Origin of the sequence: Streptomyces sp. NPDC051180, assembly GCF_040689545.1 — a bacterium.
Lineage (GTDB): Bacteria > Actinomycetota > Actinomycetes > Streptomycetales > Streptomycetaceae > Streptomyces.
The window spans coordinates 169,102-225,124 of sequence record NZ_JBFBBC010000011.1 but is presented as its reverse complement, the minus strand read 5'-3'; the positions used below and the strand labels follow the sequence as shown (position 1 = coordinate 225,124).

Genomic DNA, 56,023 nt, shown 5'->3' with positions numbered 1-56,023 from the left:
CTCGCCGACGCCCGCGAAGACGGAGACACCGTCGTGCAGCTTGGCCACACGGACGATCATCTCCTGGATCAGCACGGTCTTGCCGACACCGGCACCACCGAACAGACCGATCTTTCCACCCTTGACGTACGGGGTGAGGAGGTCGACGACCTTCAGGCCGGTCTCGAACATCTCGGTCTTGGACTCGAGCTGGTCGAAGGCCGGGGCCTTGCGGTGGATCGTCCAGCGCGGCGCGTCGGCCACGGTGGACTCGTCGGCGTTCAGCACCTGGCCCAGCGTGTTGAACACGCGGCCCTTGGTGGCGTCACCGACCGGGACGGTGATGCCCGTGCCCGTGTCGGTCACCGGGGCCTGGCGGACCAGACCGTCGGTGGGCTGCATGGAGATGGTGCGGACGACGCCGTCACCGAGGTGCTGGGCGACCTCGAGGGTCAGCGTCTTGGTCGCGCCCTCCTCGGCCGGGTCCGGAACCTCGACGTTCAGCGCGTTGTAGATCTCCGGCATCGCGTCGACGGGGAACTCCACGTCGACGACCGGGCCGATGACCCGGGCGACGCGGCCCGTGGCGGCGGCCGTCTCAACAGTGGTCGTCATTACTTGTCACTCCCCGCGGTCGCGTCGGCCAGGGCTGCGGTGCCACCGACGATCTCGCTGATTTCCTGGGTGATTTCGGCCTGGCGGGCCGCGTTGGCAAGTCGGGAGAGGTTGTTGATCAAGTCTCCCGCGTTGTCGGTCGCCGACTTCATCGCGCGGCGCGTGGCAGCGTGCTTGGAGGCAGCCGACTGGAGCAGCGCGTTGTAGATCCGGCTCTCGACGTACCGGGGCAGCAGGGCGTCGAGGACGTCCTCCGCCGACGGCTCGAAGTCGTACAGCGGACGGAGCGTGTCCGTGTCGCCGGCCTCCTTCGCCACCTCGTCGAGGCTGAGGGGCAGCAGCCGGGCCTCGACCGCCGTCTGCGTCATCATCGAGACGAACTCGGTGTAGACGATGTGGAGTTCGTCCACGCCGCCCTCGGCCGTGTCCTTCTCGATCGCCTCGATCAGCGGAGCCGCGATCGTCTTGGCGTCGCCGTACGACGGCTGGTCCGTGAACCCGGTCCACGTGCCGGCCAGCTTCCGCTCACGGAAGTTGTAGTGCGCGATACCACGACGGCCGACGACGTAGATCGAGACCTCGCGGCCTTCGCTCTCCAGCTTCGCCGTCAGCCTCTCCGCCGCCTTGATGGCGTTGGAGTTGAAGGCACCGGCCAGACCGCGGTCGCTCGAGAGGAGCAGGACCGCGGCGCGAACCGGGTTCTCCGCCTCGGTGGTCAGCGGGTGCTTGTCGTTCGCACCCGTGGCCACCGCCGTGACCGCGCGCGTCAGCTCGGTCGCGTACGGAGTCGACGCCTGCACCTTGCGCTGCGCCTTGACGACACGCGAGGCGGCGATCATCTCCATCGCCTTGGTGATCTTCTTCGTCGCGGTGACGGATTTGATGCGACGCTTGTAGACCCGGAGCTGCGCTCCCATGAGTCAGGTCCCTTCCGTCGTCACTTCGAGACGTTGACGGCGGCAGGAGCGTCCTCGCCCAGCAGCTTGCCGTCAGAGGTCTCGAACTGCTTCTTGAACTCCGCGATGGCGTCACCGACGGACTGCAGGGTGTCGTCCGACATCTTGCCGCCCTCACGGATGGAGGTCATGAGGCCCGAGTGGTTCTGGCGCAGGTACGCCAGGAGCTCGGCCTCGAAGCGACGGATGTCGACGACCGGGACGTCGTCCATCTTGCCGGTGGTGCCGGCCCAGACGGAGACGACCTGGTTCTCGGTGGGCATCGGCTGGTACTGAGCCTGCTTGAGCAGCTCGACCATGCGCTGGCCACGCTCCAGCTGCGCCTTCGAGGCCGCGTCCAGGTCGGAACCGAAGGCGGCGAACGCCTCCAGCTCGCGGAACTGGGCGAGGTCGACACGGAGGCGACCGGAGATCTGCTTCATCGCCTTGTGCTGGGCGGAGCCACCGACACGGGAGACCGAGATACCGACGTTCAGGGCCGGACGCTGGCCGGCGTTGAACAGGTCGGACTCCAGGAAGCACTGGCCGTCGGTGATGGAGATGACGTTGGTCGGGATGAACGCCGACACGTCGTTCGCCTTGGTCTCGACGATCGGGAGACCCGTCATCGAACCGGCACCGAGCTCGTCCGAGAGCTTCGCGCAGCGCTCGAGGAGACGCGAGTGCAGGTAGAAGACGTCACCGGGGTACGCCTCACGGCCCGGCGGGCGGCGCAGCAGCAGCGACACGGCGCGGTAGGCGTCGGCCTGCTTCGACAGGTCGTCGAAGACGATCAGGACGTGCTTGCCCTGGTACATCCAGTGCTGACCGATGGCGGAACCGGTGTACGGCGCCAGGTACTTGAAGCCGGCCGGGTCGGACGCCGGGGCGGCGACGATCGTCGTGTACTCGAGCGCACCGGCCTCTTCCAGGGCGCCGCGGACCGACGCGATGGTCGAGCCCTTCTGGCCGACGGCGACGTAGATGCAGCGGACCTGCTTGTTCACGTCGCCCGAGCGCCAGTTGTCGCGCTGGTTGATGATCGTGTCGATGCACAGCGCGGTCTTGCCGGTCTGGCGGTCGCCGATGATCAGCTGACGCTGGCCACGGCCGACCGGCGTCATGGCGTCGACGGCCTTGTAACCGGTCTCCATCGGCTCGTGCACCGACTTACGGGCCATAACGCCCGGGGCCTGCAGCTCGAGGGCGCGGCGGCCCTCGGTCGCGATCTCGCCGAGACCGTCGATCGGGTTGCCGAGCGGGTCGACGACGCGACCCAGGTATCCCTCACCGACACCGACGGACAGGACCTCGCCGGTGCGCTGCACCGACTGTCCCTCCTCGATACCGCTGAACTCGCCGAGGACGATCGCACCGATCTCGCGCTCTTCGAGGTTCAGCGCGAGACCGAGGGTCCCGTCCTCGAACTTCAGCAGCTCGTTCGCCATGGCCGAGGGAAGACCCTCGACCTTCGCGATACCGTCACCGGCCAGGCTGACCGTGCCGACCTCCTCGCGCGAGGCCGCGTCCGGCTGGTACGACTGGACGAAGTTCTCCAGTGCGTCCCGGATCTCCTCCGGCCGGATCGTGAGCTCCGCCATCTGGGTTCCCTGCTCTCCTTGTTGGGCCCGAAGTTTCTTAAGGGGTCTGGGGGCCGACCCCCAGGAATCTTCTGCAATCTCTGCACGGCCCAACCGGGCCGCTGGTGATGCTGTGTTGCTGTGTGCTGCGGTGGCTGCCGTCAGCCGGCCAGTCGGCGGGTCGCCTCGTCGAGGCGCTCGGCGATGGAGCCGTTGATGACCTCGTCGCCGACCTGCACGGTGATCCCGCCGAGGACCGCCGGGTCCACGTCCAGGTTCAGGTGCATCTGGCGGCCGTACAGCTTGGCCAGGACGGCACCGAGGCGCTGCTTCTGCTGGTCGGACAGCGGCACGGCCGAGGTGACGACCGCGACCATCCGGTCCCGGCGCGCCGCGGCGAGCTTGGACAGGGACTCGAGTCCCGCTTCCAGGCTACGTCCCCGGGGCTGGGTCACCAGACGGACGACCAGACGCTCGGTGGACGCGTGGGCCTTGCCGCCGAGCAGGCTGCGGAGCAGCTCGCCCTTGGCGGTGGCCGTGGCGGCCTTGTCCGTCAGCGCGGAGCGGAGCTCGTTGCTGGAGGACACGATCCGGCCGAACCGGAACAGCTCGTCCTCGACGTCGTCGAGCGCGCCCGCCTTCTGCGCCGCGGTGAGGTCGGCGGTGTTCGCCAGTTCCTCGGCCGCGTCGACCAGGTCGCGCGAACGCGACCAGCGGGAACGCACCATGCCCGAGACCAGGTCGACGGTCGCGCCGCCCACCTGACCGCTCAGGAGTCGCTGCGCGAGCTCGGCCTTGGCCTCACCCGACTGTGCGGGGTCGGTCAGGACCCGGCGCAGCGACACCTCGCGGTCGAGCAGCACGGTGACGGAGGCCAGCTCGTCCGCGAGCTTCGTCGCGTCGACCGAGGTGTTGTCGGTCAGCGCGTCGAGGGACTCACGGGCGGCAGCCAGTGCCTCACGGCTCGCTCCGTTCATCGGACCGCCTCGGCCTTCTCCTCGAGCTCGTCGAGGAAGCGGTCGATCGTGCGGCTCTGGCGGGCGACGTCCTGGAGGGACTCGCCGACCAGCTTGCCGGCCAGGTCGGTGGCGAGCTTGCCCACGTCCTGACGCAGCGAGGCGGATGCGGCCTTGCGGTCGGCCTCGATCTGCGTGTGGCCGGCCGCGATGATCTCCTCGCGCTGGCGCTGGCCCTCCGCCTTCATCTCCTGGATGATCGCGGTGCCCTGCTCCGTCGCCTCCTGGCGAAGACGCGCGGCCTCGTGGCGGGCCTCGGCGAGCTGGGCCTTGTACTGCTCCAGCACACTCTGAGCCTCGATCTGGGCCGACTCGGCCTTCTCGATGCCACCCTCGATGGCCTCGCGGCGCTCGTCCAGAACCTTGTTGATGTTCGGGAGGAGCTTCTTGGCGAGGAAGCCGAAGACGATGACGAAGGCGATCAGGCCGATGACGAGCTCGTCGAGATGCGGGATGAGAGGAGGCTGAGGCTCCTCCGCTGCCGCAAGAAGCAGAGCGTTCACATCAGTGCCTTCCGTAAAAAGAATCGGGCAGTCGGTCCGGCTTACTGGTAGACGAAGCCCATGACGATGCCGATGAGGGCGAGCGCCTCACAGAAGGCGAAGCCCATGATCTGGTTGGTGCGGATCAGACCGGCGGCCTCGGGCTGGCGGGCGAGGGCCTGCGTACCGTTACCGAAGATGATGCCGACGCCGACGCCGGGGCCGATCGCGGCGAGGCCGTAACCGATCGAGGCGACGTTGCCGACGACGTTCTCCTTGGCGCCGGCGGCGAGGTTGACCATGTCGAGAGCAGCGGACATGCCGTTACTTCCTTCTCTTTCAATGACCCGGTGGGGGTTGGCCACCGGACGACTGATGGTTTCGGGGGTGGAGCTACGGGGCCGTGACGGCTCAGTGGTGCTCGGAGAGCGCGCCCTGGACGTAGCTGCAGGCCAGGAGGACGAAGACGTACGCCTGGACGGCCTGGATGAAGAGCTCGAAGGCGGTCATCACCAGGACCATGACGAACGAGGCGCCGGCGTAGACGAAGCCGAGGCCGTTCATGAGGTACCAGGTGGCCAGCGAGAACATCACGATCAGCAGGTGACCGGCGAACATGTTCGCGAACAGTCGCACCGCGTGCGTGAAGGGCCGGATGAGGAGGTTCGAGAAGAACTCGAGGACGACGACCATCGGGAGGATCGCACCGAGGGACTTGTCGTAGCCGACGATGTTCTTCCAGCCGCCCACGAAGCCGTGCTTCTTGAAGGTGAGCGAGATCCACATGACGTAGACGATCAGCGCGAGACCGGCCGGGAAGGCGATCAGCGAGGTGACCGGGAACTGGGCGAGCGGAATGATCGACCAGAGGTTCATGATCCAGACGAAGAAGAACAGCGACACCATGAAGGGGACGTACTTCTCGCCGTCCTTCTTGCCGATGATCTCGTAGACGATGCCGCGGCGCACGAAGTCGTAACCGGCCTCGCCGACCATCTGCATCTTGCCGGGGATCAGCTTGGGCTTGTTGAAGGCGGCCCAGAAGAACCCGACGACCACGATGGAGCCGAGGAGGGCGAGCAGCATCGGCTTGGTGATGTCGATGCCGGCCACCGTGGCGATGGGCTCGTACATGAACGTGTGCAGGCCCGGCGCCGGGAAGCCACATCCAGTGAAGATGTGGCAATCCGGGTCGAAGGCAAGCGTCTGGTCAGCACTCACCGCGGGCTCCTTCAGCGTGGCGCATAGGTACGGCAACCTCGTTGTGTCGGCGCGGCACGCAGCCGCGGGTCGGCACTGGACTGGTCTTACGGATAAGGGGGCGGCGGTTCGGCATCGAGCCTCGCGCTGGGACAGGCGTCTCGGATGCCCGCGCCCGCAGTGCCGCAGTTGGCACCGGACGATAGCAGGAAGCCGACGGCGGCTTTATCCCGGCCCTACCCTTCACGACTTCGACCCCGTGTTTCCGGGGTCGATGTACGTGATCTTGGCCTTCATGTACGCGCGGGCCTGTGCGGCGACCCACACCACGGTCGTCGCGAGCAGCGTGAAGGCGAACGCCTTGAAGTCGAACAGCGTCGTGTTCTTGAGCAAGGCGAGGAAGATGAAGAGCACCAGCAACTGGGCCGTGTAGAGCATCAGCCCCATGGCCTGGAAGAGGTGCGGAAGCGACTTCGCCGTCCGCTGGAGCACCAGCTGCCCGATGCCCATGAAGAGGATGACCACCAGGGTGCCGACCACGGCACCGAGCGCACCCTTGCCACCGGCGACCAGACCGCTGATGAGCGTGGCGACTGCGCCGACGACAGCGGTGGGGACGGCGGTGTGCAGCAGGATGCGTGCGTCGTTGGACGGCATGGCGGTGTCTCCGCTTGTGGCAGGGGGCGATGGTGTCGTCATGGACGAGCGTAGGCCCGGTCCGAGGTGGGTCTCGGGGCCAACAGACCGTCGCACTACGGTCTTTCGGCACTGTCGCCGGGTCTCGTGAACGGTATCACAAACTATTTGAATAGGTCTTTACCCATAAGGTGTGCCAACCGTCACACATGAGTGGGACAACGCGCGTGTGTGCGCGACACGAAGGCAACCTGTCTGGTATTGGCCGCGAATGCGGCTTTCGTCAACTCGGCGTTCCGGCCTTCCGCCGGTCGGGGAAGCGCGCGCGGTTGCCGATGGCCGTGGCGCCGTTGATGCCCGCGGGCACCGGAACGCGCTCCTCCTCGGCCGCCGGGGCCTCCACGAGGGCCTCCGGCACGGAAATCCGCTTGCGCCGGCGGTAGCGGGGAGGCACGACGGACTCGGCCCAGCGGGGCGCCCGCGGAGTGAACCGCGGCAGCAGGAGCAGCACCAGTCCGATGGCGCTCAGCGCGACGACACCGAGCACGATCCACATCGACGTCGAGTGCACCGAGTACGCCAGCGTCCCGAAGGCGATCAGCGCCGACCAGAAGTACATGATCAGCACCGCGCGGCTGTGCGAGTGGCCGATCTCCAGGAGCCGGTGGTGCAGGTGGCCGCGGTCGGCCGCGAACGGCGACTGGCCCTTCCACGTCCGGCGGACGATCGCCAGCACCAGGTCCGCCATCGGGATCGCGATGATCGTCAGCGGCAGCACGAGCGGGATGAAGACGGGCAGTGCGGCGTGCGTGGCCTGCCGGGTCGAGCCCTCGAAGATCTTCAGCGCGTCCGGGTCGACCTGGCCCGTGATCGAGATGGCCGAGGCCGCCAGGATCAGGCCGATCAGCATCGAGCCGGAGTCGCCCATGAAGATCCGGGCCGGGTGCATGTTGTGCGGCAGGAAGCCCAGGCACATGCCCATGAGGATCGCGGTGAAGAGCGTCGCGGGGGCGGCCGCCTCGATCGTGTAGCCGTACCAGAGGCGGTAGGCGTACAGGAAGAAGGCCGCGGCGGCGATGCACACCATGCCGGCGGCGAGGCCGTCGAGGCCGTCGACGAAGTTCACGGCGTTGATGGTGAGGACGACCAGGGCGACCGTGAGGAGCGTGCCCTGCCACGGGGTCAGGGAGACCACGCCGACGCCGGGGATCGGCAGCCACAGGATCGTCAGACCCTGGACGACCATCACGCCCGCGGAGATCATCTGCGCGCCGAGCTTGATCAGCGCGTCCAGCTCGAACTTGTCGTCGAGGACGCCGATCAGCCAGATCAGGGCCGCACCGGAGAGCAGCGCGCGCGGTTCGTTCGACAGCTCGAAGACGCTGCTCAGGTTCTGCAGGTGGTCGGCGACCAGGAGTCCCGCGCACAGCCCGAAGAACATGGCGATGCCACCGAGCCGCGGAGTCGGTTCTCGGTGTACGTCGCGGGCGCGGATCTCCGGCATCGCCCCGGTCGCGATGGCGAACTTCCGCACCGGACCGGTGAGCAGATAGGTCACCGCGGCCGTGACACAGAGCGTCAGCAGGTAATCACGCACGGGCTGCCCCACAGGAATAGCTGGCCATCTCAGCCCCACACCCTAGCCGTGCCGTCCATGTGCTTGGAGACATCCCCCGCCCCCGGAACGGTTGCGCCCGGTTTCCCTCAGCGTCCGTACGGGGGAAATCTCCCGGTCAGGGCCCGTACCTCCGCCCGTACCCGCGCCGTCTCCGAGGCGTCGTCGCGCAGCGCCGAGGTGAACAGTCCGGCGATCCGCGCCATCTCCGGGGCGCCCATCCCCTGCGTGGTGACGGCGGCGGTGCCCAGCCGGATGCCGCGGCTCTCCCCGTGCGGCAGGGCACAGGTGTCCAGCACCATGCCGGCGGCGGCGAGCCGGGCGCGGGCCGTGCGTCCGTCGACGCCGAGCGGCGACGGGTCCGCGGTGATGAGGTGGGTGTCCGTGCCGCCGGTGGTCACGGCGAAACCCTCGGCCGCCAGCGCGGCCGCGAGCACCTTCGCGTGTTCCACCACCTGATGGGCGTACGCCGTGAACGCCGGGGTGGACGCCTCGCCGAAGGCCACCGCCTTCGCCGCGATCGTGTGCATCTGGGCGCCGCCCTGGGTGAACGGGAACACCGCCCGGTCGATCCGCCCCGCCAGCTCCTCGCCGCACAGGACCATCCCGCCGCGCGGCCCGCGCAACACCTTGTGGGTGGTCGCGCACACCACGTCGGCGTAGGGCACGGGGTTGGGCGCCGCTCCCCCGGCGACCAGGCCGATCGGGTGCGCCGCGTCGGCGATCAGATAGGCGCCGACCTCGTCCGCGATCTCGCGGAAGACCGCGTAGTCGAGGTGGCGGGGGTACGAGATCGAGCCGCAGACGATCGCCTTGGGGCGGTGGTGGCGGGCGAGTGCGGCGACCTGCTCGTAGTCGACGAGTCCGGTCTCCGCGTCCACGCCGTACGGCACGAAGTCGAACCAGCGTCCCGAGAAGTTGGCGGGCGAGCCGTGGGTCAGGTGCCCACCGTGGTCGAGCCCCATGGCCAGGACCGTGTCACCGGGCCTCAGAAGGGCCGCGTACGCCGCCAGGACGGCCGAGGAGCCCGAGTGCGCCTGGACGTTCGCGTGATCGGCTCCGAAGAGCGCGGTGGCCCGTTCCACGGCGATCCGCTCGGCCGCGTCGGCGTACTCGCAGCCGCCGTGGTGGCGGGCGCCCGGATAGCCCTCCGCGTACTTGTTGGCGAGCGCCGAACCCAGCGCCGTCAGCACCGCGGACGACGTGAAGTTCTCCGCCGCGATCAGCTGCAGACTGTCCGCCTGCCTCCGCACCTCCCCCGCCAGCACGTCGGCGATCTCCGGGTCCTGCCGGCGCAGGACGTCGAGATCCTCATCAGGGGGCGCGGTGACCGGCATGCCACCAATGTAGGCGCGCCCCCGCCACCCCGCCCGTCAGCGACGGGCGGAGACGCCCGTGAGGGCGGTGACGACCGGGTCGAGGGCCTGGTTGATCTCGTCGCCGATGGAGCGGAAGAAGGTGATGGGGGCGCCGTAGGGGTCGCTGACCTCGTCGGCGTCGAGCGAGGGGGCGAGAAGCCACCCGCGTAGAGCGGCGGCGGCACGGACCAGGGAGCGGGCGCGCTCGACCATGCCCTCGTCGCGGGGGTCGGGAAGGGTCGCCGGGTCGATCGCGCGGACCAGGCGGGTGAACTCCTTCAGCGTGAAGGTGCGCAGACCGGCGGAGTGGCCCATGGAGATGACCTGGGCCCGGTGGTCGCGGGTCGCCGTGAGGACCAGGTCGGCGCGGATGACGTGCTCGTCGAGAAGCTCGCGGCCCACGAAGCCGCTGTAGTCGGCGCCGAAGTCGGCGAGGACCAGTTCGGCGTTGGTCTCCATGGGGGCGCCCTCGTGACCCCAGGTGCCGGCGCTCTCCACGATGAGGCCGCCGCCGAGCGGGTCGCCAAGGCGGTCGCACAGGGCATGGCGGGTCAGCCGCTCGGTGATGGGCGAGCGGCAGACGTTGCCGGTGCTGACGTGGAGGATGCGGAAGGTGCTGCTGTCGTCGAACCCCGCTATGCCACGCCCCTCAGGGGCGGTCAACTGGCCACCTCGAGGTCGGGTACGACCTTCCGGAGCTCCTCCGGGGACAGCGCGCCCTCGCGCAGCAGCACCGGCACCTTGCCCGTGACGTCGACGATGGACGAGGGGACGATGCCGGGCGTCGGGCCGCCGTCGAGGTACACGGAGACGGAGTCGCCGAGCATCTGCTGGGCCGCGTCGCAGTCCTCCGGCGACGGGTGGCCGGTGAGGTTGGCCGAGGAGACGGCCATCGGGCCGACCTCGGTGAGCAGCTCGATCGCGACCGGGTGCAGCGGCATCCGGATGGCGACGGTGCCGCGGGTGTCGCCGAGGTCCCACTGGAGGGAGGGCTGGTGCCGGGCGACCAGGGTGAGCGCGCCGGGCCAGAAGGCGTCGACGAGCTCCCACGCCTGCTCGGAGAAGTCGGTGACCAGGCCGTGGAGGGTGTTCGGGGAGCCGATGAGCACGGGCGTCGGCATGTTGCGGCCCCGGCCCTTGGCGGCCAGCAGGTCCGCCACGGCCTCGCTGCCGAAGGCGTCCGCCCCGATGCCGTACACGGTGTCGGTGGGCAGCACGACCAGCTCGCCCCGGCGGACGGCGGAAGCGGCTTCGCGCAGACCGGTCGCGCGATCGGTCGCCTCGTTGCAGTCGTATCGCCGTGCCATCAGTTCCCGGCCTCCTCGTACGCGTGGTGCTTGGTCATGGCATTGCCTTGCGAGCGGTCGCGAAACGCGGCCGGTTGTTGAGGTCGGGGTGGTCGGCGGCGTCGGCCCAGCCGGCCTCTTCGTTGAAGATCCACGGCACCTGGCCGCCCTGGGTGTCCGCGTGCTCGATGACGACGAGCCCGCCGGGGCGGAGCAGGCGGTGGGCGGTGCGCTCGATGCCGCGGATGGTGTCGAGGCCGTCCTCGCCGGAGAAGAGGGCCATCTCCGGGTCGTGGTCACGGGCCTCGGGCGCCACGTACTCCCACTCGGTGAGCGGGATGTACGGCGGGTTGGAGATGACCAGGTCGACCTGGCCGTCCAGCTCGGGGAGGGCGCTGAGCGCGTCGCCCTGGTGGACGGTGACGCGGGAGTCCTCGGCGTTCCTGCGGGTCCACACGAGGGCGTCGTCGGAGAGCTCGACGGCGTGCACGCGGGAGCGCGGGACCTCCTGGGCCATGGCGAGGGCGATGGCGCCGGAGCCGGTGCAGAGGTCGACGATGAGGGGCTCGACGACGTCCATGGCGCGCACGGCGTCTATGGCCCAGCCGACGACCGACTCGGTCTCGGGGCGGGGCACGAAGACGCCGGGCCCCACCTGGAGCTCCAGGTAGCGGAAGAACGCCCGGCCGGTGATGTGCTGGAGCGGTTCGCGCGCCTCGCGGCGGGCGATCGTCTCCCAGTAGCGGGCGTCGAAGTCCGCGTCCTTGACGTTGTGCAGCTCCCCCCGCTTGACGCCGTGCACGAACGCGGCGAGCTCCTCGGCGTCGAAACGCGGTGAGGGAACGCCGGCGTCGGCCAGCCGCTGGGTGGCCTGGGCCACCTCGGCAAGCAGCAGGTTCACGCTGGTCCTCCGTGGTGCGGGGTGGGGCTTACGGAACTCAGGCCGCGGCGAGCTTGGCGGCCGAGTCGGCGTCGACGCACGCCTGGATCATGGGGTCGAGGTCGCCGTCGAGGACCTGGTCGAGGTTGTACGCCTTGAAGCCGACGCGGTGGTCGGAGATCCGGTTCTCCGGGAAGTTGTACGTCCGGATCTTCTCGGAGCGGTCGACCGTGCGGACCTGGCTGCGGCGGGCGTCCGCGGCCTTCGACTCGGCCTCCTCCTGCGCGGCGGCGAGCAGCCGGGAACGCAGGATGCGCATGGCCTGCTCCTTGTTCTGGAGCTGGCTCTTCTCGTTCTGGCAGGAGGCGACGATGCCGGTCGGCAGGTGGGTGATGCGGACCGCGGAGTCGGTGGTGTTGACCGACTGGCCGCCGGGGCCGGAGGAGCGGTAGACGTCGATGCGCAGGTCGTTGGCGTGGACCTCGACCTCGACCTCCTCGGCCTCGGGCGTGACGAGCACGCCGGCGGCGGAGGTGTGGATGCGGCCGGCGGACTCGGTCGCGGGCACGCGCTGCACACGGTGCACGCCGCCCTCGTACTTGAGCCGCGCCCAGACGCCCTGGCCGGGCTCGGTGGCCCCGTTGCCGCCCTTGGTCTTCACCGCGACCTGGACGTCCTTGTAGCCGCCGAGCTCGGACTCGGTGGCGTCGATGATCTCGGTCTTCCAGCCGACGCGCTCGGCGTACCGGAGGTACATGCGGAGCAGGTCGCCGGCGAAGAGCGCGGACTCGTCGCCACCGGCGCCGGCCTTGATCTCCAGGATGACGTCCTTGTCGTCGCTCGGGTCGCGCGGGACGAGGAGCAGACGGAGCTTCTCGGTGAGCTCCTCGCGGTCCTTCTCCAGCTGCTTGACCTCGGCGGCGAAGTCCGGGTCGTCGTGCGCGAACTCGCGGGCGGTCTCGATGTCGTCACCGGTCTGCTTCCACGACCGGTAGGTGGCGACGATCGGGGTCAGCTCGGCGTAGCGCTTGTTCAGCTTGCGCGCGTTCGCCTGGTCGGCGTGGACCGAGGGGTCCGCGAGCTTCGTCTCCAGGTCGGCGTGTTCGCCGACCAGTTCCTCGACCGCCTCGAACATCGGGGGCTCCTGGTTTTCGTCAGTTCTAAGGGACGGCAAAGCGCCGGTCCCGGCCGCCCGCGCGGGGCGACCGTGGACCGGCGCAGGGGCTCGCTACTTGGCGGAGCCGGCGGCCTTGCCGAAGCGGGCCTCGAAGCGGGCGACGCGGCCGCCGGTGTCGAGGATCTTCTGCTTGCCCGTGTAGAACGGGTGGCACTCGGAGCAGACCTCGGCACGGATGGTGCCCTCGGTCAGGGTGCTACGGGTGGTGAACGACGCGCCACAGGTGCAGCTGACCTGGGTCTCGACGTACTGGGGGTGGATCTCGCGCTTCAAGGTGTCTCCTAGTTTCGGGAGGGCTCCGGGTCGCATCCGCGGGTTGCGGCAAGCGTGAACCGGGGCCGACGTACCAGTCTGCCAGGACCGGCCGCATCTCCCAAAACGGGGGTCGGGCCGCGGGTATTCCCGGGCTACTTCACGACGCCGTCGGCCTGGCCGGTGGCGGCGTCCTTCGTCGCCGACGCGGGAATCGGCAGGTCGCCCTTGAGCGCCTTCCAGACCTGGCGGGACTCGGCCTCCAGCGGGACCACGCGGTTGGGGTCGCGGGGGTCGTACTCGACCGGCAGGGTGATCATGTGGACGTTCTGGGCGCCGATGCCGGAGAGGCCCTTGGCGAAGCCCATCAGCTCCTGGACCGAGTCGAGCTCGGAGTCCGGCGTGACGGCCTTGGTGGCGGCGTCGGCGAGGTCGAGGAGCTTCTTCGGGTTGGTGAGGACGCCGACGTCCTTGACCTGGTCGATGAATGCCTTCATGAACGCCTGCTGGAGCTGGATGCGGCCGAGGTCGCTGCCGTCGCCGACGCTCTTGCGGGTCCGGACGAGGCCGAGGGACTGCTCGCCGTCGAGGGTGTGGGTGCCGGGGGCGAGGTCGAGGTGGCTCTTGGTGTCCTTGATGGCCTGCGTGGTGGTGATCTCGACGCCGCCGAGGGTGTCGATGAGCTTCTTGAAGCCGGAGAAGTCGACCTCGATGTAGTGGTCCATGCGGATGCCGGACATCGACTCGACGGTCTTCACGGCGCAGGCGGGGCCCCCGACCTCGTACGCGGTGTTGAACATGGCCCGTCGTTCGCCGGCGACGGTGCCGCCCTCGCCGTCGGTGCAGCCGGGCCGGGTGACGAGGGTGTCGCGCGGTATGGAGACCACGCTGGCCTTCTTGTGGCCCTCGTAGACGTGGACGACCATCGCGGTGTCGGAGCGGGCGCCGCCCTCGTCCCTGCCGTAGGCGGAGTTGTCGCCGGAGCGGGAGTCGGAGCCGAGGACGAGGATGTCCATGGAGCCGTCGTCGACGTCCACCGGGCGCTCGGCGCCGAGCTGGGCGTTGATGTCGACGCCCTTGATGTTGCCGTCGAGCTTCACGTACACGTAGCCGAGGCCGGCGCCGCCCAGCACGAGGACGGCGACGGCCCCGGATATGAGGATCGGCGCCTTGCGGCGCTTGGCGGACGGCTTGCGGCGCCGGCCGCTGCCGGCACCACGTGCGCGGCCGCTGTCGTTCTGCTCGGTCATCGTCATCCCTCGGGCCCTCGGTTCACCTTCTGTGACGGCGAAGCACCCGAAAGGGTTGCATGTGTCCCTGTGAGGTTTTGACGGGCAACGCACCGCGCCCACCGTGCGGGGCACGGTGGGCGCGGTGGTTTACGCAGGTCACGACAGGGTCACGGGCGCGGGGCCCGGCTCACGTCGTGTGACGCAGCTCTCGCGTCAGTCGTTGCTGTTGCCGCCGGGGGTGGTCTTCTGGATCTGGAGCAGGAACTCCCCGTTCGACTTCGTCTGCTTCATCTTGTCGAGAAGCAGCTCGATCGCCTGCTGCTGGTCGAGCGCGTGCAGCACGCGACGCAGCTTCCAGGTGACGGCGAGCTCGTCGCTGCCGAGGAGGATCTCCTCCTTGCGGGTGCCCGAGGCGTCGACGTCGACGGCCGGGAAGATCCGCTTGTCGGCGAGCTTCCGGTCGAGCTTGAGCTCCATGTTGCCGGTGCCCTTGAACTCCTCGAAGATCACCTCGTCCATCCGCGAGCCGGTGTCGACCAGCGCGGTGGCCAGGATGGTCAGCGAGCCGCCGTCCTCGATGTTGCGCGCGGCACCGAAGAAGCGCTTCGGCGGGTAGAGCGCGGTCGAGTCGACACCACCGGACAGGATGCGGCCGGAGGCGGGCGCCGCGAGGTTGTACGCGCGGCCCAGGCGGGTGATGGAGTCGAGCAGGACGACCACGTCGTGACCCAGCTCCACGAGGCGCTTGGCGCGCTCGATGGCCAGCTCGGCGACGGTGGTGTGGTCCTCGGCCGGACGGTCGAAGGTCGAGGAGATGACCTCGCCCTTGACCGACCGCTGCATGTCGGTGACCTCTTCCGGACGCTCGTCGACCAGGACGACCATCAGGTGGCACTCGGGGTTGTTGTGGGTGATCGCGTTGGCGATCGCCTGCATGATCATGGTCTTGCCGGTCTTCGGCGGGGCCACGATCAGACCGCGCTGGCCCTTGCCGATCGGCGACACGAGGTCGATGATCCGCGTGGTCAGCACGCCCGGGTCGGTCTCCAGACGGAGCCGGTCCTGCGGGTAGAGCGGGGTCAGCTTGTTGAACTCCGGGCGGCCGCGGCCGGAGTCGGCCGCCATGCCGTTCGCGGAGTCCAGGCGGACCAGCGCGTTGAACTTCTCGCGGCGCTCGCCCTCCTTCGGCTGACGCACCGCGCCGGTGACGTGGTCGCCCTTGCGCAGGCCGTTCTTGCGGACCTGGGCGAGGGAGACGTACACGTCGTTCGGACCGGGCAGGTAGCCCGAGGTCCGGATGAACGCGTAGTTGTCGAGGATGTCGAGGATGCCCGCGACGGGGATCAGGACGTCGTCGTCGGCGACCTGCGGCTCGCCGGCCTGGAAGTCGTCACGGCCGCGACGGCCGCGACGGTCGCGGTAGCGTCCGCGACGACCCCGGCGACCGCCGGCCTCGTCGTCGTAGTCGTCCTGCGGGCCGGCCTGCTGGCCGCCCTGCTGGCCCTGGCCCTGGACCTGCTGGCCCTGACCCTGGCCCTGGCCCTGGCCGCCCTGCCGCTGACGCTGGCCGCCCTGGCCACCGCCCTGCTGCTCGTCGCCCTTGCCGCGGTCACGCTGACGGTCACGGCGGTCACGACGCTCGCCGCGCTCGCCCCGCTCACCGCGGTCACGACGGCCGCGGCCCTCGGCGGTGTCGACGGCGGCCTCGGCCTGGGCGTCGGCCTTGACCTCGGTACGGGTCTCGGTCTTCACGACCTGGGCGGCCTCGGCCTTGGCCTCGCCCTCCGGCGAACCGGCGGGGGCGGTGGCCCGGCGACGACGGCGCTCTCCGGCCGGCTGGTCGTCGGAGGCAGGCTGGCCGGGGATGTCGATCTGCTGCTGGGCGACGGCCTTCTCGGCCTTCTCCGCCTTGGGCGCGGCGGCCTCGGCCGCGGCGTCGCCGGTGCGGGCCTTGGAGGTGGCGCGGCGCTTCGGCTTGGTGTCGGCCGCGGCGTCGTCGGCCTTGGCGGGGGCGGCGGCCTGGGCGGATCCACCGCCGGCCTGCGCCTCCTTGATGACCTCGATCAGCTGGCTCTTGCGCATCCGCGCGGTGCCCCTGATCCCGAGGCCGGACGCGACCTGCTGCAGCTCGGCCAGGACCATGCCGTCGAGGCCGGTGCCGGAGCGGCGGCGCCGTGCGGTGCCGCCGGTGGCAGCACCTGCGGCGGGCGCGGCGGTGTCGACACTGTTGTCGGCAGTCACGCCCATCAGATCGGTGGTGTCGCTCACGAAGGGTCCTTCCCTGGAGCGGACGTCGGCCATCTGGCTCGGCGACCGGTTGTGCTGTCCGGCAGCGGTCCTGGCTTGTGGACCGTGTCCGGGGCGGTGGTCCCGCCGGGTAACGGCGGAAGAAGAAAACGTGCTGTGGGTCCGGCCCGAGCGCCCCCTGCTCGGCCCTCTGCGGAAGAGCGAGGGGTGTCGTGCCGGTTCCGGAGCGTGCTCAAAACTGCTCAGGCAGGCTGCTCAGGCAGTTGAGGAGGCTCCCGGAAGAAGTGGTGGTCCCTGATGGGGACACTCCGCACCGCTCCACAAAGAGGTCGGGTGCAGACTTGAGGTTAACACTACCGGCTCCAACAAACATTCCCCCTCTCGCTCACCGGCAATCTCGTGTCCGGAGCACCGCGGGGGGTCGCTGCCCGGCGCCCCCCGCCGTCGCGCCTGTCTAGGGCGCCAGCGGCAGTACGACCGCTCCGGACGCGTCGAGGTCGAGCCGGTTCGCGGCCCAGCCCTCGCCCGCAAGTCGGGCGACCTTGTCGGCCGTCCCGTGTTCGGCCAGCGCGAGCACCGTGGGGCCCGCGCCGGAGATGACCGCGGGGACGCCGTCCGCGCGCAGCCGGTTCACCAGGGCGATGCTCTCCGGCATCGCGGGAGCCCGGTACTCCTGGTGCAGCCTGTCCTCGGTGGCCGACAGCAGCAGCTCGGGGCGGCGGGTCAGGGCCTCGACGAGGAGGGCGGCGCGCCCGGCGTTGGCCGCGGCGTCCACGTGCGGGACGGTGCGCGGGAGGAGACCGCGGGCGGTCTCGGTGAGGACCGGCTTCCCGGGGACGAAAACCACCGGAACGATGGAATCCGAGGGATCCATCCTGATCGCCCGCGCGGCACCGGACTCGGTCCAGGCGAGCGTGAATCCGCCGAGCAGACAGGCGGCGACGTTGTCGGGGTGGCCCTCGATCTCGGTGGCGAGCTCCAGCAGGGCCGCCTCGTCGAGCCGGGCGTCCCCGCCTATCGTCACGGCGCGGGCGGCGACGATGCCGGCGCAGATGGCGGCGGAGGAGGAGCCGAGGCCGCGGCCGTGCGGGATGCGGTTGGCGCAGACGACCTCAAGGCCGCGCGGCTGCCCGCCGAGCAGGTCGAAGGCCGTGCGCAGGGAGCGTACGAGCAGGTGGCTCTCGTCGCGCGGGAGCGTCTCGGCGCCCTCGCCGGCGATGTCGACGTGCAGCCCGGAGTCGGCGACCCGGACGACGACGTCGTCGTAGAGACCCAGCGACAGGCCGAAGGCATCGAAGCCCGGGCCGAGGTTGGCGCTGGTGGCGGGGACGCGCACCCGTACGGCGGCGGCGCGGAACGCTGGACCGGCCATCGCTCGATGACTCTCCTTGATTGCGGCAACATGCATGTCGAACAGCAGGGCTTCACCCGACGACGACGGCGGGCGAGGTACTCGAGGACCCGGGGGCCGTTTCGGCCACGAGGGCGACAACGGCAACGACACCGCGCATATGCGTCGGGGCGGGTTCGGTACAGCCTATCGAAGGAAGGTTCTGTGGCGACATAGGGCGCACAGGAGGCGCACGATGCGTGTCGCGGGCCAACCTGTGCGCCTATGTACGTTCCTGATCGGGTATCGATCCGTACTCTCCCCGGCGCGGGGAGGGTCGGATCAGGCCAGGCCGAGGCGCTCGGCGGCGGCCGCGGCGTCGACCGGGACGGTGACTGGCTGCGGCGCGCCGGCGACGGCCCAGTCGGGGTCCTTCAGACCGTTTCCGGTCACGGTGCAGACGATCCGCTGGCCCGGGTCGACCTTGCCCTGCTCGGCGGCCTTCAGCAGACCGGCGACCGACGCGGCCGAGGCGGGCTCGACGAACACGCCCTCCTGGGCGGCCAACAGGCGGTAGGCGCGCAGGATCTCACGGTCCGTCACCTCGTCGATGAAACCGCCCGACTCGTCCCGCGCGGCGATCGCGTAGTCCCACGAGGCCGGGTTGCCGATGCGGATCGCGGTGGCGATCGTCGACGGGTCCTTGACGACCTCGCCGCGCACGAGCGGCGCGGAACCGGACGCCTGGAAGCCCCACATGCGCGGACGGTGCGTCGCGAGACCGTCCTCGGCGTACTCGCGGTACCCCTTCCAGTACGCCGTGATGTTGCCGGCGTTGCCGACGGGCAGCACGTGGATGTCGGGGGCGTCGCCGAGCATGTCGACGATCTCGAACGCGGCGGTCTTCTGGCCCTCGATGCGGACCGGGTTGACCGAATTGACCAGCGCCACCGGGTAGTTCTCGGAGAGGCTGCGGGCCAGCGTCAGGCAGTCGTCGAAGTTGCCGTCGACCTGCAGGATCTTCGCGCCGTGCACGAGCGCCTGGCCCATCTTGCCGAGCGCGATCTTGCCCTGCGGCACGAGGACGGCCGACACCATGCCGGCCCGCACCGCGTAGGCCGCGGCCGAGGCGGAGGTGTTGCCGGTGGAGGCGCAGATGACGGCCTGCGCCCCCTCCTCCTTGGCCCTGGTGATGGCCATCGTCATGCCCCGGTCCTTGAAGGAGCCGGTGGGGTTGGCGCCCTCGACCTTGAGGTGCACCTCGCAGCCCGTGCGCTCGGAGAGCACCTGAGCGGGGACGAGCGGCGTACCGCCCTCACGGAGCGTGACGACCGGCGTCGTGTCCGTGACCGGAAGGCGGTCCCGGTACTCCTCGATGATGCCGCGCCACTGGTGGGTGCCCTTGTGGGTCATGGGTCCTTACTCCCCTTCAACACGCATGATGCTGGCGACACCGCGCACGGTGTCGAGCTTGCGCAGCGCCTCGACGGTCCCCGAGAGGGCGGCGTCGGGCGCGCGGTGGGTGACGACGACGAGGGACGCCTCGCCGTCCTTGCCCTGCTGGCGCACCGTATCGATGGATACGCCGTGCTCGGCGAAGACCGTCGCGACCTGGGCGAGGACGCCCGGCTTGTCGGCCACGTCGAGGCTGATGTGGTACCGCGTGACGACCTCGCCCATGGAGCTCACGGGCAGCTGGGTGTACGCGGACTCGCCGGGGCCGGTGGCACCGTCGAGTTTGTTGCGGCACACGGCGACGAGGTCGCCGAGCACGGCCGAGGCGGTCGGCGAGCCGCCGGCGCCGGGGCCGTAGAACATGAGCCGGCCGGCGGCCTCCGCCTCGACGAAGACCGCGTTGTACGCCTCGCGGACCGAGGCCAGCGGGTGGCTGAGCGGGATCATCGCGGGGTGCACGCGCGCGGTGACGGACCCGCCGTCGGCGGCCCGCTCGCAGATCGCGAGCAGCTTGATGGTGCAGCCCATCTGCTTGGCGGAGGCGAAGTCGGCGGCGGTGACCTCGGTCATGCCCTCGCGGTAGACGTCGTCGAGGCGCACCCGGGTGTGGAACGCGATCCCGGCGAGGATCGCGGCCTTGGCGGCGGCGTCGAAGCCCTCGACGTCGGCGGTCGGGTCGGCCTCGGCGTACCCGAGGGCGGTGGCCTCGTCGAGCGCCTCGGAGTATCCGGCGCCCGACGTGTCCATCTTGTCGAGGATGAAGTTGGTGGTGCCGTTGACGATGCCCATCACCCGGTTGATCTTGTCGCCGGCGAGGGACTCGCGCAGCGGCCGGATCAGCGGGATCGCGCCGGCGACGGCGGCCTCGTAGTAGAGGTCCTGGCCGTTCTTCTCGGCGGCGGCGTAGAGGGCCGCGCCGTCCTGGGCGAGCAGCGCCTTGTTCGCCGACACCACGGACGCGCCGTGCTCGAAGGCGGTGGTGATGAGGGTGCGGGCCGGCTCGACGCCGCCGATGACCTCGACGATGACGTCGATGTCGCCCCGTTGGACCAGGGCGGTGGCGTCGGTGGTGATGAGCTCCGCGGGGATGCCCTCGCGGACCTTGTCCGGGCGGCGGACCGCCACGCCGGCGAGCTCGACCGGGGCGCCGATGCGCGCGGCGAGGTCGTCGGCGTGCGTCGTCATGATGCGCGCCACCTCTGAGCCGACCACTCCACAGCCCAGCAGCGCCACCTTCAGCGGACGCGTACGCATCATCCGACCTCGTTTCTCGTACTTCTGCTTCGTATTTCTACGGTGGGAACAGTCTCACTCACCGGACGGGGGTTTCCGCCCCTCGTCCGGATCCTGAGACATCGATTTCATCACTCGACTATTCCACCACGCGACTATTTCGTCAGCCGATGTCGAGACGCAGGAGATCTTCTTCCGTCTCGCGCCGGACGATGACCCGGGCCTCCCCGTCGCGGACCGCGACGACGGGCGGCCGGAGCGCGTGGTTGTAGTTGCTGGCCATGGAGCGGCAGTACGCCCCGGTGGCCGGCACGGCGATCAGATCGCCGGGCGCCAGGTCGGAGGGGAGGAACGCGTCCCGCACGACGATGTCGCCGCTCTCGCAGTGCTTGCCGACGACGCGGGTCAGCATCGGCTCGGCCTCGCTGGTCCGCGAGACGAGGCTGACGCTGTACTCGGCGTCGTACAGGGCGGTGCGGATGTTGTCCGACATGCCGCCGTCGACGCTCACGTACGTCCGCAGCCCGTCGAGCGGCTTGATCGTGCCGACCCGGTAGAGCGTGAAGGCGGTCGGACCGACGATCGCGCGGCCGGGCTCGACGGAGATCCGGGGCGTCGCCAGACCGGCGGACTCGCACTCCCGCGACACGATCTCGTGGAGCGCCTTGGCGATCTCGTGCGGATCGCGCGGGTCGTCGTCCGAGGTGTACGCGATGCCGAGGCCGCCTCCGAGGTCGATCTCGGGCAGCTCGACGCCGTGCTCGTCCCGGACCTCGGCCAGCAGCTGCACGACGCGGCGGGCGGAGACCTCGAAGCCCGCCATGTCGAAGATCTGCGAGCCGATGTGGGAGTGGATCCCGATCAGCTCCAGGCCGTCCAGCCGCAGCGCCCGGCGGACCGCCTCGGCGGCCTGCCCGCCGGCCAGCGCGATGCCGAACTTCTGGTCCTCGTGGGCGGTGGCGATGAACTCGTGCGTGTGCGCCTCGACGCCCACGGTCACCCGGATCTGCACCCGCTGGCGCTTGCCGAGGGACTGCGCGACGTGCGCGACGCGGACGATCTCCTGGAAGGAGTCGAGGACGATCCGGCCGACGCCGACCTCGACGGCCCGGTGGATCTCCTCCTCGCTCTTGTTGTTCCCGTGGAAGGCGATGCGCTCGGCCGGCATCCCGGCCGCGAGGGCCGTGGTCAGCTCGCCGCCCGAACACACGTCGAGGTTCAGCCCCTCCTCCTTCAGCCATCGCACGACGGCCTTGGAGAGGAACGCCTTGCCCGCGTAGAACACGTCGGCGTCCTTGCCGAACGCCTCGGCCCAGGCGCGGCAGCGGGCGCGGAAGTCCGTCTCGTCCAGGAAGTAGGCGGGGGTGCCGAACTCCTCGGCGAGCGCGTCCACGCCGATCCCCCCGACGGTGGCGACCCCCCGCTCGTCCCGCGCGACCGTACGGGACCACACCTTCGGGTCCAGGACGTTGAGGTCGGCGGGCGGTGCGGAGTAGTGGCCCTCGGGGAGGACATCGGCGTGACGGGGCCCTGCGGGGTGGGCGGAACGGCTCATGTCTGCTCTTTCAGATCCGATCGGGTGCGCTGATGCCGAGCACGGAGAGGCCACCGGCGAGCACCGTCCCGGCGGCTTCGGCGAGCGCGAGCCGGGAACGATGGGCGGCCGAGGGTTTCTCGTCGCCGAGCGGCAGAACCGTGTGCTGGAACGCGAGCAACGCGTCGGCGACGGCTTCGAGGTGCCGGGCGACCCGATCCGGGGCGCGATGGCGTGCCGCGGCGAGCAGGGCGACGGGATGGTCGCCGAGCAGACCGAGCAGTTCCGTGGCGGCGCGCTCCGGGGGACGCGCCTCGTACGCGGGGGTGACCCCGAGCTGCCGGCCGTTCGCCAGGAGCCTCTGCACGCGGGAGTGCGCGTACCGCACCCGGAAGAGGGAGTTGCGTTCGTGCTGGACGAGCAGCGGCGGCCCGTCCAGCGGCCGGTCCTGCGGCGCGGCCCGCAGCAGCGCCCAGCGCGCGGCGTCGACCCCCAGCCCCTCCACGTCGTACGCCCCGGGACGCACGTACATCCGCTCGGAGCCTGCGGGCTCGGCGCTCGTGGGCTCGGGACTCGTGGGCTCGGCGCTGATGTCCTGGGCGCCGAAGGAGGCGCGCGCGCCCTGGGACCGGAGCAGCCGTACGACGGTCTCGGTCACCACCCTGGCGCGCGACTCCGTCACCTCGGCGAAGTCCACGCTCGTCCCGGCGAGCGCGCGGCCGTGCCCGTAGGCGCCACCCGCCTCACGGATCACCCGGACGAGCTCACCGCCGGCGTCGCGGCGAAGACTGAAGTTGAGGAACCCCGGCCCGGTGATCTCGACTCCCGCGAGCTCCGGCACGTCACGGAGCCGCTCCTCGATGATCCCCGCGACGTCGAGCGCACTGCGCCCCGCCGGCCTCGCCAGCGTCAGCGCGATGTTGCTCGCGTACTCCCCCGCACCGCCCGGCCGCGCCCGCTCCACCTTCACCCGCGACGGCACCTCCACCCGCAGCGCACCGTCGTCGACCGCACGGCGCACGGCGTGCAGCACGGTGAGAGAGAGGTCCGCGGGGGTCACAACGCAAGCCTAGGGGAGGAGGGGGGTCCCCACGCGAACCGGTTTCGCCATACGGGCACCTCCCCCACAAGCCCACCCACCCAACGAGGACGTACTCGGAGGCACTACTCGACGGCCAGGGGGTCGGGGTGCGGCGCCGGCGACGACGCGACGGGGCGAGGGCGAGGGCGCTGCGGGGGCTCAGGGGAAGATCTCGTCTCAACCCGGCCGGTGGGCCTCGGGGGGACGCGTGACTCAACCCGGCCGCTGGGGCCGGCGGCACTCGGAAGGCAGTCGACTCTCCCCGGAAGACAGGTCCGGGGGGCTCAGCCCAGCCCGTGGGCTCGGCCGGCGAGGTCCTGTCGCGCCTCGGCTCCGGCCGGTTCCTCTCCTGCGTCCTGCCCGGCGGCCTCGCGGCGCTCCCGCCGTTCCCGGTGCATGAGCTGACGCACCACGCGCACGAGCTCGGACGGCTCGAACGGCTTGGCCAGGAAGGCGTCGACACCGGACGCGACACCCGTGGCCACCTCGTGCTCGCCCGCCGCACTGATGATCGCCACGGGCAGGTGACTCGTCCTCGGGTCGGCCCGCAGCCGCTCCGCCGTCTTGATCCCGTCGAGCCGGGGCATGACGACGTCCAGGGTGACGACATCAGGACAAACCCGATGCACGACATCCAGACACTCGGCACCATCGGCCGCGGTCACGACCTCGAACCCCTCGAGTTCGAGATTGACCCTGATCAACTGCCGGATCACCTTGTTGTCGTCGACAACGAGCACCCGACCGGACACGCCTGACACACGAACGAGAGTAGGACGCCCCCCACGGCCCCGTCCGCGTTTTACCCACTTCTGACCCGTGCGAGGGACCCCACCCCCGGTGACACCCCGGAAATACCTGTTCACAGGCACACCCCCCGAGCTGGTAGTGTTCAACCCGTCGCCGCCGCAACGCAGCGAACGCCCCCGTAGCTCAGGGGATAGAGCAACGGCCTCCGGAGCCGTGTGCGCAGGTTCGAATCCTGCCGGGGGCACTCCAGCTCGGACAGTGTGATCAACTCGCTGACCTGCTGAAGTGCCAAGCACAGAGACCCGGACTCAGTCCCACTGAGTCCGGGTCTCTGTCGTTGTGTGTCACTGATCGCGAGTGAGTGGCGAGTGAGCCCGTCGTTAGTGCGGATCGCCTGCGGCAGTCAACGGGTGCAGGTCATCATCAGCACGTGGCCACCTTCTTCCTTGCCCCGCGCGTTTCGCCAAGACGTCTGCCGGCCTGGGTGCGTCAGGCGGTGCTCTCCGCCAATGGCGGCTACTGCACGTACTGCGGTAGCGACGGGACCCGCGCAGAGGTCGTCGACCATGTCGAGCCCCTGGAGTGGGGCGGGGCGAACACCATCACCAACCTCGTCCCAGCCTGCCGCCCCTGCAACGCCAGCAAGCGTGACCGTAAACCCCTCGAGTGGCGCCGAAGCCTTGAGCGCCGTCACTACGACCTCAAGTGGTGGGACGATCCTCCGTACCCCGAGTACGTGTTGTCATACACGGCTGAGGGCCTGTTGAAGACCATCGCCGAGGTACAGCAGGAAGTGTTGGAGTTGGCCAGGCCCCATCAGGAGCGGGCCGCCAAGAGGATGAAGCGGAAGGCCGCGATCCTCGCCGAAGATCTCCTGCATCTCACTGATAGCCAGCAAGCCGAACTACGCAAGGAGATCCTTTCACTGCTCGCTGGTTAGCGGGATACCGGTTAGAGGTTCCCGTTAACCTCCCAGCCTGCTGACATCCATACCGGGGGGACCATGGATAGTACATCGCCACTGCTGACTGTCGACCAGCGCATCATCGAACTTGAAGCTGAAATCTCAGCCACGCGCTTCTCCAAGAGATGGATTGTCGCCTGGATCAGCCTAGGCAACCCTCTTTTGATCAGCGCAATCGTAGCCGGAAACATGTTAATCGACTTCTCCAAGCCAGGCAGCGGACGGTCGGCACTGAACACACTCGGAACGGTCGTTGCGATCGTATCGATCATCGTTTCAGTGATGTTCTGGAACATAGCCCGGTCCTACGAACGCGAAAAGACCGTGGAACTGCTTCAAGCTCAAGCAGAGCGAAGGTCCCTCGAAGTCGCCACGGTACCCGAGGCAGCCACGTCGCAGCCATTCCAGGAGTACTATCGATCCATTCCAGACCTTCGCGACGAGTACAGGAAGAGCGCCGAGAGGTACCGCGGGCGCCACAATCTATTCCAACTAACTGTGATCGTCGGGTCTATCCTCACGTCAGTCAGCACCACGGCTGCTGCCGAGCAGGGCATCTGGAGCTGGATCGCTGTGGGCCTCAGCGCCCTCGTAAGCATCTCGGCCGGAGTCATCGCCTACTTTAAGTTTCGCGAACGCAGCCTAAATCTCCAGCAGACCGCAGACTCCATAGATCAAGAGATGCAGGCTTACAGCCTTAGAATTCGACGCTACAGAAATCTCACACCGGACGAGGCCCCTGCGGCCTTTGCAGAAGAAGTAGAACGGATTCGCGAAGAGCAGAGGAAGAAGGAACTCCAGCTGGAGCAGCCACCGGAAGCTGTCCCACAGCAGAGGCCCCACCCCCTCTAACCCTCCAGCTCCATGGCTACCTTGCAGATCGCCACTTATTCACGGCGCTGCCCAGCCCATTCCCTCTTCGATCTTCTTGTTGTATCGATCCTCTTGACCGTCAAGACATCCCTCGTACCTACGGTGAATAACCTCAGGCGAATTCCCCGCTCGCCGAGCCACTTCAGCCACAGGAACACCAGCGTTCAACCAATTGGTGATGCAGGTATGCCGGAGATCGTATGGCCTGCGAGCCAGTGGAGATGCCACCCTGTCCGAGGGCAGAGCAAGATGCCTGGCCTCCTGCCAGACCCTCCAGTAACTAGAGGTGCCGAGAACCCCACCACGCTCGTTCGCGAAGAGTCGGCTGTCCTGCGCCGTGCCGAACTCCGCTATGTGGGCGCGGAGCATTGTGACCAGAAGAGGCGGGATCGGGACGGGCCTATCAGCCTTCGGTTCACGGGACTTGAGGCCGCGCTTATCGTGGCGCTCACCCGAGTCCGTCCACTTTTTCCCCGACACCGGTCGCGTCTCCCTCAGCGTGAGGGTTCCCCATCCGGCGTCGGGGAGGTGGCAGTCCTTCTCCCTGAGCCCCACCGCCTCGGCCGGCCGCATCGCCGCGTACAGCTGGCAGGCGAAGAAGACGACCAGGCGGCGCCCTCGGTTGCGGTGGGCGGAGCCTACGTACGAGACCGCTGTCAGCAGCTCGGTGCCCTGGACGGGATTCACCAGGACTCGGGGGTCGACGACGTCACCCTTCGTAGGGCCGGAACGCTTGAGCCCGTGGAGCGGATTCTCCTCCAGATACCCGCACTCCATCGCGTACTCCATGGCCGTGTTGAAGCCGCGACGCCGGCGCTTGTAGGTCTCCCCCGCTGCCGGGGTGTCGTCCAGCTTGAACGAGAGCCGGTACTGGACGTCCCGCACCACCTTGGGGTCGGTGAGAGCCGAGAGCGCCAGCGATCGGGTCCGGAGCCACGTGCACGCCGTCACGAGCTCCGCCGGCGGTTCCTCGTCCTGGTGCGCCGGTACCACCGCCCATCGCATCGCGAGCCGCGTCTCCTCCGGCGTGGGCGCCTTCTTGCCGCCCTCCACCATCGCGAGCGCCACCGTGGCCAGGCTGTCGGCCAGCCCCTCACGGGTCTTCGCCGCCGCCGTACGCCACCGACTCGCCATGTACTCGCGGCTAAAGTCCCACCACGACGGATCGGGCTTCTCGTTCTCCTTCGCGGCAGCTGCCCGAAGCTCCGACTCCGGCAGGCCGGACGCCACGTCGAACGCCTCGCCTTTTCGCATGGCCTGCCACAGCTCGGAGCGACGGCTCTCCGCGAGGGCCACGGTGGCGAAGCTGGCGGCCTTGACCTTTCCGGCGACCGTCCAGCGGATCTGATACGGAGCCTTCTTGCTCCGCACCTGGTTGACCTTCCAGACCCGTACGTCCGTGGAGAGAGTCAGGTCCCCGGAAACGGGCGGGCGCCCGCTGTTGCGGGCGCCCGGGGTGGTGCTGGTGTTGCGGTAGGTCACGCGGCTTCCTCCATGGTCTCGATCCAGCGCTCCAGCTCGGATCGGCGGATGCGGACCGCGCCGTTCGGGAGCTTGATGGCCTTGGGGCCCTTCTTGAGCTGACGCCACCGGTAGAAGGTGGCTCGGGGCACTCCGATCTCCTTCACGACCTGGGGGATCGTGAGCATCTCGTCACGCGTCGCGGACACGCGTCCTCCTCGACTGACTACCGAAGACAGGGCGGGGCGCCGCAGAAACCGCAGAATCCGCAGAAACCTGCGAATCCGGCGCCTGACCTGCGGCGTTGGGGGTGCACGGGTGGCTGCCGCAAAAATCGCGAGAATCGCCGCAGAAATGGACGGCGGCACCGAGGGCCGACCGCCGCCTGACCGGCGACGGGATTTGTGCGGCGGTTTCGCGGATTTTTGCGGCTGCCGGACCGACGGGCCGTTTCCGCAGGTGGGCAAGGCCGCCCGGGGGTTTCTGCGGATTCTGCGGTTTGTGCGGCGGAGGTCCCACGCGATGGCGGGTAGGGAGGCTCACGCCTTGGGCTCGCGGACGCTCGGGTGAATCAGGTAGCGGGGCGCCGGCGGGCGACCCCGTTTGCCGGTGCGGGGCGGGGTCTCGCTGCGGAGGTAACCGTGCTCCTCCAAGACGGCAGCGGCGGGCTCCAGTTCGGCGATGGTGGGGAACTCGGAACGGGAGAGCTTAGCGAAGAGGTCCCGGCGGCTGACGCTCTCCCAGCCGTTGTCCTCCAGGACGGACAGCAAGCTCCGGGCGTGAGCCAGGGTGGCGTCGGCGCCCATGAGGTCGAAGACGGTCAGGGCGTGGGCGGCGAAGTAGTCGGCCAGTTCGATCGCCGCGTCCATCGTGGTGGCACTGATCGGGGCGTTGGTGCCGCCGTCGATGTGCTCGGCAAGGTGGAGCAGACCGGCGATGCGGGCCGCGGCACCCACGAGCTTCCCGGCCCACTTCCCGATGTGCCCGAGGCGCCCGCCCTTGGTGCGGAGCTGCGGCTCCAGGCGTTCGCTGTACGCCTTGAGGGCGGCATCGGCTTCGGGGCCCACCTGAACCACGAGGGGGTCGGTCCAGTCCGCGAGCTTGAGGGTGAGGGCGAAAACGTTCCGCTCGTACGTCGCACCAACGGCCGGCGGGACGGGGTCCGGGTCGATCTTCCGGTAACCGACCAGGGATTCCGGCAGGCAGTACAGGAAGCGGGCGAGCAGCCCGCGGCCGTCGAAGCCGCGGTTCTTGCCGATGTCCTCCAGGACGCTGGGCTGGACGGCGAGGCCCATGGTGAGCGCGGGGGCCTCGATGAACTCCTGGCGGGTCCGGCGGTCGACGCGCAGCCGGTCGCCGGCGTGGCCCTTGAGGAAGACCTCCATGTTGGGCACACCGGAGTACCGCCCGGCGATGATGTCGAAGATGCCGCCCTCGGCGGACATGACCGCGAGCCTGCCGCCCTGCTCGGCGAGCAGGGTGGTGACGGTCTCGGGGGTGGCGTCGTCCGCGAGGAGCCGTGGGCGCGGCGGCACGGTCATGGACTCGGCGGTCTGGGCGAGGCCGATCGCCTCGGCCACCAGGTTGTCCCGCTCGGGGCCCTCGGCCTTGGCGGCTTGAGCGGCGGCCTTGTCGGCGGCCTCGCGCGCCATGCGGGCGGTGACCTCGGCCTCCACGATGGTGAGGTTGGAGCCCTCCACGAGCGTGTTCTCCGCCTCGTAGAGCGGGGCGGTCATGGCGGCGAAGACGGCGGACTTGCGGTTGGCCGGGCCGAGAGCGACGACGACGAAGAGGTTGGTGGGCTCGCGCCACCGCCCGCGTACCTGGACGACGGCCCGGCCGCCGGCCGCGGTCGCGAGGACGGAGAGGGCGAGGGCGCCCGCGAGGTCCACCGGGGTCTGGGTCTCCTCGGCGAGCGCGACGACGAAGTCCGAGACCCAGCCGGGGAGGGCATGGACGGGGAACGGCGGCAGCTTCGGCTGCCGGTCCAGTGGGATCGGCTCCGGCCAAGCGGCCGGGACGGTCGCGGCGCCGAGCGCGAGGGCCTCGCGGAGGTCGTCCTCGGTGGCCTCGGCCGACATGCCGGCTTGGACGATGCGGGTGCCAACCTCGATGCTCCGGCGGCGCCGGGCGAGGTCGTGGACGATCTCGGCGTAGTAGGTGGCGTTGGCCGTGGAGGGCACGGCCTGGATGAGGGTGTGGAGGTAGGGCCGGCCGCCCGCGCGGACGAGTTCGCCGGTCTGCTCCAGGTGGTGCCCGAGGGTGATCGGGTCGACGGGCTGTCCCTGGGCGTGCAGGGCGAGGATCGCGCGGTGGATCGTCTCGTGGGCGGGCACGTAGTGGTCGCCCGGGTCCATCGAGCCGTTCACGTCGCCGATGACGCTAGGCGCGAGCATGAGCGCGCCGACGACGGCCTGTTCGGCTTCCCGGTCGTGCGGTGCCATCCGCTCCACGCCGCCGGGCACGCTGTGCAGCGGCACCACGGGGGCGTACTGCCCATGGGCGGGCTCAGGTGTCATGCTGGGGTTTCTCCTGTTTCTGTCGAAGGGACGGAGAGCCGGGGCGGTCGCGGTCTTGTGGTGAGAGGCGACCGCCCCGGGCGTTTCTTGTGGATCAGGCCGGACGTGGTACACACGCGGCATGTCGTTCATGGCGTTCTTCGACGGCGCGACCACACCCTGGAGGGCCGATCCCGCAGTCCTCACGTCAGCGATCCGGGACCGCTGGGACGAGGTGGAAGTGGATCCCAGGCATCGCAGCGAGGTGTGCGCGTACTCATGGACCTTTCGGACTGACGAGGGCCCGGCCGATGTGTTCTTCGCGGAGGACGGAACCGGGCTGTACGTGGACGCGGCGCTGCCGGATGCTGCTGAGGTCGCCTGCCTGTTGCGTCGCTTCGTGCCAGAGAATGTTGCGCTGATCTTCTGCGATCAGGGCTACAGCTTCGACGTCTGGATCAGCCCCGGGTCCACAGTGGCGGACCTCATCCGGGCGGCGAACGCGCAAGCATGAGAGCGGCGCAGATCGCTCAGGGTCAGCAAGGCAAGGCTCCTGCCTCAGTCGAAGGGACGGAGAGCCGGGGCGGTCGCGGTCTTGTGGTGAGAGGCGACCGCCCCGGGCACAGCTACTTCTGCCTGAGCCACCGCTCGTACTGCTGGCGGACGTAGGCGCGGGGGTCGCAGATGACCGTGGCGTCGTCGGTGTCCATGAGGCGGCGGGCCGCCTCGGTGGCCATCTCCGCCGCGTCACTGCGTACGCGCTCGCTCTCGTCGCCCAGCGCGATGCGGTCCAAGAGCGCGGCCTTGCGGAGCCAGAACTCGCGGCCGATGCCCGTGCCGAACGGCTTGTCGGCGGCGGTGCGGGCGGTCCAGCCGATCTCGCTGATGATGCTCGGGGCGAGCGCGTAGGCGTCCTCGGGCATCGGCCACCCCTCGGCCCGGAGGTCGGCGGTGAGGTAGAGGCGCTCGCGCTTGCCGTCATGGGTGGCGTACTGGCGTACGGCGCCGGTGGTGAAGGCTCCGCCGAGTGCGGCGGTTACCCGGTCGGTGTCGTCGGGGTCGCAGATGACGCGGATCTCGAACATGGGTCAGTACTCCTTGGTGGTCTCGATGGCGGGGAGTTCGGGCAGTCCGGCACGGGTGAGGGCCTGCGGGTCGAAGCCGGGCAGGGCCGCGCGCGTGAGCAGGGCGGTGGCGAGCTGCTCGGCGTAGAGGGCGCCGGAGCGGGCGGCCTCGATCTGGGCCCCGGCGCGCAGGGCTTCCACGCGCTCGACGTGGGCGTGGGCCTCGCGCTGCTCGGCCGTGTGCCGCTCGTGAGCGACGGTGGCGCGGCGGTCGGTGCGCCAGTAGCGGGCGGCGAGGCCGTAGGCGACGGCGGTGGCGAGCACCCACAGCAGGAGCGGGAGGGACAGTCCGTCGGCGTATCCGGCGACCCCGGCGAAGGCGAGGCCGCCCGAGGTCGCAAACGCGGTTCCGGCGAGGGTGCCGTCCCCTCGGCGACCAGCCGCGGCGAAGGCGCCGGCCGCGGCCGCTCCGGCGGCGAGGACGACCATGAGGGCGGCATTGCCGACGGAGTGTTCGGCGCCGTTGGCGTTCCAGATCCGGCCGAGGACCAGGACCGTGGACGTGGCGAGGGCGGGGGCCACCTTCGGCGTGGCCGTGGTGAGCCAGTGCGGGACGGTGATCGGCTCGTTCATCGCGGGCTCCTTCGGCTAGTTGGCGAGGTCGGAGAGGGCCGTGGCGGAGGACTGGACGAGGTTGGCGATCGGCTCGTACGCGCCGGTCCCGGCGGCGAAGAACCCGAAGAGGAAGAGCACGATGGCGGCGCCGGCGCCGGAGGACTTGCTCTTCACGGCGAAGGCGGACGCGGCGCCGAAGAGCAGGACGGCGGAGATCTCGAAGTTCATGTCAGGCTCCTGTCGTTGCGGGGTCAGCGGGTGCCGTCGCGGTGGACGCGGGCGGCGATGTTGAACAGGTGGCGTCCGACGCGTATGCGGATGCCGTGGCCCTTGCAGCGGCGGCAGGTCTTGCCGCGCTTGGGCTTGCCCTTGCGGTCCGTCTTGAGGGCGAAGCCGAGTCCGTTGCACTTGCGGCAGTTGACGAACGGCGAGGCCGCACACAGAGCGACGTAACCGAGTGTGATGACGAGCAGGAGTGCGCTAGCGGCGAGGAAGGGGGGCATCGGGGGCCTCTCCGGCGGTTTTCCGGGTCTGCGCAGGTCAGCCCGCTAGGAACTAGCGTGCTGATCAGATGCGGTATGGGGTGCTAGCGGTGCCGCTAGACCTAGCGGGGCTTGCTGCTAGGTCTAGCGGCGATCCACGTCAGCTCGCGTCCCGACTTCCATCACGGTCCGTGATGGTGGCGGAGATGCGGGAGCGCTCGATGCCGCGCCGGTTGGCACCCTTACCGCTCTCGGTCTTGCCCCACACCTGGGTGGTGGAGATGCCATGCGGCTTGAGAGCTGCGGCCAGTCCCTCGGGGTCCCAGCCGCCGTAGACGTCGGGGCGCAGCTCGGCGAGCCGGGCCACGACGACTTCGGACCAGACCTTGGGCTCCTCGGCGGGGACGACGGCGAGGATGTCGCGCAGCAGGTCGTACGCGCTGGTCTCGGCGGTCTCGAACGACTCGCCCAGCGCGTGGCCGGAGAGGGTGCCGGCCTGTTCGCGGAGCTTGCGGGCCCTCAGGCCGATGGTCTCGGCGGTGGGGGCGTCGACATAGACGGAGGAGACGATCCGGGCGTCCGCTCCTTCGCCGACGAAGTAGTGGATGCCCTTGTCCTTCCAGGAGAACATCGTGGCCCGCACGCCTCGCTTGTACGAGGACGTGCCCAGGACCATGTCGTTCTCCAGCTGGCCCATGACCTTGAGGCAGAACCGGGCCGACGCGTTCGCGCTGATGCCGGTCGGCAGGGCCTTGGCGTCGGGGCGCTGGGTGGCGAGCAGCAGCACGATGCCGGTGGCCGGGCCGCGCTTGACCAGGTCGGTGCAGATCGCCTCGAACTCCGCCCCGTGCTTGGGGTGTTCGAACCAGACCTGGCACTCGTCCACGCCGACGACGATCGGGTGGAGCCCCAGGTTCTTCATGTTCGCCAGCTCGCTGGTGACCTTCGACTCCGGGCAGATGTCCCTGGGCAGGGAGCGGATCATCTTCGCCCGGCGCCGCAGCTCGTCCCGCAGTTCCCTCAGGTCAGCGAGGGCGTACTCGATGTCCTCGTCGTCGTCCCCGGCACGGTGGCGGTGCGAGACGCGCTCGCCGACAGGGTCGAGGTCGCCGGTGCCCTTGAGGTCGTAGGTGTGCAGCTCGGCCCGCGGATCGAGAGCGGCGATCAGGAGCAGCAGGCGCAGGAGGAACGTCTTGCCCATGCGGGGGATCGCGCCGATGACGGCGGCGATGTACATGAGCGTCATCTCCACCCAGCGACCACGCTGGTCGGTGCCGAAGGCGACCGGCTTGAACAGGTCCGTGGCCCCGCTCTTGAGCAGCGGCCACACGGGCTTCCGCGCGGTCGACATGTCCTGGTCGCCGACCCAAAGGACCAGGTGCCCGGTGTGCTCCTCCGGTACGGCCTCAGGCCAGACGCAGCCCAGCGGGCGACGCAGGCCGGACGCGAGCTTGTCTCGGCGCTCGATCACGTCCGTGACGGTCACGCCGTAGGGGAGGTCGCCCTCCGCACGCCAGCCGGGCCCGTCGCGGGTGATCGGGGCGGTGAACGTGAACCCGTCCCGACCCTTGCCCTGCGCCTGGTTGATCGCCGGGATGCCGAGCGCCCCCAGCGCGCGCAGGACGATGTCGCTGGTGAGCTTGGGCGCCTTGGTGACCTCCACCGCCCGGTTGATGACCGGAGCGTCGGCCTGGCCGCCGGCCGACCCGAGGGCGAGCAGCAGCGCGCCGACCGAGACGACCTGGAGCCAGCCGGGGGCGAGGACGTAAAGGGCGAGCGCGGCGCCCATGCCGATCAGCGTGGCGAGGATGGCGACCAGGGTCCGGAGCCGGACGCGGCCGTCGCGCTGCCGCGACAGCTTGAGGTACTCCGCCGCGTCCTCGCGCCGGACGGCGGCGAGTCGGACGGGCTCGCCCTCGCGGTCGGCGACCCAGCGCATCGTGCCGCCGACGAACTTCGCGGCCCCGCGCGGGGCCTGGAAGGCGAGGCGCCCGGCGTAGACCGGGGAGCGGAGCGCGTGGTACCCGGCGAGGTGGGTGTAGTGGCTGGCGACCCAGCGGGCGGCGGTCTTGAGTTCGGCCGTCGACCGCAGCCATGCGGGGACGATCCGTCGCCGCTTCGCGCCCGCGAGTCGGCCGAGGTATCCGGGCCCGGCGAGCGCCTGACCGTCGACCAACCGGCGGGCCGACGGGTCGCCCGACTCGTCGGCCGACTCGTCCGTGCGGGAGTCGGGCGACGCGTCGGCGGTGGAGTTGGCCGACTCGGTGCGGGCGGATCGGGCCTTGTCGAGGTCGACCACGTCGGCCCCGGAGTCGGGCGACCCGGTGGCGGTCATGTCGGCTTCGAGTCGGTTGAAGAAGTCGTTCTCGTCGTCGGGGTGCTTCACTGAGACTCTTCCTTCTCTTGGGAGGGAACGACGAGCCCGGCCGGCGCTGTGGAAGGTGAGCGGCCGGGCTCGCGCGGCAATCGTGGCGCCTGGAATAGGGCCCAAGTGACACACCTTGTGTCACCCCTCGCCCCTGGCTCATAGGCCCTAGATGTCCAGGAGGGCCATGGTGGGGATCTCGTAGATCTCGGTCATGAACGCGCCGTTGCCCCAGTGGCCGGCGCCGAAGTGGACGTGGGCAACGTGGAGGCTGTTGCCGTCGCGATCGGTCGTCTCGTAGACGTGGACGGTGTCGGCAGTCTTGCGGGCCCCGCTGATGCTCACGCGGGCGGTGTGGACGGTCAGCCTTTCCGGGCGCCACTTCCCGGTGCGGTCGGCGTCGCTGTGGCGGGACAGGCGGTACAGGGTGGCGGGTCGCATGCGTGCTCCTCGGATCAGGCGTCGGAGGGGTTGAGATCGAACAGACCGCCCTGGTCGGCGTCGGGCACCGCGGCGGAGCGCTGGGCGGCCCGGCGGGCGGCGGTGAAGCAGGGCGGGCACCAGGCGCGCAGCTCGCTCGCGGGCAGGACCGCAGCGGCGCGTTCGGTGGCGATCGGGTCGGCCGCGGCGGCCATGAGGCGGATCGGGCCGCTGTGCTTACCGCCGTGGCGGCCGTGCTCGCGGGTGCAGCGCCCCTCGCCCCTTGTGTGGGGCTGTCCGCATGCGCCGACGCACTGGCAGCGGTGCTGTGCGGCCTCCATCACGGTGTGGAAGAGGTCGGCAGCGGCGAGCGGGCCCGGCATCACGCCGCCGCCCCCACCGTCGGCGCCCCGACCGAGGCGCCTCGGCGCCCCGACCGGCGGCCGGTGACCGCCGAGAGCAGTCGACCCAGCCGGGCCCCCTTGATCCCGGCGCGGGTCTGCTTGGCCGCGTACATGGCCTCATCGGCACGACCGAGGAGCGCGGAGAGGTCTTCGCCGGGGAAGTCGGCGGCGCGGACCCAGCCGAGGGACACCGTGGTGGCCACGTGCGGGTTGGCCTTGTCGGCGGGGCGGGCCAGTACCCCGTGAAGGACGGCGAGCAGGTCCGCGACCGTGCCGTCGGTGTCCAGGACGACGGCCGCGAACTCGTCGCCGCCGAGGCGCCCGGCGACACCATTCGGGCCGACGTAGTGGGCGAGCCGGTCGGCGGTGGCCTTCAACAGGGCGTCGCCAGCCGCGTGGCCGTGGCGGTCGTTGATCTGCTTGAAGTGGTCGACGTCCGCGAGGACGACCACCGCCCTGTCGTCACGCAGGAGCGCGGCGGCCCGGCGGGTGAAGCCCTCTCGGGTCCGCAGCCCAGTCAGCGGGTCGCGCCGGGCGGTGCGGAGACGACGGCGCAGCCACAGCACGTGGCCGGACCATCCGGCCGCGAGCGGGCCGGTCGCAGCGAGGATCGTGGCGAGGGTGTTCATGCGGCGACCTCCTCGGCCGTCTGAGCGGACTCGTCCGTGTCGCTGGCGTCGTTCGTGTCGACGGAGTGGAGATCCGGGCGGCTGGCCCGCTCGGCGAGCAACTCGTCTCGCAGAACGCGAGAGTTGGATGCCGAACAGTGCAGTGCGGTCCGGATCGCCTCGGCGTTGATCCCCGCCAGCGGCCAGTCGGCGGTTAGCTCGCGGGCCTCGGCCAGCAGCTCCGCCGCCGAACGCGGCGGCTTCGCCCCCTTGGGCTTCTGTCGGGTGGTGCGCTTGCGCGGCTTCCGCTCGTCCTGTTCCTCGGCCGGCGGTGGCACGGCGGGCTCCTGCTCCGGCTCCTCGACGGCCCCGTCGGGGGCAAGCTCCCCGAGCCGCAGGAGGACGCGCTCGCGGCGCGGGGTCTTCGACCGCCACCGCCAGCCGTAGGTCTCGCGCAGGTCGGCGCGGGCGAGCTGCCGCTCCTTCTCACGGGAGAGCGCATCGGCGTAGGAGGTGATCTCCCACAGCGTCATCCGGCGCCACAACGAGAACGTGGAGGGGAAGGCCAGCAACCACCGCGACGCCCGGATCTTGTCCATCCGACGGCCGGTCGCGGCCCCGATCCGTACGGCGTAAATGTGGGCGCCGATCTCGGAGAAGACCACCCACAACAGCGGCATCGTCCCGTGGGCGAGCTTGGCCCACATGCCGTGCCCGGCGGCCACGTTCAGGCCGCAGGTGATCAGAGTGAGGACCCAGGGCACGAACCGCACCCACGCGAGGGCCATGTCCATCCGGATCAGCAGAAGGTTGGCCACCGTGAACACGGGGATGGCCACGTCGATGCCGACCGGCAGCATCCACGGCTCACCGAAGCCCCACCGCAGCGCGGCGGCCGACACGGCGTCGAAGGAGGAGATGAGCCCGAGGGCTCCGACGCCGGCGGCGGCGAGCGCGCCGATACCCGCGAGGCCCATCTCGGGGCGGGTCAGCGGCGGCACTGCCGACCGCTCGTTGGTGATCGCGGTCGTCATCGCGCACCGCCGAAGAGCTTCCGGTTCCGAACGGCCCAGCCGATGTGCTGGACGAGGAACCCGAGAACCACCGCGACGAACAGCCACGCCTGATGGGCCGCAACAGCGCCCGCGGTACTGCCCACCGCAATCAGCGAGCCGAGCCAGACGAGACCCAGCTCCGGGCCCCAGGGCACGCGGGCGCTCATGCCGCCGCTCCCTTCCGGGAACGGGAGCGGCGGGCCGTCGGCCGTACCAGCGGGATGACGTTGAACAGCTCCGGCGCGAACGCCTCGATCGCCTCGGCGGCGACCCGGCTCACCTCGTCCGACAGGTTCGGGTTGTCCGCGAGGATGTCCCGTGCCGCGTCCAGACGGGCCGCGCGCTCCTCCTCGCTCTCGCCCTCCACCCCGAGCCACAGCTCCACCGGGGTGCCGAGGGCGAGTTCCACGAAGTCGTTGGCGCTGACGGCCTGATGGCCGCCGATGAATGTACGCATGGCTGATCGCTCCTGAACTTGTCGAAGGGGCGCTGGGTGGCCTCGGTCCGTGGTGAGAGGCAGCCACCTCAGCGCGGTGGGGTCGGAATCTCTCCGGCTCCCCCTGCCTCGCCCGTACGGCACCCCATACGGGGCCCGGACGGGCGAGGGAGGCAACCGGCCGCAGCAACCGCTGCGCAGGTGACCTGACGTCCGCGAGTCACCGGCTATCCCGGTGCGTCGAAGCAGCGGATCAGGGGACGCGGTAGGCGTGGCCGCCGTGCCGGTCGAGCACGGGCGACGCCCAGAGTCTTCGTCGATACATGGAGACCCCCTCGGTCGGTTGGATCGGATGAAGCACTGCAAGGGGGACCTGTGTCCCCACCCTCCGGCCGTTGCTCGCGGTCGCCGGGCCACCTCGCCAGTACGGGCCGAAACCCTGTTCCACCTGGCCTTTAGCGGGATTGCAGCGTCCCCGCCCTGTGCTTGCAGACAGCACCTCTCTTCGGACCGAAGCCCGATGAGGCACATGTATCACTTGTTCCTCATCATGGAGAGACGGGTTGGGGTCGTCAAGTCCCTTGGCTTTCAAGGAGTTCGTGAACCCGCCCCGCTCGATGCCTCAAGCTTGGCCTGATCAGGGCAGACGCTGGACTCCACACATGTACGGCTGCGGGACGACTTGGCTACGGTGAAGTCGTCCCAAGTCGTCCCGCGGGTGGGAGAGTGCGGCATGGCCAACGAACGACTGCGCGGCGCCATCATCGAGAGCGGCATGACGCTCGATCAGGTCGCCGAGCGGCTCGGGGTGTCGGCGAAGACAGTCGAGCGCTGGATCAACGACCCCAAGCGCCAGCCGTACCGCCGATTCAAGTACGCGACGGCCTCGCTCCTTCAGCGCGAGATGTCTTACTTATGGCCTGAGGAGCGGACGTCCGCAGAGGTCACCGAGGCGGGCAACGCCGAGCTGATCAAGCTCTACCCCCACCGCTCGGTCGTGCCGAATCGGCTCTGGACGCAGCTCTACGCCAGCGCTCAGCGGTCCTTCGACGTCTTGGTCTACTCGGGGTTCTGGCTCACCGAGGACGCGGCCTTCCACCAGGTCGTCAAGGAGAAGTCGGCCGCCGGCATCCCGGTCCGGTTCATGCTCGGCGACCCCGACTCAGCTGCGGTGGCAGTGCGCGGAGCCGACGAGGGGATCGGCGGGGCCATGGCAGGCAAGATCCGAAATGCCCTGGTCAACTATGCGCCACTCTTCGGACTCCCCGGCGTGGAGTTCCGCCTCCACTCCACCACGCTCTACAACTCCCTCTATCGCGCGGATGACCAGATGCTCGCGAACGGGCACCTGTACGGCGTCGGCGCGTACATGGCGCCGGTGTTGCACATCCAGCGGGTGGCCGGCGGCGAGCTCTTCGACGCTTATGCCGAGAGCATCGAACGGGTCTGGGAGAGGGCCCGCCCCATCACCTCGCCCACTGACCTGGGAGGCTCGGACGCATGAGCCGTATCGACTACTTCCGTGACCCCGCCGCCCCAAAGGCCAACTCGGTGGTGCCCTCAGTGACGGTCGTCGTACGCGACGACGTGGGGCGGCTCCTCCTCATCCACAAGACCGACAACGACCTGTGGGCCCTCCCGGGCGGGGGCCACGACATCGGTGAGCGAATCGGCGACACCGCAGTCCGGGAAGTCAGGGAGGAGACGGGGGTCGAGGTGGCGGTGGACAACATCGTCGGCCTCTACACGGATCCGGACCACGTCCTGGCGTACGACGACGGAGAGGTCCGGCAGCAGTTCTCCATCTGCTTCCGGGCTCACCCGGTCGGCGGTTCCCTCCGTACGAGCAGCGAATCGAAGGAGGTCCGCTGGGTGAACCCAGCGGACCTCGATGACCTGGACATCCACCCGTCCATGAGACTGCGCATCCGGCACGGCCTGGACGAGTCGCGACGGGAGCCCTACCTCGGCTGAGCGCCGGCCGCGGCGGCGGCCATACGGCGCTCCACTCTCTCGTTGGCGGCGTAGATCTCGGGCGCCGCGCGCTGAATGAACCGCCCCACAATGGTGTCCGGCCCGTACCGCTGGACGATCTCGTCCAGCCGGGCGACCGGTGTGGTGTGCCCGCCGTCGGGCGTGGTCGTCATGTCGGAGACGATCAGCGCGTCCACCAGCTCGGGCCGCTCAAGCTCGAACTCGGTCTCCAGCTCATGCCGAAGTCCTCGCTCCTCGGCCTCCAGGAGCGCACAAGAGTGATGCGCCACAAGCCGCACCACCCGCTCATCGGCACCCTCTTGCTCTCGAAGGAACCGGGCCCCGTCGAGCGGGTGGAAGCCGGTAGTCGCGATGGCCGGCGAGTACCCGACGTCATGCAGAACGGCCGCAGCCTCCAGCAGCTCGGCGTCACCGTCGAGGATCGGGCCCAGGGACCGAGCCCGCTTGGCAACGCCGAGAGAGTGCGCCCAACGACGCGGCAGCGGCTCGGACAACATCGATTCGGAGAGCGAGTACGCCCACTCAGTTAGCCCCATGGTTCATAAGGCTAAGGCCGCTCGGGACTCGCCGGGAGAGCTCGAACCGTCCGTCCCTTGCCATGCTTCGCTTCGAGCATCCCCGCGCCCTCCATCTGCGCGAGCGCACGTCGTACGGCGGACCGCGATGCCCTCAAGCGCTCACACAGCGCCGCCTCGGACGGAAAAACGTCACCAACTGCCAGGGAATCTTCGGTGATCAGTTGGGCGACGCGATCGATGAGGGGCAAGATCGGCTCACTCGTCACATGCCAGCCAGCCCCTGGAACCGGGCTGATCAAGTTTGCCCCCTGAAGCGTCTGGAGAGCGCGGCGAATGGTGTTGCGGGAGACGCTGTATGCCTGCATGAGCTCCGCTTCTGATGGCAGAGCTCCACTCCACTCTCCTTCCTCGATGCCCTTACGCAGAGCTTCAGCAATGAGCAGATAGGTTCCGCGCGGGCTGACCTCTGACACGGCACCTCCTTCCGACTGACTCAACTGCTGCCAGGGTAGGCGCCGGCGGTTCCATCCAGGTGCCCTTCCGCGGCCATTCAAGCGGTGACCGCGCCGACGCAGCAGCACACACGCCAAGATCCGCTGCCTGGGCAAGCAGGCTATGGCCACCCTGAAGGGCTGGCGCCTCCTACGAAAGTTCCGCTGCAGAATCAACCGCATCACTGCGATCGCCCAGGCGGTCGTCGTCCTTCATCACGCCTCAGCATGAGGTTGGAAAGGCTGCTTGTATGCGCCGGCGGACTGCGGGGGGGGCGGGCCCGTAACGCTCAACGGGCCCGACCTGTGCCGCCTTCGACACCTACGAGGTCACGCATCTGACCCCTATGCCTGGGTCAGTCCACGTCGGGCTGAAAGAAGAGCCACGTCCCTCTTGGCCACGATCCGCTGCAAGCTACTCAGGACGGCATGCTCGGTCTCAGGCGTCCAGAAGATCTGGAGATGCTCACGCGCCCGGGTGATTGCCGTATAGAAAATGTTATGCGAGACGTCGTCCTCATTGGCGTCCGTGATCACGACCTTCACCGAGTCGTACTCCAGCCCTTGCGCCTTGTGGATTGATACCGCGTAAGCAACCTGGAACGGCACAGACCCCGTCGCCGAATCGTCATCGTCGTCGCCACTACCACGCTCATAAACGTCGAACTGTACCGTCGAGTCCTGGACGTATCGAAGTTGGACACCGTCAACATCGAAGGAAGTCACCGGCCGATCCAGTGACACATCGAACTGAATCCGGCCAGGGAACGTCCGAATCGCCACGATCTTGCCTTTTAGATTGTTGTAGATTACCGGCCTGAAACGATCAGTCTCGTTGAACAGCACCGGGTCACCAACTTTATAGGTGGAAGCCCCCCAAATGGTCGCAGCACCAGGATTGCTGCTTTGGAGGAATCGGTTGACGTTATTGATGCCGTAGAGGCCGTCATAGTTCAAACAGAGGATGATCTCGTCGCTCCGCTGCGCCGCAAATAGAGACTTATCCAGAACCGTGGAGTAGCTGTTGCGCGCCAACGTCTCTGCGATGTCGTTCTTCAGCTCGCGAACAGTCGACCACAGGTCCAAGAGGTTTGCATTCTTGGTCCTAAAGGGCGTCTCCAGTTCGAATACTGCACTGCTCGGAATGAATGACCTGGAAAGACCAAACCAGTTACCGAACTGAATCGACTCGATCTGGAAGATGTCGCCAACTAGCACAAGGAGTTTAAAGGATGTCCGCTCAAGCACCTTGAGCAGGTCGGAGTTACTAACCGTACTACACTCATCGATAATCAAGACATCGTACTCAGTTGCGTCGTTGCGATGGACATGGCTGGTGATCGTGCGGAACGTGGACTTTTGTGCATTGACTCGACGCTTGAGGTTATCGACGGCTGGGTTCGTTTGGGCGAGGAAGAGCTTCTCGTTACCGTTGAAGTAGGTGGCGATAAGACCGACCATAGTGGACTTACCAGTGCCAGCAGCCCCATAAATCAGCGCAACTCGCGAATCGGCAAAGAGCCTTTGGAGCGCGTGCAACTTGACTGGGTCGTCGGAGACAGGGCTCGTCTGAGCTAGCCACTGACTGACCGCAGCCTCATATCCAGCAATTCCTGTAGCCGCACACTCCTGAAGCTTTTCAATGATCTCGACAGTTCCGTCCTCGTAGCTCTTAATGAAGACGCGCCCCTTGTCCTGGAGCATCTTTCGACCGGTGTGCTTGTGATACACCTTGCCGTTATAGGTCGAGGTCAACTGGTCTACATCTCCGAGATCCTTAAGGTCCTTTTCTGGCGTGTAGAGCATGCCTCGGTCTTCGACATTGGTTTTCACGCGTCGAGCAAGGAACTCGTGATCGCGACCACTCGTCTCCAGGCTCTCAAGGAGGTCAGAAATTCTGGGATTATGCCCCAGCAAGGACGTACAGAAAGGCATCTGGTCAAACGGTGTGCACCCGTACTGCAAGTGAAGATTCGACAGTGTGCCGCAGGTGGTTGGCGCGTACTGCAACTTAGTGATTTGGTTGTTCATCCGCAGCATCAAGTAACGGAGCACGTTGTACCCGGCGACCTTCGATTGGATGACCTGGCGAGCCTTATCCAACACGGGGAAGATCTGAGGATTCCGCGACCGCTCCGTTGCCCACTTCTTCACTTGCAAGTAATGCCCATCTGCGGCATCCATGAGGTCAAGAAGGCTTGAATGAGTTGCCGTCAGATAATGCCCAAGATTTCGATACTCGGAACTACCAGATGACACATTGGTGAACTGGCCAAGGATTCTCGCAAAGTTGTCGAACTCGCACGGCCGAATGGAAACCTCCCAATCACGAATGACCGTGATAGGCATTGCCTGCCCTAGCACCTGAATCGAGTCGCTCGCAAGCGTCAGATTGGCCGCATACTTGTCGGTGATCTCGATCTCCGTGAAGCCAATGATTCGGTCGAACTTACTGACTCGGTTAACGGCGTGATAGAAGGTCACCTCATAGTAGATACGTCCGCCTGCATAGAAGGGCCTCACTGCGTGAATGTAGTAGCGAGCCTTGCGGGTCTGATCAAGCGGCAACGAGCGCGAAGCGGCAAGTCGGTCCGCAATCTTCTCGTGGTACTCCCGAAGCGATGGGTCGAGGTCAACGGGAAAATCTTCTAGATTCGGCAGGATATCGATACTCAGCCGAGTGCGAGCAAAGTCCCGGACCCGATGCAAGTAGTCGTAGTACTTAAGCATCAGCCGCTCGGAAGGATCGCCCCCCATCGAGTAGTGCGATGCACTGATCTGGAGCAGCTTGTGGAATCTTGAGAGGAAGTTGAGCTTGCCGTCCGAACTCACGTGGGCTGCTGCAGGCTTCACGGAAGAGTACTGGAACTCCACGTCTCCACTGCCCACGTGAACTCGCACCATGACGCCCTCGACCAGGTTGCGAAGCTGACTAAGGATGTTCTGTGCCAGTAGGGCTCGATCGTGGCCCAAAGCCGTGATGTTCGAAGAAATAGTGCTGGCGGCGCTGCGAATCTGTTCGTCTACGGTGCCCATGCTGTGCCCTCTTACTTCCCCTCTGCCCGCTTCCAAGGTGGCTGCTTCAATCAGCCGCCGACCGCGTGACGCTGATCGCATCGAATCACCTAGGCAGGCACGAGTCCACCGAAATGCACATCTTGGCGACTCTCACCAACGGTCTAGCGCTGAGAGCACGGCCGTCGCCTCGGCATTGTCCGCTACTACAGCATTCGGGCGGCGACGGACACCCGTGGGCCACTGTCGTCCGGTGGCGACCCACATCGTTCGCAGTCCCGCAGCTCTTCCGCCTTCGATGTCCGTCTCAGGGCTGTCCCCCACCATCCATCCGCCGGCGCCCGAATCGGTGCTGCACAGTGCGGCGGCCTACTCGAAGAACCGCCGGGCGGGTTTCCTGACCCCCACCTCCTCGGAGACACAGGCCCCGTCGAAGTACGGCACGAGACCGGCATTCGCGAGCTTGGCCCGCTGGATATCGCCCGCACCGTTCGTGGCCACGCCAAGCCTCCAGCCCGCCCGGCGCAGCTCGCACAGGCCGTGCTTCACCCCCGGAAGACAACTGGCGGTGCTCACCATCCCCTCTACGTAATCCCGCCAGAGATCCCCTCGGCGTCATTCAGCCCAAGTGCCGTCCCCACTGCGGTGAGGTCTGCGGGGTACGCCCGATCCCGTAGCCGCTCACTGATCACGAGCGCGGCGGTGGGCGGCAGTGCGCGTGAAGAGGCGAAGCGCCGCGCCCACTCAGCCAGACCCAGCTTCCTATCGATCAAGGGTGGCGCCAACCTCGGCGGTCCTCCGAGTGAGTGGCGAGTGAGATCACCACGCCCACAATCTGGAAGGCCGGAACGCCCAGGTCGGAGCCACAATGCGAGTTCACCTAACCATGCCCTCCGGAGCCGTGTGCGCAGGTTCGAATCCTGCCGGGGGCACTTCGTAAGAAGTGCCGAAAGGCCCCGTGCACAGTGCAAGCACTGTGCACGGGGCCTTCTGCGTCTCTCGGGGTGACGGGCCTGTGCCCCGGCCTGTTGAGGACGGGGTGGGGGCTTCGGTGGGTTGGGGAGGTGTTCAGTCGTCCTTGCCGCAGAGAAGGCGGTGATAGGCGACGTGCTCCTGAGCGATCCGGTGCTGGGGGTCGAGGCGCAGTTCGAACAGCACCTCGTCGTCCGTGGTCCGGCGGACGTTCCACTGGGCGTCGATGTAGATGGCGAGCCCGTCGAACTGGGTGTGGTGGTTGGGGCAGAGGCAGAGCATGTTGCTCGTGTGGTCGGGGCCTTCGTGAGGGGTGCCGAGACCTTGTATGTGGGCGGCTTCGCTGAAGGGACCGAGAAGACCTTCCAACGGCGTCGAGCACACCTGGCAGATGCTGCGGTGCCACTGCTTGACGTTCTTGACGAGCTTCGGGTTGCGGGTGGGTCGAGCGCTCACCACGGTGCGGCGCTCCACCGGTCCCGAAGGGGTCTCCGTGTCGTCGGCGCTGGTGTCGGTCGCCTCGGACGTGGTGTGGCCGCTCGCGTTCAAGTAACCGCTGAGCCCGACCTGTTCAAGGACGAGAGGCATGGTGTCAGCGTCGAAGTACGTCGAGCTCAGCGCACGGACGGCCTTCGCACGGACGCGTGCCTTGCGGAGCAGCCGCGCCGCCTCGTCCACGAATCCGCCCTTGGCGTCGGCGCGGCGAAGAGCCTCCGGGCCGGGGTCGGAGACATCCCCCGGAACCCCCTCCACCTCCCAGATGTCCCCCCGCAGTCGCCAGAAGGGGTAGTGGGGCGTGGCTCGGGAGCCGGTGCCGCCGAACTCGCTCAACAGGCCGCCGACCTCACGCTCGAAGTCGCTCCAGGGTGCGAGCCTGGCTTTGCCCTCCGTGAGACGGCCGAGGGACCACAGCAGCGCCAGCGGCTTGTGCAGCGACGGCCCGTCCGGCCGGGTGTGCGTCCGGAGTGCCGTGAACGCGTTCAGCAGTTCCCGCTCTCCCAGCGAAGGTGCCGGCTCGGTCGTCGGATTCCGCGGCGAGGGAAATCCGCCCAACGAGGTTCGCGGTGACCACGGCATCCCCCGCTCGCGGATGTAGGCGAGCCGCTTCTCGGCCGACACCAGGGTCAGTCCGCGCAGGGCGCCGCTGACGTTGATGCTGTCGAGCAGGGGCCGGGCTTCGGCTTCGAACTGGACGACGTCGCCCAGGGCGATCATGTGCTGCCAGGTGGCACCGGACTCCTCGTCCGTGCCCCAGAGCCTCGCGGCCAGGCGTTCGTTCCGGAACTTGTGGACAATGGTGGCCCTGGCGATGAACTTCCAGCTGTTGTAGAAGAGCACCTCGTCGCCGACCTCGGAGTCCCGAATGGCCTTCGCCTTGGGGTGCCAGTCATGGGCGGCCGGCGTCGCGCCCCAGAACCGAGCTACGGCGTCTCCCGGGAAGCACTCCGCCAGGCGAGGCGCCGCGTCGCCGAGCACGTCCTCGTAGTCCGCGAGCGCGACACCTTCCACGACAGTGTGCTGGAAGTGCTCGCGCCCGTCCCTTCCGTTGCCCCGCGGCTGCAGCAGCCACTGGACGCCCGCTTCGGCCGCTTCCTCCGCGAACCCACCCACCCCGTTGATCGTCATGTCGGTGAGCGTAGCCATGGTCGCTGACGACGTCACCGCATCGACGCTGTCCATCGGACCGAGGGGAGAGGTCGGGCCGGCAGGGCTCGGTCGAACACCGACATTCGCTGGTGGATGTGGGCGGCCGGGTGTCGCGCCGTGACCACCCTCGCGGCATGGACGTCAATAAGTGGGCGAGACCTCGTCGTGAGTCCGCGCGGCACGCCAGGTGCGCCGCGCGGACCTTCGCCTGACTGCGGGGGGTTACTTGACGTTGATGGCGGTCCAGGCGGTGGCGACGGCGTTGTACTGGGTGCTGCCGGTGCCGTAGAGGTCCTTGGCGGCGTTGAGGGTGGCGGTGCGGGCGCCGGAGTAGCCGGTGGTGGAGGTCATGTAGGTGGAGAGGGCCTTGTACCAGATCTTGTAGGCGGCGGTGCGGCCGATGCCGGTGACCGTGGAGCCGTTGGAGGTGGGCGAGTTGTAGGTGACGCCGTTGATCGTCTTGGAGCCGCTGCCCTCGGAGAGCAGGTAGAAGAAGTGGTTGGCCGGGCCCGAGGAGTAGTGGACGTTGAGGCGGCCGACGGACTTCGACCAGTAGTCGGCGGACTTGCCGTCCTTGCTGGGCTGGTCCATGTAACGGAGCGGCGTGCCGTTGCCGTTGATGTCGATCTTCTCGCCGATGAGGTAGTCGCCGGCGTCGGTGGCGTTGCCCGCGAAGAACTCGACCGAGGTGCCGAGGATGTCGGAGGTGGCCTCGTTGAGGCCGCCGGACTCGCCGCTGTAGCGGAGGTTGGCGGTGGAGGAGGTCAGGCCGTGGGACATCTCGTGGCCGGCCACGTCGAGCGAGGTGAGCGGGTGGGTGTTGCCGATGCCGTCGCCGTAGGTCATGCAGAAGCAGGAGTCGTCCCAGAAGGCGTTCACGTAGGCGTTGCCGTAGTGGACGCGGGAGTAGGCGGCGACGCCGTCGCCGCGGATGCCGCTGCGGCCGAGCTCGTTCTTGTAGAAGTCCCAGGTGACGGCGGCGCCGTAGTGGGCGTCGGCGGCGGCGGTGGCGCGGTTGGAGGCGAGGCCGTTGCCCCAGGTGTCGGTGGAGTTGGTGAAGAGCGAGCCGGTGCCGGACGTGCCGCCGTTGAGGTCGTACGTCTTGTGGCCGCCGCGGGTGGCGTCCGTGAGGGTGTACGAGGGCGAGGTGCCGAGGGTGACCTGGCCGGCGTACATGGTGTTGCCGACGCCGGTCTCGATCGTCTCGTAGGAGTAGAGCTCCTTGCCGGTGGTGGCGTCGGTGACGACCTGGCGGCGGCTCGGCGTGCCGTCCTGCTGGACGCCGGTGACGGTGGTCTCCCAGGCGAGGACGGGCTTGCCGCCGGCGGCCCAGACGACCTTGCGGGCGGTGGAGGCCGACTCCGAGGCGTTGGCGCCGGAGGCGAGCGCGGCCTTCTTCGCGGTGGCGGACGGGACCGCGGCGACCGTGGTCGCCACGGATATGGCGGCCTCGGTCGCCTTGGTGGTGGAGCGGGCGCCCGACTTCTTCTGGTGGACGACCAGGTCGCCGCCGAGGACCGGCAGGCCCTCGTAGGTGCGCTCGTAGCGCGTGTGGACGGTGCCGTCGGCGTCCTTGATCACGTCACGGACGACGAGCGCCTCCTTGCCGGACAGGCCGATGGCCTTCGCGGTGGCGGAGGCTCCGGCCTGGGCGTCCTGGACGGCGGCGGCGCGCTGGGTGCCGGAGAGGGCGACGGCGGTGGCGCCGGCCACGCGCTGGGCATCGGCGCTGGCGGAGCCGGTCTGGACTCCGACGACGACCATGGCGGCCGAGGCGAGCAGGGCGGTGGCGGTGGCGGTACGGCGGTGCGAGGACTGCTGGCGGGTCACGCGGGCTCCTTCGCTGAAAAGCGTGGGGGGTGTGGGGGTTGTGAGGGGGGTGGTGCGCGAGTGAGCGTGCCAGCGAAGACTTCCGTTTGACAGGTCTGCAACAAGGATTTGACCAGCTGTTGTCCGAAGGACGGCTAACTGTGTTCGCTATGCGGCGAGTTGAGGTCTCCTGTGCCCGCCTTCGGGCAGCGAAAAGCCCCTCGGAGCGATGCGCTCCGAGGGGCTGGGAGGGGCGGGAGGAGAGGAGGGGGGCCGGGAGAGGCCCCGGCCCCGGGGCTCAGGCCGAACGCTTGCGTGGGGTCGCCTTCTTGGCCTGGGTCTTCGGCGGGGTCTTCGCCGGGGCCTTCTTCGCCGTCGACTTGGCCGCCGTCTTCTTCGCCGCCTTCTTCGCCGTCGTCTTCCTGGCAGCCGGTTCCTTCGCCGAGCCGCCGGACGCCGTCTTCGACGTCGACTTGCGGGCGGGGGCCGCCGTCTTCTTCGCCGCCGTGCGGGAGGTGGACTTCTTGGCGTCGGTGGACTTCGGCGAGCTCGCGGAGCCGGAGGCGCGGCCCGCACGGGGCTTGAGCGGGGTGACCTCGGCGACGTCCGCCGAGTCGGCCGCCTCCGCCTCGCCCTCCGCCGGCCCCGCCCGCTCGCCGCGGGCCTCGCGGGCCGCGCGGACACTGCTCTCCAGGGCGGCCATGAGGTCGATGACCCGCCCACCGCCCTCCTCTTCGCGGGCCGGGGCGGGGACGCCCTCGCCGCCCTCGGCCTTCGCGGCGATCATCTCCTCCACGGCGGTGCGGTAGTCGTCGTGGAGGGTGCTGATGTCGACCTCGCCGAGGGTGGCCATCAGGGCGTCCGCCAGGTCGAGTTCGGCGTCCCGCACGGTGACGGGCGACTCCGGGGCCACGCCTTCCGGGGCCCGGATCTCGTCGGGCCAGAGCAGTCCGTGCATGGCGATCACGTCGTCCACCACCCGGAGCATGCCGAGCCGCTCGCGCCCGCGGAGGGCGTACTTGGCGACGGCCACCCTGTCGCTGCGCTTGAGCGCCTCGCGGAGCAGGGTGTACGGCTTGGCCGCGGGCACGCCGTTGGCGGAGAGGTAGTACGCGGCGTCCATCTGGAGCGGATCGATCTCGCCGGCCGGCACGAACGCCACGATCTCGATGGTCTTCGCGGTGGGCAGCGGCAGGGAGGCCAGGTCCTCGTCGGTGATCGGGATCATGGTGCCGTCGGCGTCCTCGTACGCCTTGCCGATCTCCGCCTGCGGGACCTCCTCGCCGTCCAGCTCGCACACCTTCTTGTAGCGGACACGGCCGCCGTCCTCGGTGTGGACCTGGCGGAAGGAGACGGACCGGCTCTCGGTGGCGTTCACCAGCTTGATCGGGATGCTGACGAGCCCGAAGGAGATGGCGCCATTCCAGATGGATCGCACGATTCCTGCCTTTCGAGCCGAACTATCCGGAAACGTGGGATTCTCATCGTATGACGCCCATCACAGAGGTGGAGGGGCACCGGCTGGCGCTCAGCAACCTCCAGAAGGTGCTCCACCCGGTCACCGGCACCACCAAGGGCGAGGTCCTCCACTACTACGCGACCGTCGGGGCCGCGATCCTGCCGCATCTGCGCGACCGGCCCGCCTCCTTCCTGCGCTATCCGGACGGCCCGGAGGGGCAGCTCTTCTTCACCAAGAATCCGCCGCCCGGCACGCCCTCCTGGGTGACGACCACCCCCGTGCCCCGCTCGGAGGACCCCGGGGCGCGCCAGGTGGTGGTCCAGGACCTGGCGTCGCTGATGTGGGCGGCGAACCTGGTCGTGGAGTTCCACACCCCGCAGTGGCGGGCGCCCTCCCCCGCCGTCGCGGACCGGCTCGTGTTCGATCTCGACCCGGGACCGCCCGCGACCGTCGTCGAGTGCTGCCGGGTCGCGCTCCACCTGCGCGAGCGGCTCGCGGCGGACGGCCTGGAAGCCTTCGCCAAGACCTCCGGCGCCAAGGGGCTCCATCTGCTGGTGCCGGTGACGCCGACGCCGTCCGCCCGCGTCTCCGCGTACGCGCGGCAGCTCGCCGTCGAGGCGGAGGCCGCGCTGCCGCACCTGGTCGTGCACCGGATGGCCCGGGCCCTGCGGCCCGGGAAGGTCTTCGTCGACCACAGCCAGAACGCCGCCGCCAAGACCACCGCCACCCCCTACACCCTGCGGGCGCGCCCCCTCCCCTCCGCCTCCGCCCCCGTCACCTGGGAGGAGGTCGAGGACTGCGCCGACCCCGGCGCGGACCCGGGCCGGCTCGTCCTCCTGATGGACGACATCGCGCCACGTCTGGAGCGGTACGGGGACCTCCTGGCCCCTCTTTTCACACCCGAACGGGCGGGAGACGTGCCGTGAACGGGGTGCGGCCGTGAAGCGGGACCGGGACCCCGGCGACACCGGAGCGGGGGCGGATCGGGGTGTCGGAGCGGGGGTGGATCGGGGTGTCGGAGCGGGGGTGGATCGGAGTGAGGGAGCGGGTGCCGATGACGGTGTCGGAGCGGGTGCCGGTCGCCGTCGCGGCGGCGGTCGCGGTGGCGGAACGGCCGCCGCGGGCCACGCCGAAGCGGCCGCCGGCGCCCGCGCCGGGGTGCGCGCCGACCGCCGCGAGGGTGCGCGTGCCAAGGGCCACGAGGGTGCGGGCTCCGACCGCCGTGAGGGTGCGCGTGCCGATGCCCGCTCCGGAGCGGGCCCCGTCGTCCTCGCTCCGCCCGTGGAGGTCATGCGGCCGCGGGCGGCGGACGAGATCCCGGTGCAGGGTGAGCCGCCGCGGGACCTGCAGTACTCGCTCAAGCTGGACGGGTTCAGGGCGCTCGCGTTCGTGCTGGGCGACGGGAGGGTCGTGCTCCAGTCCCGGTCCCGCCGGGATCTCGCGCCGGAGTTCCCGGAGATCGCCGCGCACCTGGGAGAGCGGCTGCCGGCCGGGGTCGTGCTCGACGGCGAGCTGTGCGCCTACCGGGAGGGGCGGCTGAGCTTCACGGACCTGCTCCGCTCGCACGCGGAGCGGGTACGGGCCGGGGTACCGGTCTCGTACATCGCCTTCGACCTGCTGGCCGTCCCCGGGCGTGACGTGCGGGGTCTGCCGCTCCGGGACCGCTGGGAGCTGCTCGGTGCGGCTCTGGCGGAGGTCGGGCCGCCCCTCCAGCGCGTACTGGCGACGGCGGACGAGGAGACGGCCCGGGGCTGGTTCCGGGACCTGCGGGACGCGGGGGTGGAGGGGCTCGTGGCCAAGCGGCTGGGGTCGACGTACCGGGGCGGGTCCACCTGGGCGTGGCGGAAGATCCGGCACGCGGAGACGAGCGACGGCCTGCTCATCGGCCTGGTGGGGCCCGCGGACCGGCCGCGCGCGCTGCTCGTCCGGTTCCCGGACGGCCGCACCGTGGCCACCTCGCCCCGGCTCACGCCCGCGCAGGCGCGCGAGGTCGGCGCCCTCGCCGCCGGCCGCGCCGGACCGCTCGCCGAGGACCCGGAGCACGGCCCGGTGCGGCCGGTGGACCCGCCGCTCCCGGTCGAGCTGCGGCAGGTCGTGGGGCGGCACGGGAATCCGGCGTTCGTCCGGGTGCGGGCGGACGGGTAGGGGCGAACGGCGGGACGGGGAGGGTGGGGCGGACGGCGGGACGGGGAAGGCGGGCGGACGGCGGGACGGGGAGCGGTCGAGCCGACGAACGGTGGGGCCGGGCCGCCGGCCAGGGAGGGCCGGGCCACGAGCGGGTAGGGGTCGGGCGGGCGGTACGGGACCTACCCGGGGCGGCGCGGCCGGACCCGAAGCGGCGATGGCCCGGGCGACCGGGGAGCCCCCGGGACGGCGGCGACGGACCCGGGCCGAGGCCGCACCGTGGAGGCTCCGGTGGACGTGACGGCGCCCGGCAGCGAAGGCGGATCGGGCGGTGCGCGGGCAGGAGCGGGGCCGGTGGCGGGCGGGGCCCGGACCGGCCCGGCGGAGGCGGCGCGGCAGCGGTTCCGCCGGGCGGGTCGGGGCCGACGGGACGGGCCCGGGCGGAGGGGTCGGGGGCGGGGAAGCACGGGGGGCATACACCGAGAGCAACTGCCCTGCTCCGTACCGTATATGGCGCAAAGAGGCCGCAACCGAGGCCCTGCGCGGGGCGGGTGTCGTCGGTTCGGCGTTGTTGTCCGCCCTGTGGTGCACACTTGCTCCCTGGCACAGCGCTCACGGGGAAGGCGGCCTGGAAATGCTGACGGGGATCGAGGAGGTCGACTGGGCCTCCCTGGGGCACGCGTACGGCCCCGCGGACGATGTGCCGGAGCTGCTCCGCGGACTCGCCTCCGCCGACCCCGCGGAGCGGGAGACCGCCCTCGACGGCATGTACGGGGCCGTGCACCACCAGGGCGACGTCTACGACTCGACGCTCGCCTGCATCCCCTTCCTGCTCGAACTCGTCGCCGATCCCGCGGTCGAGGACCGGGGCTGCATCGTCGAGCTGCTCACCAGCATCGGCGGGATCGAGCTCGACGACGACGACGAGCTCGACGCGCTGGACGAACTCGCGCCGGACGACGAGGAGTTCATCCCCGCCGCCAACTACGCGATGGCCGCCGCCGCCATCGCCGCCGGAGCGGACGTCTTCCTCGGCCTGGTCTCCGACCCGGACCCCGAGGTGCGGCTGGCCGCGCCGTGCGCGCTCGCCTCGCTGCACCCCGAGCCCGCCCGGGCGCTGACCCTGCTGCGGGAGCGGCTGACGGTCGAGCGGGACACCGAGGTGCGGCTCGCCCTCGTGGCGGCCGTCGGGCGGATCGCCCTGCGGCACGCGTCGCTGCGGGACGAGACCGTCGACTGGCTCGGCTGGCTCGCCCGCGCCGCCCAGGACCCGGGGCTGCGGCTCGCGGCCCTGGCCCAGCGGGCGCGCTGCGCGCCGGGCGACATCCCGGACGACGTGGTGCCGTGGGTGACGGAGCTCCTGGAGGAGATCCGGACGTCGGCGCACCGGACGGGCGGCGACGCGGAGGGCCACCGGCCGGCCGCGCCGACGCTGATCGGGCAGGTCCGCGAGCTCCTGGAGGAACACGCGGCCGGGCGGCCCGCGCCGTGGACGGAGGAGCTGCTCCGGACGCTGCACGCCGCGCTCGACGACCGCGTCGACGACCGGATCGCGCTGATCCTCGCGCAGCTGCGGAGCCCCGACTGGGGGCAGCGGTCGGACGCGATCTGGCTGTGCGGCGGTCTGATACGGCTCTGGCGCGGGCGGTACGAGGAGGTCGTGCGGCTCGTCGGCGCGCAGCTGGCCGACCCCGAGCCCCGGCTCAGGGAGGCCGCCACCTCGTTCCTCGAACGCCTCTTCGAGCTGGGCGGACCGGCCGCCGACGCGCTGGTGGCACGGCTGGCGACGGGCCCGGCGGGTTCGGCGGGCGGGCCGCTGCCCCCGGCCGCACCCGGGCACGGCAGCGGGTACGCCTTCGTCGGCCGGTCCGGGCGCGACGGGGCGCTGCTGGCGCTGGCCCGCGCCGGGGACGCGCGGGCGGTCCCGCTCCTGGCGCGCGCCCTGGAGGAGGGCGAGGTGCGGCGGGAGCTGCTCTACGCGATGGACGGGCTCGGGCCGTCCGCGGCGATGCTCGCACCGCTGCTGCGGCGCCGGCTCGCGGAGGTCGAGCTCGACGAGCGGCTGTACGACGGGGCGGCTCCGCTGCTGTACGCGCTGGCGGCCGTACGGGGCAGCCAGGCGCTGCCCGAGGTGCTGCGGGTGCTGCGCGGAGCCCCGGCGAACCGGCGCGACTGGGTGCGGGAGGCGGCGCTGCGGACCCTGGCGTCGTTCGGCCCGGCGGCCGGGGAGGCCGTACCGGAGCTGCGGGAGCTCCTGGCCGCCGACTCGGCTTCGGTGGCCACGGCGGCGGCCCGTGCGCTGTGGGCGGCCGAGGGGGACACCGGGGAGGCGCTGGCGGCCCTGGAACGGTGGCTGCGGCCGGGCGCCTCGGGCGCGGACTGGTGCGCCGCCGCGCTGGTGCTGGGCGAGATCGGCCCGGCGGCCGCCTCGGTCGCGTCCGCGCTCCGGCCGGGCCTGGCCGCGCGCGACCTGTGGGTCCGGGTCCGCACGGCGGCGGCTCTGTGGCGGGTGTCCGGGGAGACCGCGGAGACGCTGCCGGTCCTGCTCGCGGCCTGGGAGGAGAACCGGCATGCGCGTCCGGACGTCGCCGAGTGCCTGGCGGAGATGGGTCCGGCGGCGTCCGGGGCCCAGCTCCTGATCCTCACCGAGCTGACGCGCAGGCGCCGGCACAACGCCCGCGAGGGCGCCTCCGGCAGCCACGACATCCACCTCGACGAGAAGCTGCTGACCCTGTGCCGCGCCGCGCTGGCCCGGATGGAGCGCGGGTCGCTCTGAGCGTGGATCCCGGGGACGTCCCGCGGGCCGGGGCGGACCGCCGTCCGCGGGCCGGCCTCGTGGCCGTGGCCCGCGGCGGTCGCGCCTATCATCCGATGGAGAGACAAAAAGGACTTCCTCCCGCATAAGGTCGGGGGAGGAGACCCGACCCATCGAGGAGCACCGTTGAGACCGCGCGCAGTGCAGATCGCCGGCGGTCTGCTGTGCGCCCTCGCGCTCGCCGCGTGCGACGGCGGGCAGGGCGGGCTGACGAGCGCGGGCCCGACGTCCCCGGCCGTGGGGCCGGTCCGGTTGTGGCCGGACCTGGCGCCCGCGACGAACCCGCCGGTGGACTACGGCGAGTCCGACACGCAGCGGGTGCCGGGCGTGGAGGTCGCCGACAACGACGTCCGCTCGGTGGACGCGGTGGCGGTGGTACGGGCCGAGGTGCGGGCGAACCCCGACACGTACTCGGGCGGCGACGGCATGTACGAGGAGACGGCCCGGGCGATCGAGGCGTGCACCACGGCGCCCGCGGCCTGCCCGGTGATGCGGCCGTACTACCGCGACCTCACCGGCAACGGACGGGACGAACTGATCGTGGGGATCCGGATGCCGGAGCAGCAGGTCGGGGTGCGGGTCTACCTCGCCGAGAACGGCGGGCTCACCCGGATCATGTCCACCGTCGACCAGGTCATCAGCGTGGAGCTGGCCGGACGCGACCTGATCATGCGGGTCGCGTCGGCCGGGATCCCGGGGTACGAGTACCGCACCGCCTGGTCGTGGGACGAGCAGCAGCACAGCATGCTGCCGACGCGGGACGAGATCGTCCGGGTGCGGCCCTCGCGCACCGGGCCGTCGGCGGTGCCCGTGCCGCGGCTGGTCAGCCCGAGCCCGACCGTGCCCGTGCCGGGCGGGAGCGACCCGCCCACCCCGGTCGAGCCCGGCCCGGTGCCCGCCGACCCCGTCCCCGTGCCCGCCGAGCCCGCCCGGTGAGGCCGCCCCGGCTGCCCGCCTGGACCGCGACGCTGACCTGGAAGGCGGCGGTCTTCATCGCCGTGATGTGCTGCGCGCTCGCCGCGCTGCTCGGCGTCCTCGTCCACGTGTCGGTCACCTCGCGGACGGTGGAGGACTCGCGGGAGAAGGCGCTGGCCCGCCTCGGCGAGGTCGGCCGGCTCTACGAGGCGGGCGAGCCGCTGCCCCGCTTCGCCGGGGTCGATCCGGCCGGGCTCCCGGCCTCGCTGCGGGCGCTGGCCGTCCGCGGCGAGCGGGGCACCATGGTCGCCGACGACCGGGGCAGGCCGACGATGTGGGCGGCGGGCCCCGCGGACGGCCGGGCGCTCGCGGTGCGGGTCGACTACACGCAGAGCGCCGCGACGATCGACGCGCTCGACCGGTCGATCCTCGGCTCGTCGGTCCTCGCGATCGGCGCGACCCTGCTCGTCGGGGCCTTCGCCGTCACCCGGGTCACGCGGCGGCTGCACCTGACCGCCCTGGTGGCGCGCCGGATCAGCGCGGGCGACCTGGACGCGCGCGTCGACGACCCCCGTACGAAGGACCCCACGCGCCCGCAGGACGAGGTGGCCACGGTCTCCGGGGCGCTCGACACGATGGCGTCGTCGCTCCAGCGCAAGCTGCAGAGCGAGCAGCGGTTCACCGCGGACGTGGCGCACGAGCTGCGCACGCCGCTGACCGGGCTCTCGGCGGCGGCCGAGCTGCTGCCGGACGGGCGGCCGTCGGAGCTCGTGCGGGACCGGGTGCGGGCGATGCGGGGCCTCACCGAGGACCTGCTGGAGATCTCGCGGCTCGACGCGCGCAACGAGACCGTGGACCTGGCCGTGCACGAGCTGGGGCCGCTGGTCGCGCGGGTGGTGCGGGCGTCGGGGACGGAGACCGAGGTGCGGGTCGTCCGGGACGCGACGGTGGAGACGGACCGGCGGCGGCTGGAGCGGGTGCTCGGCAATCTCGTCGCCAACGCGCACCGGCACGGGGCGCCGCCGGTGGTGGTCACGGTGGACGGACCGGAGGTGTCGGTCCGGGACCACGGCCCCGGCTATCCCGGCTACCTCCTGGAGTCGGGGCCGCAGCGGTTCCGTACCGAGAGCGGGGGCAAGGGCCAC

General features: G+C 69.8%; 56 protein-coding genes, 1 tRNA gene and 1 pseudogene (2 of these 58 running past the window's edge). 12 read left to right on the top strand and 46 right to left on the bottom strand.

Annotation, left to right across the window (positions count from 1 at the left end; all coding sequences use genetic code 11):
- From atpD to AB0424_RS21220, 23 genes are all read right to left on the bottom strand, one after another.
- A protein-coding gene (gene atpD, locus AB0424_RS21330; RefSeq protein WP_017236133.1) for a F0F1 ATP synthase subunit beta crosses the window boundary here: on the bottom strand, positions 1-594 show its 5' portion. 849 nt of this gene lie to the left of the window's left edge; 594 of the gene's 1,443 nt are visible here — the first part of the coding sequence; its start codon is at positions 592-594; its stop codon lies off the left edge, out of view.
- Positions 594-1,511 carry a F0F1 ATP synthase subunit gamma gene (locus AB0424_RS21325; protein WP_366307665.1) on the bottom strand — a complete coding sequence of 306 codons (918 nt, stop codon included), beginning with the start codon at positions 1,509-1,511 and terminating at the stop codon, positions 594-596. Before AB0424_RS21325 ends, atpD begins: the two co-directional genes overlap by 1 nt.
- Positions 1,512-1,531: 20 nt before the next feature.
- The gene (gene atpA, locus AB0424_RS21320) at positions 1,532-3,130 is read right to left on the bottom strand and encodes a F0F1 ATP synthase subunit alpha (protein ID WP_017236135.1); all 1,599 of its coding nucleotides are present in this window, start codon (positions 3,128-3,130) and stop codon (positions 1,532-1,534) included.
- 140 nt (positions 3,131-3,270) lie between these two features.
- Positions 3,271-4,086, bottom strand: a complete 816-nt coding sequence (locus AB0424_RS21315) for a F0F1 ATP synthase subunit delta (protein WP_366307663.1) — start codon at positions 4,084-4,086, stop codon at positions 3,271-3,273.
- The gene (locus AB0424_RS21310; protein WP_366307661.1) at positions 4,083-4,628 is read right to left on the bottom strand and encodes a F0F1 ATP synthase subunit B; all 546 of its coding nucleotides are present in this window, start codon (positions 4,626-4,628) and stop codon (positions 4,083-4,085) included. The genes AB0424_RS21315 and AB0424_RS21310 overlap by 4 nt, the downstream gene beginning before the upstream one ends.
- 41 nt (positions 4,629-4,669) lie before the next feature.
- Positions 4,670-4,927, bottom strand: coding sequence for an ATP synthase F0 subunit C (atpE, locus tag AB0424_RS21305; protein ID WP_093874070.1), 258 nt, complete (start codon positions 4,925-4,927; stop codon positions 4,670-4,672).
- 91 nt (positions 4,928-5,018) lie between these two features.
- Positions 5,019-5,828, bottom strand: coding sequence for a F0F1 ATP synthase subunit A (gene atpB / locus AB0424_RS21300; RefSeq protein ID WP_366307659.1), 810 nt, complete (start codon positions 5,826-5,828; stop codon positions 5,019-5,021).
- Positions 5,829-6,050: 222 nt separating this feature from the next.
- The gene (locus AB0424_RS21295) at positions 6,051-6,464 is read right to left on the bottom strand and encodes a hypothetical protein (protein WP_366307657.1); all 414 of its coding nucleotides are present in this window, start codon (positions 6,462-6,464) and stop codon (positions 6,051-6,053) included.
- A 262-nt stretch (positions 6,465-6,726) separates the two neighbouring features.
- Complete coding sequence (locus AB0424_RS21290) at positions 6,727-8,040, bottom strand: MraY family glycosyltransferase (RefSeq protein ID WP_366307655.1); 1,314 nt, start codon at positions 8,038-8,040, stop codon at positions 6,727-6,729.
- Between the two features lie 107 nt (positions 8,041-8,147).
- Positions 8,148-9,395, bottom strand: a complete 1,248-nt coding sequence (gene glyA, locus AB0424_RS21285; protein WP_366307653.1) for a serine hydroxymethyltransferase — start codon at positions 9,393-9,395, stop codon at positions 8,148-8,150.
- A gap of 36 nt (positions 9,396-9,431) precedes the next feature.
- Positions 9,432-10,079, bottom strand: a complete 648-nt coding sequence (locus AB0424_RS21280) for a protein-tyrosine-phosphatase (RefSeq protein ID WP_366307651.1) — start codon at positions 10,077-10,079, stop codon at positions 9,432-9,434.
- Positions 10,076-10,723 (bottom strand): L-threonylcarbamoyladenylate synthase, encoded by a 648-nt coding sequence (locus AB0424_RS21275; RefSeq protein WP_366307649.1) that lies wholly within the window; start codon positions 10,721-10,723, stop codon positions 10,076-10,078. The genes AB0424_RS21280 and AB0424_RS21275 overlap by 4 nt, the downstream gene beginning before the upstream one ends.
- Before the next feature lie 34 nt (positions 10,724-10,757).
- The gene (gene prmC / locus AB0424_RS21270) at positions 10,758-11,603 is read right to left on the bottom strand and encodes a peptide chain release factor N(5)-glutamine methyltransferase (RefSeq protein WP_366307647.1); all 846 of its coding nucleotides are present in this window, start codon (positions 11,601-11,603) and stop codon (positions 10,758-10,760) included.
- A gap of 37 nt (positions 11,604-11,640) precedes the next feature.
- Positions 11,641-12,717, bottom strand: coding sequence for a peptide chain release factor 1 (prfA, locus tag AB0424_RS21265; protein WP_366307645.1), 1,077 nt, complete (start codon positions 12,715-12,717; stop codon positions 11,641-11,643).
- A gap of 93 nt (positions 12,718-12,810) precedes the next feature.
- Positions 12,811-13,032 (bottom strand): 50S ribosomal protein L31, encoded by a 222-nt coding sequence (rpmE, locus tag AB0424_RS21260; protein ID WP_366307643.1) that lies wholly within the window; start codon positions 13,030-13,032, stop codon positions 12,811-12,813.
- A gap of 134 nt (positions 13,033-13,166) precedes the next feature.
- Positions 13,167-14,261 (bottom strand): LCP family protein, encoded by a 1,095-nt coding sequence (locus tag AB0424_RS21255; RefSeq protein ID WP_366307641.1) that lies wholly within the window; start codon positions 14,259-14,261, stop codon positions 13,167-13,169.
- A gap of 195 nt (positions 14,262-14,456) precedes the next feature.
- Complete coding sequence (gene rho, locus AB0424_RS21250; protein ID WP_366307639.1) at positions 14,457-16,511, bottom strand: transcription termination factor Rho; 2,055 nt, start codon at positions 16,509-16,511, stop codon at positions 14,457-14,459.
- A 433-nt stretch (positions 16,512-16,944) separates the two neighbouring features.
- The gene (thrB, locus tag AB0424_RS21245) at positions 16,945-17,862 is read right to left on the bottom strand and encodes a homoserine kinase (RefSeq protein ID WP_366307637.1); all 918 of its coding nucleotides are present in this window, start codon (positions 17,860-17,862) and stop codon (positions 16,945-16,947) included.
- 300 nt (positions 17,863-18,162) lie between these two features.
- Positions 18,163-19,233: a threonine synthase gene (thrC, locus tag AB0424_RS21240; protein ID WP_366307635.1), complete on the bottom strand. Its 1,071-nt coding sequence runs from the start codon at positions 19,231-19,233 to the stop codon at positions 18,163-18,165.
- 6 nt (positions 19,234-19,239) lie between these two features.
- On the bottom strand, positions 19,240-20,532 hold the full coding sequence (locus AB0424_RS21235) for a homoserine dehydrogenase (RefSeq protein WP_366307633.1): 1,293 nt from the start codon (positions 20,530-20,532) through the stop codon (positions 19,240-19,242).
- A 139-nt stretch (positions 20,533-20,671) separates the two neighbouring features.
- On the bottom strand, positions 20,672-22,063 hold the full coding sequence (lysA, locus tag AB0424_RS21230) for a diaminopimelate decarboxylase (protein WP_366307631.1): 1,392 nt from the start codon (positions 22,061-22,063) through the stop codon (positions 20,672-20,674).
- A gap of 10 nt (positions 22,064-22,073) precedes the next feature.
- Positions 22,074-23,102, bottom strand: a complete 1,029-nt coding sequence (gene nrtL, locus AB0424_RS21225; RefSeq protein ID WP_366307629.1) for an ArgS-related anticodon-binding protein NrtL — start codon at positions 23,100-23,102, stop codon at positions 22,074-22,076.
- A 305-nt stretch (positions 23,103-23,407) separates the two neighbouring features.
- Positions 23,408-23,884, bottom strand: coding sequence for a response regulator (locus AB0424_RS21220; RefSeq protein WP_366307627.1), 477 nt, complete (start codon positions 23,882-23,884; stop codon positions 23,408-23,410).
- Between the two features lie 161 nt (positions 23,885-24,045).
- On the opposite strand from AB0424_RS21220, the gene AB0424_RS21215 reads away from it, so the two are divergent.
- From AB0424_RS21215 to AB0424_RS21205, 3 genes are all read left to right on the top strand, one after another.
- Positions 24,046-24,117: transfer RNA gene (locus AB0424_RS21215), tRNA-Arg, on the top strand.
- A 186-nt stretch (positions 24,118-24,303) separates the two neighbouring features.
- A complete protein-coding gene (locus AB0424_RS21210; protein WP_366307625.1) occupies positions 24,304-24,813 on the top strand; it encodes an HNH endonuclease signature motif containing protein in 510 nt (169 codons plus the stop codon).
- A gap of 63 nt (positions 24,814-24,876) precedes the next feature.
- Positions 24,877-25,689, top strand: coding sequence for a DUF4231 domain-containing protein (locus AB0424_RS21205; protein WP_366307623.1), 813 nt, complete (start codon positions 24,877-24,879; stop codon positions 25,687-25,689).
- Positions 25,690-25,728: 39 nt separating this feature from the next.
- Here the strand turns inward: AB0424_RS21205 and AB0424_RS21200 are convergent, their stop codons facing one another.
- From AB0424_RS21200 to AB0424_RS21190, 3 genes are all read right to left on the bottom strand, one after another.
- Complete coding sequence (locus tag AB0424_RS21200) at positions 25,729-27,192, bottom strand: site-specific integrase (RefSeq protein ID WP_366307621.1); 1,464 nt, start codon at positions 27,190-27,192, stop codon at positions 25,729-25,731.
- On the bottom strand, positions 27,189-27,380 hold the full coding sequence (locus tag AB0424_RS21195; RefSeq protein ID WP_366307619.1) for a helix-turn-helix domain-containing protein: 192 nt from the start codon (positions 27,378-27,380) through the stop codon (positions 27,189-27,191). Before AB0424_RS21195 ends, AB0424_RS21200 begins: the two co-directional genes overlap by 4 nt.
- Before the next feature lie 330 nt (positions 27,381-27,710).
- Positions 27,711-29,690, bottom strand: coding sequence for a DUF3987 domain-containing protein (locus tag AB0424_RS21190; protein ID WP_366307617.1), 1,980 nt, complete (start codon positions 29,688-29,690; stop codon positions 27,711-27,713).
- 121 nt (positions 29,691-29,811) lie between these two features.
- Between AB0424_RS21190 and AB0424_RS21185 the strand changes: the two genes are divergently transcribed.
- A complete protein-coding gene (locus tag AB0424_RS21185) occupies positions 29,812-30,183 on the top strand; it encodes a hypothetical protein (RefSeq protein WP_366307615.1) in 372 nt (123 codons plus the stop codon).
- Between the two features lie 112 nt (positions 30,184-30,295).
- Here AB0424_RS21185 and AB0424_RS21180 read toward each other — a convergent pair whose 3' ends face one another.
- The 11 genes from AB0424_RS21180 to AB0424_RS21130 all read right to left on the bottom strand — a co-directional run bounded on the left by AB0424_RS21180 (position 30,296) and on the right by AB0424_RS21130 (position 37,139).
- The gene (locus AB0424_RS21180) at positions 30,296-30,754 is read right to left on the bottom strand and encodes a hypothetical protein (RefSeq protein WP_366307613.1); all 459 of its coding nucleotides are present in this window, start codon (positions 30,752-30,754) and stop codon (positions 30,296-30,298) included.
- Between the two features lie 3 nt (positions 30,755-30,757).
- Positions 30,758-31,366 (bottom strand): hypothetical protein, encoded by a 609-nt coding sequence (locus tag AB0424_RS21175; RefSeq protein WP_366307611.1) that lies wholly within the window; start codon positions 31,364-31,366, stop codon positions 30,758-30,760.
- A gap of 15 nt (positions 31,367-31,381) precedes the next feature.
- Complete coding sequence (locus AB0424_RS21170; RefSeq protein ID WP_033206753.1) at positions 31,382-31,576, bottom strand: hypothetical protein; 195 nt, start codon at positions 31,574-31,576, stop codon at positions 31,382-31,384.
- Between the two features lie 23 nt (positions 31,577-31,599).
- The gene (locus AB0424_RS21165) at positions 31,600-31,851 is read right to left on the bottom strand and encodes a hypothetical protein (protein WP_366307609.1); all 252 of its coding nucleotides are present in this window, start codon (positions 31,849-31,851) and stop codon (positions 31,600-31,602) included.
- Positions 31,852-31,990: 139 nt separating this feature from the next.
- Positions 31,991-34,216, bottom strand: coding sequence for a cell division protein FtsK (locus tag AB0424_RS21160; protein WP_366307607.1), 2,226 nt, complete (start codon positions 34,214-34,216; stop codon positions 31,991-31,993).
- A gap of 147 nt (positions 34,217-34,363) precedes the next feature.
- Positions 34,364-34,636, bottom strand: a complete 273-nt coding sequence (locus AB0424_RS21155) for a hypothetical protein (protein WP_366307605.1) — start codon at positions 34,634-34,636, stop codon at positions 34,364-34,366.
- A gap of 14 nt (positions 34,637-34,650) precedes the next feature.
- Positions 34,651-34,998: a hypothetical protein gene (locus tag AB0424_RS21150; protein WP_366307603.1), complete on the bottom strand. Its 348-nt coding sequence runs from the start codon at positions 34,996-34,998 to the stop codon at positions 34,651-34,653.
- On the bottom strand, positions 34,998-35,648 hold the full coding sequence (locus tag AB0424_RS21145) for a GGDEF domain-containing protein (RefSeq protein WP_366307601.1): 651 nt from the start codon (positions 35,646-35,648) through the stop codon (positions 34,998-35,000). The genes AB0424_RS21150 and AB0424_RS21145 overlap by 1 nt, the downstream gene beginning before the upstream one ends.
- Positions 35,645-36,661 (bottom strand): DUF2637 domain-containing protein, encoded by a 1,017-nt coding sequence (locus tag AB0424_RS21140; protein WP_366307599.1) that lies wholly within the window; start codon positions 36,659-36,661, stop codon positions 35,645-35,647. The genes AB0424_RS21145 and AB0424_RS21140 overlap by 4 nt, the downstream gene beginning before the upstream one ends.
- A complete protein-coding gene (locus AB0424_RS21135) occupies positions 36,658-36,849 on the bottom strand; it encodes a hypothetical protein (RefSeq protein ID WP_366307597.1) in 192 nt (63 codons plus the stop codon). The genes AB0424_RS21140 and AB0424_RS21135 overlap by 4 nt, the downstream gene beginning before the upstream one ends.
- Positions 36,846-37,139 (bottom strand): hypothetical protein, encoded by a 294-nt coding sequence (locus AB0424_RS21130; protein ID WP_366307595.1) that lies wholly within the window; start codon positions 37,137-37,139, stop codon positions 36,846-36,848. Before AB0424_RS21130 ends, AB0424_RS21135 begins: the two co-directional genes overlap by 4 nt.
- A 712-nt stretch (positions 37,140-37,851) precedes the next feature.
- On the opposite strand from AB0424_RS21130, the gene AB0424_RS21125 reads away from it, so the two are divergent.
- Together AB0424_RS21125 and AB0424_RS21120 are read left to right on the top strand one after the other, a co-directional pair.
- Positions 37,852-38,622 carry a helix-turn-helix transcriptional regulator gene (locus tag AB0424_RS21125; RefSeq protein WP_366307593.1) on the top strand — a complete coding sequence of 257 codons (771 nt, stop codon included), beginning with the start codon at positions 37,852-37,854 and terminating at the stop codon, positions 38,620-38,622.
- The gene (locus tag AB0424_RS21120; protein WP_366307591.1) at positions 38,619-39,092 is read left to right on the top strand and encodes an NUDIX domain-containing protein; all 474 of its coding nucleotides are present in this window, start codon (positions 38,619-38,621) and stop codon (positions 39,090-39,092) included. Before AB0424_RS21125 ends, AB0424_RS21120 begins: the two co-directional genes overlap by 4 nt.
- On the opposite strand, the gene AB0424_RS21115 is transcribed toward AB0424_RS21120, so the two are convergent.
- Positions 39,080-39,649, bottom strand: coding sequence for an HD domain-containing protein (locus AB0424_RS21115; protein ID WP_366307589.1), 570 nt, complete (start codon positions 39,647-39,649; stop codon positions 39,080-39,082). The two genes, AB0424_RS21120 and AB0424_RS21115, sit on opposite strands and share 13 nt — an antisense overlap.
- Positions 39,650-39,660: 11 nt before the next feature.
- Entirely contained in the window at positions 39,661-40,104 is a 444-nt protein-coding gene (locus AB0424_RS21110; protein WP_366307587.1) for a GntR family transcriptional regulator, read from the bottom strand.
- A 38-nt stretch (positions 40,105-40,142) separates the two neighbouring features.
- On the opposite strand from AB0424_RS21110, the pseudogene AB0424_RS21105 reads away from it, so the two are divergent.
- Positions 40,143-40,354 (top strand): annotated as a pseudogene (locus tag AB0424_RS21105) (IS5/IS1182 family transposase); the annotation flags it as partial.
- A gap of 113 nt (positions 40,355-40,467) precedes the next feature.
- On the opposite strand, the gene AB0424_RS21100 reads toward AB0424_RS21105, so the two are convergent.
- From AB0424_RS21100 to AB0424_RS21075, 6 genes are all read right to left on the bottom strand, one after another.
- Positions 40,468-43,158 carry an ATP-dependent RecD-like DNA helicase gene (locus AB0424_RS21100; protein ID WP_366307585.1) on the bottom strand — a complete coding sequence of 897 codons (2,691 nt, stop codon included), beginning with the start codon at positions 43,156-43,158 and terminating at the stop codon, positions 40,468-40,470.
- Between the two features lie 132 nt (positions 43,159-43,290).
- Positions 43,291-43,464 (bottom strand): HAD hydrolase-like protein, encoded by a 174-nt coding sequence (locus AB0424_RS21095; RefSeq protein WP_366307583.1) that lies wholly within the window; start codon positions 43,462-43,464, stop codon positions 43,291-43,293.
- Positions 43,465-43,506: 42 nt separating this feature from the next.
- The gene (locus AB0424_RS21090) at positions 43,507-43,716 is read right to left on the bottom strand and encodes an HAD family hydrolase (RefSeq protein WP_366307581.1); all 210 of its coding nucleotides are present in this window, start codon (positions 43,714-43,716) and stop codon (positions 43,507-43,509) included.
- 489 nt (positions 43,717-44,205) lie between these two features.
- Positions 44,206-45,789 (bottom strand): HNH endonuclease, encoded by a 1,584-nt coding sequence (locus tag AB0424_RS21085; protein WP_366307579.1) that lies wholly within the window; start codon positions 45,787-45,789, stop codon positions 44,206-44,208.
- A gap of 189 nt (positions 45,790-45,978) precedes the next feature.
- Positions 45,979-47,520 (bottom strand): M4 family metallopeptidase, encoded by a 1,542-nt coding sequence (locus AB0424_RS21080; protein WP_366307743.1) that lies wholly within the window; start codon positions 47,518-47,520, stop codon positions 45,979-45,981.
- A gap of 343 nt (positions 47,521-47,863) precedes the next feature.
- Entirely contained in the window at positions 47,864-49,003 is a 1,140-nt protein-coding gene (locus AB0424_RS21075; protein WP_366307577.1) for a Ku protein, read from the bottom strand.
- Between the two features lie 50 nt (positions 49,004-49,053).
- On the opposite strand from AB0424_RS21075, the gene ligD reads away from it, so the two are divergent.
- The gene (gene ligD, locus AB0424_RS21070; protein WP_366307575.1) at positions 49,054-49,950 is read left to right on the top strand and encodes a non-homologous end-joining DNA ligase; all 897 of its coding nucleotides are present in this window, start codon (positions 49,054-49,056) and stop codon (positions 49,948-49,950) included.
- Here ligD and AB0424_RS21065 read toward each other — a convergent pair.
- The gene (locus AB0424_RS21065; protein WP_366307573.1) at positions 49,919-50,224 is read right to left on the bottom strand and encodes a hypothetical protein; all 306 of its coding nucleotides are present in this window, start codon (positions 50,222-50,224) and stop codon (positions 49,919-49,921) included. The genes ligD and AB0424_RS21065 overlap by 32 nt on opposite strands.
- 90 nt (positions 50,225-50,314) lie before the next feature.
- Between AB0424_RS21065 and AB0424_RS21060 the strand changes: the two genes are divergently transcribed.
- From AB0424_RS21060 to AB0424_RS21045, 4 genes are all read left to right on the top strand, one after another.
- A complete protein-coding gene (locus AB0424_RS21060) occupies positions 50,315-51,169 on the top strand; it encodes a DNA ligase (protein ID WP_366307741.1) in 855 nt (284 codons plus the stop codon).
- 613 nt (positions 51,170-51,782) lie between these two features.
- Complete coding sequence (locus AB0424_RS21055; RefSeq protein ID WP_366307571.1) at positions 51,783-53,924, top strand: PBS lyase; 2,142 nt, start codon at positions 51,783-51,785, stop codon at positions 53,922-53,924.
- A 165-nt stretch (positions 53,925-54,089) separates the two neighbouring features.
- Positions 54,090-54,899 carry a hypothetical protein gene (locus tag AB0424_RS21050; protein ID WP_366307569.1) on the top strand — a complete coding sequence of 270 codons (810 nt, stop codon included), beginning with the start codon at positions 54,090-54,092 and terminating at the stop codon, positions 54,897-54,899.
- A protein-coding gene (locus AB0424_RS21045) for a HAMP domain-containing sensor histidine kinase (RefSeq protein ID WP_366307567.1) crosses the window boundary here: on the top strand, positions 54,896-56,023 show its 5' portion. 153 nt of this gene lie beyond the right edge of the window; 1,128 of the gene's 1,281 nt are visible here — the first part of the coding sequence; it begins with the start codon at positions 54,896-54,898; its stop codon lies beyond the right edge, outside the window. Before AB0424_RS21050 ends, AB0424_RS21045 begins: the two co-directional genes overlap by 4 nt.

Coding starts and splice junctions, on each gene's coding strand:
- AB0424_RS21125 (WP_366307593.1), top strand. CDS start 37,852: ATGGCCAACGAACGACTGCGCGGCGCCATCATCGAGAGCGGCATGACG.
- AB0424_RS21315 (WP_366307663.1), bottom strand. CDS start 4,086: ATGAACGGAGCGAGCCGTGAGGCACTGGCTGCCGCCCGTGAGTCCCTC.
- AB0424_RS21255 (WP_366307641.1), bottom strand. CDS start 14,261: ATGACCGAGCAGAACGACAGCGGCCGCGCACGTGGTGCCGGCAGCGGC.
- AB0424_RS21325 (WP_366307665.1), bottom strand. CDS start 1,511: ATGGGAGCGCAGCTCCGGGTCTACAAGCGTCGCATCAAATCCGTCACC.
- AB0424_RS21165 (WP_366307609.1), bottom strand. CDS start 31,851: ATGCCCCCCTTCCTCGCCGCTAGCGCACTCCTGCTCGTCATCACACTC.
- ligD (WP_366307575.1), top strand. CDS start 49,054: ATGACGCCCATCACAGAGGTGGAGGGGCACCGGCTGGCGCTCAGCAAC.
- AB0424_RS21150 (WP_366307603.1), bottom strand. CDS start 34,998: ATGCCGGGCCCGCTCGCCGCTGCCGACCTCTTCCACACCGTGATGGAG.
- AB0424_RS21180 (WP_366307613.1), bottom strand. CDS start 30,754: ATGTTCGAGATCCGCGTCATCTGCGACCCCGACGACACCGACCGGGTA.
- AB0424_RS21170 (WP_033206753.1), bottom strand. CDS start 31,576: ATGAACTTCGAGATCTCCGCCGTCCTGCTCTTCGGCGCCGCGTCCGCC.
- prfA (WP_366307645.1), bottom strand. CDS start 12,717: ATGTTCGAGGCGGTCGAGGAACTGGTCGGCGAACACGCCGACCTGGAG.
- AB0424_RS21095 (WP_366307583.1), bottom strand. CDS start 43,464: ATGGTGGGGGACAGCCCTGAGACGGACATCGAAGGCGGAAGAGCTGCG.
- AB0424_RS21090 (WP_366307581.1), bottom strand. CDS start 43,716: ATGGTGAGCACCGCCAGTTGTCTTCCGGGGGTGAAGCACGGCCTGTGC.
- thrB (WP_366307637.1), bottom strand. CDS start 17,862: ATGGCCGGTCCAGCGTTCCGCGCCGCCGCCGTACGGGTGCGCGTCCCC.
- glyA (WP_366307653.1), bottom strand. CDS start 9,395: ATGCCGGTCACCGCGCCCCCTGATGAGGATCTCGACGTCCTGCGCCGG.
- AB0424_RS21085 (WP_366307579.1), bottom strand. CDS start 45,789: ATGGACAGCGTCGATGCGGTGACGTCGTCAGCGACCATGGCTACGCTC.
- AB0424_RS21120 (WP_366307591.1), top strand. CDS start 38,619: ATGAGCCGTATCGACTACTTCCGTGACCCCGCCGCCCCAAAGGCCAAC.
- AB0424_RS21115 (WP_366307589.1), bottom strand. CDS start 39,649: ATGGGGCTAACTGAGTGGGCGTACTCGCTCTCCGAATCGATGTTGTCC.
- AB0424_RS21185 (WP_366307615.1), top strand. CDS start 29,812: ATGTCGTTCATGGCGTTCTTCGACGGCGCGACCACACCCTGGAGGGCC.
- AB0424_RS21235 (WP_366307633.1), bottom strand. CDS start 20,532: ATGATGCGTACGCGTCCGCTGAAGGTGGCGCTGCTGGGCTGTGGAGTG.
- thrC (WP_366307635.1), bottom strand. CDS start 19,233: ATGACCCACAAGGGCACCCACCAGTGGCGCGGCATCATCGAGGAGTAC.
- AB0424_RS21205 (WP_366307623.1), top strand. CDS start 24,877: ATGGATAGTACATCGCCACTGCTGACTGTCGACCAGCGCATCATCGAA.
- AB0424_RS21190 (WP_366307617.1), bottom strand. CDS start 29,690: ATGACACCTGAGCCCGCCCATGGGCAGTACGCCCCCGTGGTGCCGCTG.
- atpE (WP_093874070.1), bottom strand. CDS start 4,927: ATGTCCGCTGCTCTCGACATGGTCAACCTCGCCGCCGGCGCCAAGGAG.
- AB0424_RS21155 (WP_366307605.1), bottom strand. CDS start 34,636: ATGCGACCCGCCACCCTGTACCGCCTGTCCCGCCACAGCGACGCCGAC.
- AB0424_RS21055 (WP_366307571.1), top strand. CDS start 51,783: ATGCTGACGGGGATCGAGGAGGTCGACTGGGCCTCCCTGGGGCACGCG.
- AB0424_RS21135 (WP_366307597.1), bottom strand. CDS start 36,849: ATGAGCGCCCGCGTGCCCTGGGGCCCGGAGCTGGGTCTCGTCTGGCTC.
- AB0424_RS21080 (WP_366307743.1), bottom strand. CDS start 47,520: ATGGTCGTCGTCGGAGTCCAGACCGGCTCCGCCAGCGCCGATGCCCAG.
- AB0424_RS21275 (WP_366307649.1), bottom strand. CDS start 10,723: ATGGCACGGCGATACGACTGCAACGAGGCGACCGATCGCGCGACCGGT.
- AB0424_RS21060 (WP_366307741.1), top strand. CDS start 50,315: ATGCGGCCGCGGGCGGCGGACGAGATCCCGGTGCAGGGTGAGCCGCCG.
- lysA (WP_366307631.1), bottom strand. CDS start 22,063: ATGAGCCGTTCCGCCCACCCCGCAGGGCCCCGTCACGCCGATGTCCTC.
- AB0424_RS21140 (WP_366307599.1), bottom strand. CDS start 36,661: ATGACGACCGCGATCACCAACGAGCGGTCGGCAGTGCCGCCGCTGACC.
- AB0424_RS21145 (WP_366307601.1), bottom strand. CDS start 35,648: ATGAACACCCTCGCCACGATCCTCGCTGCGACCGGCCCGCTCGCGGCC.
- AB0424_RS21175 (WP_366307611.1), bottom strand. CDS start 31,366: ATGAACGAGCCGATCACCGTCCCGCACTGGCTCACCACGGCCACGCCG.
- atpA (WP_017236135.1), bottom strand. CDS start 3,130: ATGGCGGAGCTCACGATCCGGCCGGAGGAGATCCGGGACGCACTGGAG.
- AB0424_RS21295 (WP_366307657.1), bottom strand. CDS start 6,464: ATGCCGTCCAACGACGCACGCATCCTGCTGCACACCGCCGTCCCCACC.
- AB0424_RS21100 (WP_366307585.1), bottom strand. CDS start 43,158: ATGGGCACCGTAGACGAACAGATTCGCAGCGCCGCCAGCACTATTTCT.
- AB0424_RS21130 (WP_366307595.1), bottom strand. CDS start 37,139: ATGCGTACATTCATCGGCGGCCATCAGGCCGTCAGCGCCAACGACTTC.